44 protein-coding genes and 1 tRNA gene (1 of these 45 running past the window's edge) are annotated in these 57,671 nt (G+C 72.6%); 29 read left to right on the top strand and 16 right to left on the bottom strand.

What is annotated here, in order from left to right; all coding sequences use genetic code 11:
• Window positions 1–191 precede the first annotated feature (191 nt).
• The 3 genes from ACFYT4_RS27555 to ACFYT4_RS27565 form a co-directional block, all read right to left on the bottom strand.
• Window positions 192–419 (bottom strand): DUF3107 domain-containing protein, encoded by a 228-nt coding sequence (locus ACFYT4_RS27555; RefSeq protein WP_389274508.1) that lies wholly within the window; start codon window positions 417–419, stop codon window positions 192–194.
• A 335-nt stretch (window positions 420–754) separates the two neighbouring features.
• Window positions 755–1,402, bottom strand: coding sequence for a TetR/AcrR family transcriptional regulator (locus ACFYT4_RS27560; RefSeq protein ID WP_389274511.1), 648 nt, complete (start codon window positions 1,400–1,402; stop codon window positions 755–757).
• A 180-nt stretch (window positions 1,403–1,582) separates the two neighbouring features.
• A complete protein-coding gene (locus tag ACFYT4_RS27565; RefSeq protein ID WP_389274514.1) occupies window positions 1,583–1,834 on the bottom strand; it encodes a hypothetical protein in 252 nt (83 codons plus the stop codon).
• A 227-nt stretch (window positions 1,835–2,061) separates the two neighbouring features.
• Here ACFYT4_RS27565 and ACFYT4_RS27570 point away from each other — a divergent pair, with 227 nt between their 5' ends.
• Complete coding sequence (locus ACFYT4_RS27570) at window positions 2,062–3,027, top strand: alpha/beta fold hydrolase (RefSeq protein ID WP_389274517.1); 966 nt, start codon at window positions 2,062–2,064, stop codon at window positions 3,025–3,027.
• An 87-nt stretch (window positions 3,028–3,114) separates the two neighbouring features.
• Here ACFYT4_RS27570 and ACFYT4_RS27575 read toward each other — a convergent pair whose 3' ends face one another.
• Entirely contained in the window at window positions 3,115–3,270 is a 156-nt protein-coding gene (locus ACFYT4_RS27575; protein WP_389274520.1) for a hypothetical protein, read from the bottom strand.
• Between the two features lie 402 nt (window positions 3,271–3,672).
• On the opposite strand from ACFYT4_RS27575, the gene ACFYT4_RS27580 reads away from it, so the two are divergent.
• The 6 genes from ACFYT4_RS27580 to moeZ all read left to right on the top strand — a co-directional run bounded on the left by ACFYT4_RS27580 (window position 3,673) and on the right by moeZ (window position 11,257).
• A complete protein-coding gene (locus tag ACFYT4_RS27580; RefSeq protein ID WP_389274524.1) occupies window positions 3,673–4,563 on the top strand; it encodes a DUF3152 domain-containing protein in 891 nt (296 codons plus the stop codon).
• 263 nt (window positions 4,564–4,826) lie between these two features.
• The gene (locus ACFYT4_RS27585) at window positions 4,827–6,608 is read left to right on the top strand and encodes a DUF3492 domain-containing protein (RefSeq protein WP_389274527.1); all 1,782 of its coding nucleotides are present in this window, start codon (window positions 4,827–4,829) and stop codon (window positions 6,606–6,608) included.
• Window positions 6,605–7,945, top strand: coding sequence for a hypothetical protein (locus ACFYT4_RS27590; RefSeq protein ID WP_389274530.1), 1,341 nt, complete (start codon window positions 6,605–6,607; stop codon window positions 7,943–7,945). The genes ACFYT4_RS27585 and ACFYT4_RS27590 overlap by 4 nt, the downstream gene beginning before the upstream one ends.
• A 144-nt stretch (window positions 7,946–8,089) precedes the next feature.
• On the top strand, window positions 8,090–9,145 hold the full coding sequence (locus ACFYT4_RS27595) for an NAD-dependent epimerase/dehydratase family protein (protein ID WP_389274533.1): 1,056 nt from the start codon (window positions 8,090–8,092) through the stop codon (window positions 9,143–9,145).
• On the top strand, window positions 9,133–10,014 hold the full coding sequence (locus ACFYT4_RS27600; RefSeq protein WP_389274536.1) for a spherulation-specific family 4 protein: 882 nt from the start codon (window positions 9,133–9,135) through the stop codon (window positions 10,012–10,014). The genes ACFYT4_RS27595 and ACFYT4_RS27600 overlap by 13 nt, the downstream gene beginning before the upstream one ends.
• 64 nt (window positions 10,015–10,078) lie before the next feature.
• Window positions 10,079–11,257: an adenylyltransferase/sulfurtransferase MoeZ gene (gene moeZ / locus ACFYT4_RS27605; RefSeq protein WP_389274539.1), complete on the top strand. Its 1,179-nt coding sequence runs from the start codon at window positions 10,079–10,081 to the stop codon at window positions 11,255–11,257.
• 231 nt (window positions 11,258–11,488) lie between these two features.
• On the opposite strand, the gene ACFYT4_RS27610 is transcribed toward moeZ, so the two are convergent.
• From ACFYT4_RS27610 to ACFYT4_RS27620, 3 genes are all read right to left on the bottom strand, one after another.
• Window positions 11,489–13,081: an alpha/beta hydrolase gene (locus tag ACFYT4_RS27610; RefSeq protein WP_389274542.1), complete on the bottom strand. Its 1,593-nt coding sequence runs from the start codon at window positions 13,079–13,081 to the stop codon at window positions 11,489–11,491.
• An 81-nt stretch (window positions 13,082–13,162) separates the two neighbouring features.
• Complete coding sequence (locus ACFYT4_RS27615; RefSeq protein ID WP_389274545.1) at window positions 13,163–14,755, bottom strand: alpha/beta hydrolase; 1,593 nt, start codon at window positions 14,753–14,755, stop codon at window positions 13,163–13,165.
• A 615-nt stretch (window positions 14,756–15,370) separates the two neighbouring features.
• Window positions 15,371–18,082 (bottom strand): lysylphosphatidylglycerol synthase domain-containing protein, encoded by a 2,712-nt coding sequence (locus ACFYT4_RS27620; protein ID WP_389274706.1) that lies wholly within the window; start codon window positions 18,080–18,082, stop codon window positions 15,371–15,373.
• A 368-nt stretch (window positions 18,083–18,450) separates the two neighbouring features.
• Between ACFYT4_RS27620 and ACFYT4_RS27625 the strand changes: the two genes are divergently transcribed.
• The 5 genes from ACFYT4_RS27625 (at window position 18,451) to nudC (ending at window position 29,326) form a co-directional block, all read left to right on the top strand.
• Window positions 18,451–18,810, top strand: a complete 360-nt coding sequence (locus tag ACFYT4_RS27625; protein ID WP_389274548.1) for an MGMT family protein — start codon at window positions 18,451–18,453, stop codon at window positions 18,808–18,810.
• Window positions 18,811–19,013: 203 nt separating this feature from the next.
• Window positions 19,014–22,703, top strand: coding sequence for an ATP-dependent helicase (locus ACFYT4_RS27630; protein WP_389274551.1), 3,690 nt, complete (start codon window positions 19,014–19,016; stop codon window positions 22,701–22,703).
• A 337-nt stretch (window positions 22,704–23,040) separates the two neighbouring features.
• Window positions 23,041–26,835, top strand: a complete 3,795-nt coding sequence (locus ACFYT4_RS27635; protein ID WP_389274554.1) for a UvrD-helicase domain-containing protein — start codon at window positions 23,041–23,043, stop codon at window positions 26,833–26,835.
• Window positions 26,836–26,845: 10 nt separating this feature from the next.
• On the top strand, window positions 26,846–28,240 hold the full coding sequence (locus ACFYT4_RS27640) for a dipeptidase (RefSeq protein WP_389274557.1): 1,395 nt from the start codon (window positions 26,846–26,848) through the stop codon (window positions 28,238–28,240).
• Between the two features lie 153 nt (window positions 28,241–28,393).
• A complete protein-coding gene (nudC, locus tag ACFYT4_RS27645) occupies window positions 28,394–29,326 on the top strand; it encodes an NAD(+) diphosphatase (protein WP_389274709.1) in 933 nt (310 codons plus the stop codon).
• A gap of 151 nt (window positions 29,327–29,477) precedes the next feature.
• Here the strand turns inward: nudC and ACFYT4_RS27650 are convergent, their stop codons facing one another.
• A complete protein-coding gene (locus ACFYT4_RS27650) occupies window positions 29,478–29,735 on the bottom strand; it encodes a mycoredoxin (RefSeq protein ID WP_389274560.1) in 258 nt (85 codons plus the stop codon).
• Between the two features lie 263 nt (window positions 29,736–29,998).
• On the opposite strand from ACFYT4_RS27650, the gene ACFYT4_RS27655 reads away from it, so the two are divergent.
• From ACFYT4_RS27655 to ACFYT4_RS27675, 5 genes are all read left to right on the top strand, one after another.
• Complete coding sequence (locus ACFYT4_RS27655; RefSeq protein WP_389274563.1) at window positions 29,999–32,170, top strand: ATP-dependent DNA helicase UvrD2; 2,172 nt, start codon at window positions 29,999–30,001, stop codon at window positions 32,168–32,170.
• A 165-nt stretch (window positions 32,171–32,335) separates the two neighbouring features.
• Window positions 32,336–32,683 carry a hypothetical protein gene (locus ACFYT4_RS27660; protein ID WP_389274566.1) on the top strand — a complete coding sequence of 116 codons (348 nt, stop codon included), beginning with the start codon at window positions 32,336–32,338 and terminating at the stop codon, window positions 32,681–32,683.
• A gap of 188 nt (window positions 32,684–32,871) precedes the next feature.
• On the top strand, window positions 32,872–33,240 hold the full coding sequence (locus ACFYT4_RS27665) for a WhiB family transcriptional regulator (protein ID WP_389274569.1): 369 nt from the start codon (window positions 32,872–32,874) through the stop codon (window positions 33,238–33,240).
• A complete protein-coding gene (locus ACFYT4_RS27670; protein WP_389274572.1) occupies window positions 33,237–33,560 on the top strand; it encodes a hypothetical protein in 324 nt (107 codons plus the stop codon). Before ACFYT4_RS27665 ends, ACFYT4_RS27670 begins: the two co-directional genes overlap by 4 nt.
• 157 nt (window positions 33,561–33,717) lie before the next feature.
• Window positions 33,718–33,918 carry a hypothetical protein gene (locus tag ACFYT4_RS27675; protein ID WP_389274575.1) on the top strand — a complete coding sequence of 67 codons (201 nt, stop codon included), beginning with the start codon at window positions 33,718–33,720 and terminating at the stop codon, window positions 33,916–33,918.
• A gap of 123 nt (window positions 33,919–34,041) precedes the next feature.
• Here ACFYT4_RS27675 and ACFYT4_RS27680 read toward each other — a convergent pair whose 3' ends face one another.
• Window positions 34,042–35,508, bottom strand: coding sequence for an ABC1 kinase family protein (locus ACFYT4_RS27680; RefSeq protein WP_389274578.1), 1,467 nt, complete (start codon window positions 35,506–35,508; stop codon window positions 34,042–34,044).
• Between the two features lie 63 nt (window positions 35,509–35,571).
• Entirely contained in the window at window positions 35,572–36,762 is a 1,191-nt protein-coding gene (locus ACFYT4_RS27685) for a ThiF family adenylyltransferase (RefSeq protein WP_389274581.1), read from the bottom strand.
• A 306-nt stretch (window positions 36,763–37,068) separates the two neighbouring features.
• Here ACFYT4_RS27685 and ACFYT4_RS27690 point away from each other — a divergent pair, with 306 nt between their 5' ends.
• The 4 genes from ACFYT4_RS27690 to ACFYT4_RS27705 all read left to right on the top strand — a co-directional run bounded on the left by ACFYT4_RS27690 (window position 37,069) and on the right by ACFYT4_RS27705 (window position 40,974).
• Window positions 37,069–37,692: a M48 family metallopeptidase gene (locus ACFYT4_RS27690; RefSeq protein ID WP_389274584.1), complete on the top strand. Its 624-nt coding sequence runs from the start codon at window positions 37,069–37,071 to the stop codon at window positions 37,690–37,692.
• A 189-nt stretch (window positions 37,693–37,881) separates the two neighbouring features.
• Complete coding sequence (locus ACFYT4_RS27695) at window positions 37,882–39,519, top strand: TerD family protein (RefSeq protein ID WP_389274587.1); 1,638 nt, start codon at window positions 37,882–37,884, stop codon at window positions 39,517–39,519.
• Window positions 39,520–39,533: 14 nt separating this feature from the next.
• The gene (locus ACFYT4_RS27700) at window positions 39,534–40,214 is read left to right on the top strand and encodes an AIM24 family protein (RefSeq protein WP_389274590.1); all 681 of its coding nucleotides are present in this window, start codon (window positions 39,534–39,536) and stop codon (window positions 40,212–40,214) included.
• Window positions 40,215–40,233: 19 nt separating this feature from the next.
• Window positions 40,234–40,974: an AIM24 family protein gene (locus ACFYT4_RS27705; protein WP_389274593.1), complete on the top strand. Its 741-nt coding sequence runs from the start codon at window positions 40,234–40,236 to the stop codon at window positions 40,972–40,974.
• Window positions 40,975–41,054: 80 nt separating this feature from the next.
• Here the strand turns inward: ACFYT4_RS27705 and ACFYT4_RS27710 are convergent, their stop codons facing one another.
• Both ACFYT4_RS27710 and ACFYT4_RS27715 read right to left on the bottom strand, forming a co-directional pair.
• On the bottom strand, window positions 41,055–41,585 hold the full coding sequence (locus ACFYT4_RS27710) for an NUDIX hydrolase (protein ID WP_389274596.1): 531 nt from the start codon (window positions 41,583–41,585) through the stop codon (window positions 41,055–41,057).
• Window positions 41,582–43,033 carry a zinc-dependent metalloprotease gene (locus ACFYT4_RS27715; protein WP_389274599.1) on the bottom strand — a complete coding sequence of 484 codons (1,452 nt, stop codon included), beginning with the start codon at window positions 43,031–43,033 and terminating at the stop codon, window positions 41,582–41,584. Before ACFYT4_RS27715 ends, ACFYT4_RS27710 begins: the two co-directional genes overlap by 4 nt.
• A gap of 193 nt (window positions 43,034–43,226) precedes the next feature.
• Between ACFYT4_RS27715 and ACFYT4_RS27720 the strand changes: the two genes are divergently transcribed.
• From ACFYT4_RS27720 to ACFYT4_RS27735, 4 genes are all read left to right on the top strand, one after another.
• Window positions 43,227–44,354 carry an SDR family oxidoreductase gene (locus ACFYT4_RS27720; protein ID WP_389274602.1) on the top strand — a complete coding sequence of 376 codons (1,128 nt, stop codon included), beginning with the start codon at window positions 43,227–43,229 and terminating at the stop codon, window positions 44,352–44,354.
• Between the two features lie 79 nt (window positions 44,355–44,433).
• Window positions 44,434–44,892: a molybdenum cofactor biosynthesis protein MoaE gene (locus tag ACFYT4_RS27725; RefSeq protein WP_389274605.1), complete on the top strand. Its 459-nt coding sequence runs from the start codon at window positions 44,434–44,436 to the stop codon at window positions 44,890–44,892.
• A 253-nt stretch (window positions 44,893–45,145) separates the two neighbouring features.
• Window positions 45,146–45,319: a hypothetical protein gene (locus tag ACFYT4_RS27730; protein WP_389274608.1), complete on the top strand. Its 174-nt coding sequence runs from the start codon at window positions 45,146–45,148 to the stop codon at window positions 45,317–45,319.
• A 117-nt stretch (window positions 45,320–45,436) separates the two neighbouring features.
• Window positions 45,437–46,525 (top strand): PDZ domain-containing protein, encoded by a 1,089-nt coding sequence (locus tag ACFYT4_RS27735; RefSeq protein WP_389274611.1) that lies wholly within the window; start codon window positions 45,437–45,439, stop codon window positions 46,523–46,525.
• A 182-nt stretch (window positions 46,526–46,707) separates the two neighbouring features.
• On the opposite strand, the gene ACFYT4_RS27740 is transcribed toward ACFYT4_RS27735, so the two are convergent.
• On the bottom strand, window positions 46,708–47,292 hold the full coding sequence (locus ACFYT4_RS27740; protein ID WP_389274614.1) for a PPA1309 family protein: 585 nt from the start codon (window positions 47,290–47,292) through the stop codon (window positions 46,708–46,710).
• Window positions 47,293–47,459: 167 nt separating this feature from the next.
• Between ACFYT4_RS27740 and ACFYT4_RS27745 the strand changes: the two genes are divergently transcribed.
• From ACFYT4_RS27745 to ACFYT4_RS27755, 3 genes are all read left to right on the top strand, one after another.
• Window positions 47,460–50,381 (top strand): UPF0182 family protein, encoded by a 2,922-nt coding sequence (locus tag ACFYT4_RS27745; protein WP_389274712.1) that lies wholly within the window; start codon window positions 47,460–47,462, stop codon window positions 50,379–50,381.
• 104 nt (window positions 50,382–50,485) lie between these two features.
• Window positions 50,486–50,559, top strand: a tRNA-Met gene (locus tag ACFYT4_RS27750).
• Window positions 50,560–50,760: 201 nt separating this feature from the next.
• Window positions 50,761–52,872: a tetratricopeptide repeat protein gene (locus ACFYT4_RS27755; RefSeq protein WP_389274617.1), complete on the top strand. Its 2,112-nt coding sequence runs from the start codon at window positions 50,761–50,763 to the stop codon at window positions 52,870–52,872.
• Between the two features lie 433 nt (window positions 52,873–53,305).
• On the opposite strand, the gene ACFYT4_RS27760 is transcribed toward ACFYT4_RS27755, so the two are convergent.
• From ACFYT4_RS27760 to ACFYT4_RS27770, 3 genes are all read right to left on the bottom strand, one after another.
• Window positions 53,306–54,292 (bottom strand): alpha/beta fold hydrolase, encoded by a 987-nt coding sequence (locus ACFYT4_RS27760; RefSeq protein WP_389274620.1) that lies wholly within the window; start codon window positions 54,290–54,292, stop codon window positions 53,306–53,308.
• A gap of 532 nt (window positions 54,293–54,824) precedes the next feature.
• Window positions 54,825–55,394, bottom strand: a complete 570-nt coding sequence (locus tag ACFYT4_RS27765; RefSeq protein WP_389274623.1) for a hypothetical protein — start codon at window positions 55,392–55,394, stop codon at window positions 54,825–54,827.
• A complete protein-coding gene (locus tag ACFYT4_RS27770) occupies window positions 55,376–57,313 on the bottom strand; it encodes a BTAD domain-containing putative transcriptional regulator (RefSeq protein WP_389274626.1) in 1,938 nt (645 codons plus the stop codon). Before ACFYT4_RS27770 ends, ACFYT4_RS27765 begins: the two co-directional genes overlap by 19 nt.
• A 112-nt stretch (window positions 57,314–57,425) precedes the next feature.
• Here ACFYT4_RS27770 and ACFYT4_RS27775 point away from each other — a divergent pair, with 112 nt between their 5' ends.
• Window positions 57,426–57,671, top strand: partial view of an alpha/beta fold hydrolase gene (locus tag ACFYT4_RS27775; protein ID WP_389274629.1) — the 5' end (the start) only. Its footprint extends 633 nt past the window's final position; only the first 246 of its 879 coding nucleotides appear in the window; it begins with the start codon at window positions 57,426–57,428; its stop codon lies beyond the right edge, outside the window.

The raw sequence follows: 57,671 nt of genomic DNA on the forward strand, positions 1-57,671 counted from the left end.
TAGTGGGGCCCGAACGAGAAGGCGTGCCGGGTCTCGATGCCGGCCTGCGGGTCCCCCCCCCCGGACCGCGACCCCCCCCCCCCCCCCCCCCGCGCCCCCCCCCCCCGCCCCCCCCCCCCCCCCCCCCCCCCCCCCCCCCCCCACGCCCGTGCACGCCCCTCATGGGCGTCCGCTGTTCCGCGGCGCGTGTCCTACAGCGCGCCGAAGCCCACGCGCCGCGCCGACGGCTCGCCGATCTCGACGTACGCGATGCGGTCGGCCGGCACCAGGACCTTGCGGCCCTTGTCGTCCGTGAGGCTGAGCACCTGCTCCTTGCCGGCCAGCGCCTCGCCCACGGCGCGCTCGACGTCCTCCGCGGACTGCCCGCTCTCCAGAACGATCTCCCGCGGCGCGTGCTGCACGCCGATCTTGACCTCCACGGCTATGTCCCTCCGACGGTCCGTGCGTTGCGCGGTCAGCCGCGCCGTACCCAGCACACACTAGCCGGGCGGAGGGCTCGCCCAGACGCCGCAGGGGAACGCCAGGAGCGAACAGCCCCGCCGAGGGCGCCGCGCCCTTCCGGGCCGGGACGGATGGCCGGGATGGGGATGGCCGGGATGGGGAAGGTCGGAACGGAACGTCGGGCGGCCTGGCCCACCGCCGAACTCCCCGCCGCCCGGTCGTCCTGGAGAGCCGTCCCGGCCTCCGGGTCGTCTGGCTCCGGCCGTCCTCGTCGTCCGGCTGGTCGTCTGCTGGTCGTCCGGTTAGTCGTCTGCTAGTCGTCCTGGTGGTCCGCGCCGTGCAGCGGGAAGCCCGCGATGCCCCGCCAGGCGAGCGAGGTCAGCAGCTGCACCGCCGAGTCCCTCGGGATGCCCGAGTCGCTGGAGAGCCAGTACCTGGCCACGACCTGCGAGACGCCGCCGAGCCCCACGGCCAGCAGCATCGACTCCTCCTTGGACAGATCGGTGTCCCCGGCGATCACATCGGAGATCGCCTCCGCGCACTGGAGGGACACCCGCTCGACCCGCTCGCGCACGGCGGGCTCGTTCGTCAGGTCCGACTCGAAGACGAGCCGGAACGCGCCGCCCTCGTCCTCGATGTACGCGAAGTAGGCGTCCATCGTGGCGGCGACCCGCTGCTTGTTGTCGCTCGTCGACGCCAGAGCCGTGCGCACGGAGTGCAGCAGGGCCTCGCAGTGCTGGTCGAGCAGCGCGAGATACAGCTCCAGCTTGCCGGGGAAGTGCTGGTAGAGCACCGGCTTGCTGACGCCCGCCCGCTCGGCGATGTCGTCCATCGCGGCCGAGTGGTACCCCTGCGCCACGAACACCTCCTGGGCGGCGCCCAGGAGCTGGTTCCTGCGGGCTCGGCGTGGCAGGCGCGTGCCCCGCGGGCGCGCCGCCTCTGTCTGCTCGATGGCTGTCACGCCGCCTCCCAAAATCGTTCTGTGCGCGGTGAGCGCCGCGCCCGCCATCGTACTTTTGGGTAACCCGGCCGTGTGCGTCGCGGACGCAGAATTTCACGGACCGGACACCCGCGGTAGCTCCCTATTCGGGGGCAAAGAGGTGCACGTCACCGGGTGTGGACATCGCCTCACCCACCGTGGTCACCGATAGTCGTCCTCGTCCTGGGCGACCACTCTCGCCTGTTCCACGGCGTCCGCTTCGTTCGCCGTGTCCGGATCGATATGCGGCAGGTCGTCGTCGTCCGGGCGGATCTCGGTGTGCTGCTCGGCCGCGTCGGCCTCCGGTACCTCCTCGCCCAGCTCGTCGACCCGGCTTCCGGCCCGGTCGTCCGTGTCCCCGTCGTCTGCCCGGTCGCCGTCGAAATTGTCGGGATCGGTGGGATCGACAGCCATACGGCACCGCTTTTCCTCGACGTTTCCCGGGATTCGCTCTTCCCGGGGGGAGCTGTGGCTTTTCCTCCGGTCGCTGTTCCACGTATTTCGAGGGTGCCGGGCCCGTCCGGCCCCGAGGGCCGGATGGACCCTTTCCTACGAGCCTAGGAGGTACTGTTCCCCCGCGCTATGCGGTCTGTGATGCCGAACACACGATGCGCGGTGTGATCGTCTCGTAACATTGCCGCATGTCTTCGACCGAGCTGCCGGGCGTCAGTGCCGCCACCGCCGCCGCGGCCCCCGAGGTCGCGGCCGTCCGGGTCGCCGAGGGGGAGGAGCTGCGCTCCGTCGCCCTGCCGGGGCTGACCCTCAGCGTCAGATCCCGGCCGCCGTCCCGCAGCGGACTGCCGCCCGCCCTGTACGTCCACGGGCTGGGCGGTTCTTCTCAGAACTGGTCGGCCGTCATGCCGTTCCTCGCGGACTCCGTGGACGGCGAGGCGGTCGATCTGCCGGGATTCGGGGACTCCCCGCCGCCGGCCGACGGCAACTACTCGGTCACCGGGCACGCGCGCGCGGTGATCCGCTATCTCGACGCGGCCGGGACCGCCCCCGTCCATCTGCTCGGCAACTCCCTCGGCGGCGCCGTCGCCACCCGCGTCGCGGCCGTGCGCCCCGACCTGGTGCGCACCCTCACCCTGATCTCACCCGCCCTGCCCGAGCTGCGCGTCCAGCGCACCGCGGTGCCCACCGCGCTGCTCGCCCTGCCCGGGGTCGCCCGCCTGTTCGGCCGGATGACCCGGGACTGGTCGGCCGAGCGGCGCACCCAGGGGGTGATGGCGCTCTGCTACGGGGATCCGGGCCGGGTCTCCGACGAGGCCATGCGCCACGCGGTCGCGGAGATGGAGCGGCGCATGCAACTCCCGTATTTCTGGGAGGCGATGGCCCGTTCCGCGCACGGTATCGTCGACGCGTACACCCTGGGCGGCCAGCACGGTCTGTGGCGGCAGGCGGAGCGGGTTCTCGCGCCGACGCTGCTGGTGTACGGAGGGCGTGACCAGCTCGTCTCGTACCGTATGGCGCGGAAGGCGGCGGCGGCCTTCCGGGACTCGCGGCTGCTGACCCTCCCGGACGCCGGGCATGTGGCGATGATGGAATACCCGGAGACGGTCGCCGAGGCGTTCCGGGAATTGATCGACGACATCGGCAGGAGCTGATCGGGGCCCGTGGGACGACACAGCCGTAAAGGCCCCGCACCCAAGGGCTCACATCCGGAGAGCGGGTCCGCCGCGAGCGGCTCCGGTTCAGCCGTCCCCGATCCGTACGACGCGCGGAGCCGGCCGGCCGGTCCGTACGGCACACAGGGCGCCCGCCCGGACCCGTACGACACGGGCGGTCGCGGCGCCGATCCGTACGACACCGGTTCCCACGCCGTCGGCGGCCACGGCACCGGCGCTCATGGGACGGACCCGCGGTACCCCGAGCACACGGTCTCCGGGTACGGCGGCTCGCAGAGGACGCGCGGCGGGCACCCCGAGCAGCGCGAGGCGGGCGGCGGCTGGGGCACGGGAGCCCTCCCGGCGGGGTACGAGCTCCGCCAGGGGCCCGTACGGGGCACGCCGGGGCCGGTGACCGCCGGGCCGCGGGTGCCCGCGCCGCGCGGGGTGTCCACCGAGGGGCGCGACGGCACCGGTGCACCAGGCCCCGCGGGCGCGGGACCGAGGAGCGGCCCCCGGGCCGACCCCGGAGCGGGACACGGGCCGCATCCGCGTTCCGGTCCGCGTACGGACACCCGTCAGGACCCGGCGGCGGGCTCGCCCTCCGGCCCAGACGCGGACGGCACGCGTACCGGCTCGCGGTCCGTGGCCACCGTGCCGGGGCAGCGGCGTGCCGGGAGCGGCCGGGCCGGCCGGGCGGACGGGGGAGGCCGGGGCGGCAAGGCGGGCAAGGGGCGCACCTTCACCGGGATCGCCGCGGCGGCCGTGACGACCGTGCTCGCCGTCATCGTGGCCGGTCAGGTCGCCGCCGACGGCAAGGGCAGTCCCAAGGCGTCCGCCGCCGGGGGCGAGCGGAGCGACACGGACGGCTCCGCTTCCCGCTCCGACACCAGGTCGGCCCCCGCGCGGCAGCCGGCCGCGAAGCCCCCGGCCCCGACGTACGAGCAGCTGATGGCCACACCGTTCCAGATCGACCCCGAACTGACGGCGGACGGCACCTTCGAGGCCGTGCCCGGTGTCGACAAGGCTCCCGGCAAGGGCCGCAAGGTCCGCTACCGGGTGGACGTCGAGAAGGGCCTCGGTATGGACGGCGTGCTCTTCGCCGCCGCCGTGCAGCGGACCCTCAACGACGAGCGGAGCTGGGCGAACGGCGGCGCGATGACGTTCGAGCGGATCTCGTCCGGCGATCCGAAGTTCGTCGTGACGCTCGCCAGCCCCGGCACGACGGACGTGTGGTGCGCCAAGTCGGGTCTGAACACCTCGATCGACAAGGTCAGCTGCGACTCCGCGTCCACCGACCGGGTGATGATCAACGCGTACCGCTGGGCGCAGGGATCGGACACCTACGGCCTCGGCGCGATGTTCGCGTACCGCCAGATGCTCATCAACCACGAGGTGGGCCACCGCCTCGGGCACGGCCATGTGAGCTGCCGGACCGAGGGCGCCCTCGCGCCGGTCATGCAGCAGCAGACGAAGTCCCTGGACATCGACGGGATCGCGTGCCGCCCCAACCCCTGGGTCCATCCGAAGGGATGAGCCCGCGCCCGCCGGCCGGGCGGCCGTGGTAGAAGGCGCCCGCACCGGGCGCTCAGGGTTGGCCGTAGCCTGACATTCCGTGACAGAGAGTCCCCGTAGCGCGACGGAACGCTACTGTGGTGCGAAAGTTACGTCTATTCACCCCTTCCGGTGGTGCGACGGACAACCGTCCGCCGTACCACGGCCACACCGGCTTACGGTCGTCCCGCTGCGTGTCGCCGAGCCAACGGCGGCTGCTCACAAGGGAGATCGGGGGTGCACTCGTGCGGATCGGACTGCTCACCGACGGTGGCTATCCGTATGCGGCAGGTGAGGCGAGGGTGTGGTGCGAGCGGCTGGTGCGCGGGCTCGCCCAGCACGAGTTCGACCTCTACGCGCTGAGCCGCAGCGCCCGGCAGGAGGACCTGGGCCTGGTCGCGCTCCCGCCCCAGGTGCGCCGGGTGCGGACCGCAGCCCTGTGGGCGCCGCAGGACGACGGGCGCGGCTACGGGCGGCGCGAGCGGCGCCGATTCCTCGGGCACTTCCAGGACCTCGTGGCCGCGATCTGCTCGCCCGGCGCCGACCGGGCCGGGCCGGCGGACGACGACCACGGCCCCGCGGGGCACGGCCTTCCCGGCGCCGCCCCGGACGGGATCCGGCGCGCTGCCCCGGACGAGGCGGGCGACGGCTTCGCCGAAGGGCTGTACGGACTGGCCGAACTCGCCCGCGAACACGGCGGGCTCCCCGCCGCCCTCCGCTCCGAATACGCCGTACGCGCCCTCGAATCCGCGTGCCGCGCCCCCGGCGCGCGCCGGACCGTACGCGCCGCGGCCGTTCCCGACCACCTCGCCTTCGCGGACGAACTGGAGCGCGCCCTGCGCCCGCTCTCCCTGGACTGGTACGGCGACGACGACCTCGGCGCGGTCGACCTCTGCCATGCCGCGTCCGGCGGATCCGCGGCGCTGCCCGGCCTGTTGGCCAAACGCTTCTTCGGGGTTCCGCTGCTGGTCACCGAGTACGGCGTCCAACTGCGCGCGCACTACCTCGCCTCGGGTGCGGCCCGCCGCCCGGGCGGCGGCCGGGAGCTGAGCGGCCCCGTGCGCGCGCTGCTCGCCGCCTTCCACGGGCGGCTCGCCGCCGAGACCTACACCCGGGCGTCGGTGATCACCCCCGGCAACACCCACGCCCGCCGCTGGCAGGAGAAGTGCGGCGCGGACCGCGACAAGCTGCGCACGGTCTACCCGGGCATGGAGGCGGACCGGTTCGCCGCGGTGGGGGAGGGGGAGCAGGGCGGCGATCCGCTCACCCTGGTCTGGGTCGGCCGGATCGAGCCCGTCAAGGACCTCATCGCGCTGCTCCACGCCTTCGCCGAGGTGCGCAAGGAGGAACCGCGGGCCCGGCTGCGGCTGTTCGGCACGGCGGTACGGGGCCCGGGGTCGGCCACACCCGGGTCGGCCACCTATCTCTCCCACTGCCGGGCGCTGGCCGCCCAGCTCTTCCCCGACGAGGCGGCCGACGCGCACGCGGTCGGTGACAACCCCGTCTCCTTCGAGGAGATCGGCGGTCCCGAGGCCCCCGAACTCGCCGACGCCTACGCGGCCGGCGGAGTCGTCGTGCTGTCGAGCGTCGTGGAGGGCTTTCCGCTCAGTCTCGTCGAGGCGATGTTCTGCGGGCGCGCGACCGTCTCCACGGATGTCGGCGCCGTCGTCGAAGTCATCGGCGGCACCGGTCTGGTCGTCCCGCCGCGCAATCCCCGCGCCCTCGCCGACGCCTGCCTCGCCCTCCTGAGGGACCCCGAGCGGGCCGCCCGGCTGGGCGCCGCGGCCCGCGCCCGGGCCCTCGAACTCTTCACGGCCGAACAGAACATCGCGGCCTTCCGCGCCGTGTACCTGGAGCTGATCTCGCACTCCCCGGTGCGCAGGGAGCCGGTGAACGAGGCGGGCGAGCCCCTGCCCTTCGGCCACCCGGCGGAGGCGCACGTCCCGGTGGGGCTGCGGGGCGCGGGAGACGGGAACCCGCTGCCCGGATTCGTCACCTCGGCGACGGCTGAGGAGGCCCGCGCATGAGTACCACCCACATCAACGACAGCACCCACGCCGACGACGGCCACCGGCGGCACGGCTGTGAGGCGCTGCTCGGCGGCCCCTCCGACGCGGTGGGCGGCCCCGAGCCGTCCGGGCACCGCTCCCGGCCGCCCGTACCGCCGGAGGGGCACGCCCGGCCGACGCGGTCCGCGCCCCCGGCGGGGTACGCCCCGCGGGACCGGTCCGAGCCGCGGCCCGGGTACGGTCACCCGGCCGGGTCCGCCCCGGCTCCGCCCGGGTCCCGGCCGCGGCCCGCACCCCGGCGCGGGCCCGCCGACCCCGTCAGGGCCCTGATGCACCAGCACCGGGAGCTGTGCGAGCGGGCCGTCGACCCGCTGGAGATCGCCGCGGGGCTGGAGGCCCACGGCGTCACCGACCGCACCGCCGCGCGCTTCCGGCACCGGGACGTCTTCTCGCTCGCCGAGGAGCTGTACGCACGGGTGCCCCGGGACCAGGAGCCGCCCCGGACGCAACGACAGCCGGCGCCCGCCTTCGCCCGCGATCCGCGCCCCCTGCTGCTCTCCCTGGTGCCGGGCGCACTGGCGGTCCTCACGATCGCCGGACGGGAGGCGCTCGGCGGCGCGCCCCGGGCGGCGGTCACGGCGGCCGGGACGCTCGCCGTCGCCGCCGCGGTGATCGCCGTTCTCCGCCGGGGGCCCCTCGGCGCCCGGGGCCGTACCGTCCGCTCCGCCTGTCTGTGGACACTCTGGCTCGTCGGCTACGCCGCCTACGGCGAGGACCTCATCGGCCAGATCGCCGTCGGCGGACCCGAGGGACCGCTCCACCCGGCCCTCGCACCGCTCGCCGGGCTCGCGCTCGCCGTCGCGCCCGCCGCCTGGTGCGCGCGTCTGTTCGCGGTACGGGCCCGGCGCAGGCGGGACGGCAGCCGGGGGCTCGCCGAGTTCGCCACCGGCACCCGCCCGCTGCTGCTCGGGACCGTCGCGCTGTACGCGGGAGCCCTGATCACCCTGCTCGTGCTGACCGGACTCGCCGTCCCCCGCGGGCAGGCAGGCGGCGCGCTCGCGCCGGCCGTCGCCCTCGGGCTGCTGCTCTTCCTGGCCCGGCTGCTGGTGGTGCACGGCTTCGCGCGGGCCGCCGCCACCGGGCTCGCCGCCGCCTGCGCCGCCGAGGCACTGGCACCCCTGCTGCTGCTGGCCGGCCGTCTGCCCGGCTGCTCCTTCCTCGCGCGGCCGGTGGAGGCGGTCACGGGCGCCTGGGGGGCCGGAGCCGTCCCCGCCCTCGCCTGCGCGCTCGCCGCGACCGTGCTCCTGGTCCATGCCACGGCCGCCCTGTCCCGGGCCTCCGCCCACACCGACTGATCCAGCGCCTCCCGCGGAGCCGACACCGCGGGCGTACCCACCCCGGCCGCATCAGCCGCCGCGGCGACAGCGACACCCAAGGAGAGACCCGAAGATGACCCCCCAATCCCCAGCCCCGACCCGTCGGCACCCAAGGGGCGCGCGATGAGGGTTCTGCTGCTCGGCGCCAATGGATTCCTCGGCCGCTTTGTGGCCGACCGGCTGCTCGCCGACCCCGCCGTACATCTCACCGCGCTCGGGCGCGGTGACGACGCCGATGTGCGCTTCGACCTCGCCGGCGGCAGCCCCGGCGCGCTCACCCGCTTTCTCAGCGCGGTCCACCCCGGTGTCGTCGTCAACTGCGCGGGCGCCACCCGGGGCGGCGCCCGCGATCTGGTCCGGCACAACACCGTCGCCGTCGCCACCGTCTGTGAGGCCCTGCGCCGCAGCGGCTGCGGGGCACGGCTCGTCCAGCTGGGCTGCGCCTCCGAGTACGGGCCCTCCCAGCAGGGCGCGTCCACCGCGGAGGACGCGATTCCGCGGCCCGGCGGCCCGTACGGGGTGAGCAAGCTCGCCGCCACGGAGCTGGTGCTCGGCTCCGGGCTGGACGCCGTCGTCCTGCGGGTCTTCTCGCCCGTCGGGCCCGGCACCCCGGCCGGTTCCCCGCTCGGCCGGCTCGCCGAGGCGATGCGCCGCGCGATGCAGTCCGGCGACAGCGAGCTGAAGCTCAGCGGCCTCGGGGTCCAGCGCGACTTCGTGGACGTACGGGACGTGGCGCGGGCGGTCCACGCGGCCTCGCTCTCCGCCGCCCAGGGCGTGGTCAACATCGGTACGGGCCGGGCCGTGCGGCTGCGGGACGCGGCGGCCGTCCTGGCCAGGGTCGCCGGATATCCGGGCGCCCTCCACGAACTGGATCTTCCGGCGGGCAGGCCGGGCGGTCTCGGCGGGCACCTCGGGGGTCACGGCGGCCCCATGGGCCACCCCGGCGGTCACACCGGGCCCGGCTCGCTGGGCGGTCATCTCGGCCCCGGGATCGGGGCGCCGCGCTCCGAATCCGTCCTGGAGCAGGTGTCCACGGCCCCGCTGCCGTACCCGGACGGCTGCGGCAACTGGCAGCAGGCGGACATCCGCACCGCCCGCGACCGGCTCGGCTGGCGTCCCCGGATCAATCTGGAGGAATCGCTCGCCGACATCTGGATGGAGGCGGCGTGCCGCATCTGACCACCACGGGCGCCCAGCTCTCCGCGACGGGCAGCGAGCGGCTCGGCATCGGTGTCCCCGGCTACGCGCATCCGCTGCTCGCGCCCGGGGAGTGGGCCGAACTGACCCGGCCGGGCACCCCTCTGCACTGGGTCGTGCTCAATGTGGCGAACGGGCCCGGCGAGCGCCCCGACCCCCACTGCCTGGCGGCGGCCGGCCGGCTCGGCAACGCGGGTGTGCGTGTCCTCGGCCATCTCGACATGGCGCACGGCTCGCGCACCTTCGGCGATCTGATCGCCGACGCCCACCGCTATCTGGAGTGGTACCGGGTCGGCGGATTCATGCTGGACCGCTGCCCGGTGGACCGCGCCGACCTGGCGGCCGTCCGGCGGGTGACGGGGACACTGGAGACGGTGCTCGACGGCGGCGGAGAAGGCGGCGGGCATCTGGTGCTGGGGCACGGCTCGCACCCGCACCCCGGCTATGCCGAGGCGGCGGATCAGCTGGTCACCTACACCGGGCCCTGGGCGGAGTACCGCTGGTCCCAGGTGGCCCAGTGGACGGCCGACTATCCGCCCGAGCGGTTCGCCCACTTCGTCCACGGAGTGCCGCGCACCCATCTGGAGGAGGCCACCCGGATCGCCCGCTGGCAGGGTGCCGGAACGATCTTCTTCACCGATCGCAGCGACCGCCTCGGCAGGTCCTACGGCTTCGGCGACGAGTGGTTCGGCGACGCCGGGCTCGGCGGCGAAGGGTTCGGCGCCGGTGCCGGCGGAGGTGCGGCCAGCGGTGCCGCCGACATCGACCAGGGGCGGATCGGGGCATTCGAGGCGCTGCCCGGCTACTGGAACGAAATCGTCTCGCAGATCGGACCGGGTGTCTCGGAATGAGAAGGCGCGTGGCAGTGTTACGGAGAGAACAACCGTACTGACTTATCGACGCAACGGAGTCCCCGTGTCGCTGCCACCCCTGGTCGAGCCAGCTGCTGAGCTCACCGTCGACGAGGTCCGCAGGTACTCCCGCCACCTGATCATTCCCGACGTCGGGATGGACGGGCAGAAGCGGCTGAAGAACGCCAAGGTGCTGTGTGTGGGCGCGGGCGGCCTGGGGTCTCCCGCGCTGATGTACCTCGCGGCGGCCGGTGTGGGCACGCTCGGCATCGTCGAGTTCGACGAGGTCGACGAGTCGAACCTCCAGCGCCAGATCATTCACAGCCAGGCCGACATCGGCCGCTCCAAGGCCGAGTCGGCGAGGGACTCGGTCCTCGGCATCAACCCGTATGTGAACGTGGTCCTTCACCAGGAACGGCTCGAAGCCGACAACGTGATGGACATCTTCGGCCAGTACGACCTGATCGTCGACGGCACGGACAACTTCGCGACCCGCTATCTGGTCAACGACGCGTGCGTGCTGCTCGGCAAGCCCTATGTCTGGGGCTCCATCTACCGCTTCGACGGCCAGGCTTCGGTCTTCTGGTCCGAGCACGGCCCCTGCTACCGCTGCCTCTACCCCGAGCCCCCGCCGCCGGGCATGGTCCCGAGCTGTGCCGAGGGCGGGGTGCTCGGAGTCCTCTGCGCCTCCGTCGGTTCGATCCAGGTCACCGAGGCGATCAAGCTCCTCGCCGGTGTCGGCGAGCCGCTCGTCGGCCGGCTGATGATCTACGACGCCCTGGAGATGCAGTACCGCCAGGTCAAGGTCCGCAAGGACCCCGACTGCGCCGTCTGCGGCGAGAACCCCACCGTCACCGAGCTCATCGACTACGAGGCGTTCTGCGGCGTCGTGTCCGAGGAGGCCCAGGAGGCGGCCGCCGGTTCGACGATCACTCCCAAGCAGCTCAAGGAGTGGATCGACGACGGCGAGAACATCGAGATCATCGACGTCCGCGAGATCAACGAGTACGAGATCGTCTCGATCCCCGGCGCGAAGCTGATCCCCAAGAACGAGTTCCTGATGGGCGCCGCACTGGAGAGCCTGCCCCAGGACAAGAAGATCGTCCTGCACTGCAAGACGGGTGTCCGCAGCGCGGAGGTGCTGGCGGTCCTGAAGTCGGCGGGCTTCGCGGACGCGGTGCACGTCGGCGGCGGTGTCATCGGCTGGGTCAACCAGATCGAGCCCAGCAAGCCGATCTACTGAGCCGGACGCGTCCCGAGCCGGTGACCCACCGGGCCGGGACCAGGTGATCCGCCCCATCCGTCACCTCGCCGCGGCCCGGACCCGAGATCTCGGGTCCGGGCCGCAGGCATGATCCGGCGCACGGGCGCGAGCGGGCATCTCGGCGGGGTCGCAGCCGGGGTTCGTCCGGCGCATCCGGGCGCGAGCACCTTCCCCCGGGCGCCCGCGCGGGGCGCCCGGGAGCCTCGGCCGCTACGAGCAGGTCTTGCCGTTCGGCGGGACGGTGCCGTCCAGCAGATACGCGTCCACCGTCTTCGTCACACAGTCCGCCGTGCCGTACGCGCCGTGGCCCTCGCCCTTGTTGGTGATCAGCACACCGACCCCCGCGCCCAGCCCGTCAGCCATCTTTTTCGCGCCCTCGTACGGGGTGGCCGGGTCGCCGGTGGTGCCGATGACCAGGATCGGGGCCGCGCCCTCGGCGGAGACATCCGTCGGACCGCTGTCACCGGTCACCGGCCAGCCGGCGCACCAGCCGGCCAGATCCCAGGCCAGCATGGGGCCGAAGACCGGCGATATCTCGGTGAACTCGGGCAGATGGCGCGACGTGACCTCGGCCGCCGTCGCCCTGGCTCCCTTGGCGTCGGTGCAGGAGATCGCCCGCTGCGAGTGGTCCTGGGTGGTGAAGTCGCCGTTCTCGTCGCGGCTGTTGTACCTGTCCGCGAGCTGGAGCAGGGGCGCGCCGTCACCGTTCTCCGCGGCGTCGAGCGCTTCGGTGAGCGTCGGCCAGCCCTCCTGCGAGTACAGCGGCAGGACGATGCCGATGAGCGCGAGGTTCTCGGTGAGCTCGCGGCCCTCCCCGGCGGGCAGCGGCTTCCGGTCCAAGCGCTCCAGCAGCTTCACCACGCGGGCCGTGCCCTCCTTGGCGCCGATGCCGCGGTCCTTGAAGTAGTTCTCCAGCGCCCGCTGGAAGCCCATGGCCTGATTGCGCGAGCCCCCGGCGAAGTCGGTGGTGGGGTCGACGACCGCGTCCAGGACGAGCCGTCCGACCTTGGAGGGGAACAGGTGGGCGTAGACGGCGCCCAGTTCCGTACCGTACGAGAAGCCCAGGTAGTGCAGCTTGTCGTCGCCGAGGACCTGGCGCATCAGATCCATGTCGCGCGCCGCGCTCTGCGTCCCGACGTGCGGCAGCAGCGTGCCCGACCTCTTGGCGCAGCCCGCGCCGAAGGCGGCCGCGTCGTCGAGGTAGATCTTCTCCTCGGCGGCGGTGTCCGGGCTGTGGTCCAGCCGGTGGCTGGCCTCGGTCTGCTCGCTGGTCCGGCACACGACGGCGGAGCTGTCCGCGACTCCGCGCGGGTCGAAGCCCACCAGGTCGTAGCGGCGGTTCAGCTTCTGGTAGTCCTCGGCGGCGCGGGGGAGGGTGGCGACGCCGGAGCCGCCGGGTCCGCCGAAGTTGAAGAGCAGGGAGCCGATGCGCCGGTCGGCGTCCTTCGCCTTGGCGCGGATCAGGGCGATGCCCAGCGTCTCGCCCGAGGGCTTGCCGTGGTCGAGCGGTGCCTTCATGGTGGCGCACTGCCACTGCCGGCCGGGCTTCTCCGCGTACATTCCGTCCGCCATGACCGGTGGGCGGCAGCTCTTCCAGGTGAGCTTCTGCCCGGTGAGCGCGGCGGGCAGGGCCGCGGCCGACGCGTCGGGCGACTCCTTCGCGGAGGCGGACGGCGAGGAGCCGCTCGCGTCCGCCGCGCCCTTGCCCTCCCCCTTGTCCGGGTCGGTGGTGCAGCCCACGGCCGCCCCGGCGAGCAGCAACGCCACTGTCGCCAGGGCCCCCGCCCGTGCCCTCGTGCTCATTGCGTGCCCCCCAGGCTTCGAGATGTCCTCCGACATCCTAGGTCGCCCCACCGACAACCCCGCAGGCGGTGGCCCCGGGGCCTACCGGCAGACCGTCCCCGCCACCGGGACCTTGCCGTTCAGCAGATAGGAGTCGACGGCCCGCTGCACACAGACACTGCCGCCGTTGTACGCCCCGTGGCCCTGGCCGCGGTACGTCAGCTCGACCCCGACGCCCGGTCCGAGTTCCTTGACCATCGCCCTGGCGCCCTCGTAGGGAGTCGCCGGGTCGCCGGTGTTGCCGATGACGAGGACGGGCGGCGCGCCCGGCGCCGAGACGTCGGGGGTGTTCCAGGTGCCCGGCACCGGCCACTTCGTGCAGCCCATCAGGCCCCAGCCCATGTAGTCGCCGAAGACGGGCGACGCCTTGCGGAACTCCGGCAGCTTCGCCTTCGTCTGCTCCAGCGAGTAGCGGTCCTTGGTGTCGACGCAGCTGATCGCGGAGAACGCCGCGCCCATATTGCTGTAGTGGCCGTTCTCGCTGCGGCCGTTCATGGCGTCGGACAGCGCGAGCAGCAGCGCGCCGTTACCGCCGTCGGCCTCGTCGAGCCCCTGTTCCAGCAGCTCCCAGAACTCCTGGGAGTACAGCGCCTGCGCGATGCCGTTGGTGGCCTGGGTCTGGGTGAGCGGCCGGTCGCCGCCGGTGGGGATCGGCTTCTTGTCGAGCCGCCGCAGCAGGTCCTGGATCCCGGCCTCGACCTCCTGGACGGAGGTGCCGGGGAGCAGACACGCGTCGCCCCGGGCCACGCAGTCGCGGGCGAAGTTGTCGAGGGCCAGCTGGAAGCCCCTGGCCTGGCCGAGGGAGCTCTGCTCGGAGTTCTGCGTCGGGTCGACGACGGCGTCGAAGACCGCGCGGCCCACGTTCTTCGGGTACAGGTGCGCGTACACCCCGCCCAGTTCCGTGCCGTACGAGATGCCGAAGTAGTGCAGCTTGTCGTCGCCGAGGACCTGGCGCATCAGATCCAGGTCGCGGGCGGCGTTGACGGTGCCGACGTGGGGGAGTTCGGTGCCGGAGTTCTTCTCGCAGGCCGAGGCGTAGTCCTTGAGGTTCTCGGTGAACGCCTTCTCCTCCGCGGTGTCGTCGGGGGTCGCGTCCTTGGCGTAGAACTCGTCGAGCCGGGCGTTGTCCTCGCACTGCACGGCCACACTGCGGCCGACCCCCCGGGGGTCGAAGCTCACCAGGTCGTAGCGGGCGCGCAGGGCGGTGTAGTCGGAGGCGGCGGCCGGGAGGGTGGCGACGCCGGAGCCGCCGGGTCCGCCGAAGTTGAAGATCAGGGAGCCGATACGGCTCCCCTGGTCGGCGGCCCTCGCGCGGATCAGGGCGATTTCGATGGTGTCCCCGCCGGGATCGGACCAGTCGAGGGGCGCGTCCATGAAGGAGCACTCCCAGGACGTGCCGCCGGGCAGCGGCGACGGGGCCGGTCCGCCGCCCTCCGCCTCGGACGGCGGGGGACACGCCTGCCACCGCAGCTTCTGCGATACGAGCCCCTTTCCCGGGGACGCCGTGCTGGTGGTGCCGCTGCTCGGGTCCTTCCCCTTGCTCTTGTCACCGCTGTCGGAGCAGCCCGCGGCCAGCAGTACGGAGAGGGAGACGACGAGAGCGGCGGCGCGGGCGGCCGTGGAAGAGGTCGGCATGCCGCCATCGTGCGCCGGGGGCGCGCGCCCCGCCCCTGCGGCGGTCCAAGCGGGTGGTTTGCGCGCCGACGGCGTGTGGTTGCCGGGACCGGGCGGGGAGGTGAGCCGAGTGGCTGTGCGCTCCGTACGGGCCATGGCACCGGGCGGCCCGTCACGCCGGGCGGTCGCCCCGGGACCGGGCACCCACCGGGACCGGCACCCGGGCCGGGGAACAGGGATCCGCCGGACCGGCACCGGGCACCCGCCGGACCGGCACCGGGCACCCGCCGGGACCGGCACCGGGCACCCGCCGGGACCGGCACCGGGCACCCGCCGGGACCGGCAGCCGGGCACCCGCCGGGACCGGCAGCCGGGCCGGGGAACAGGGATCCGCCGGGACCGGCGCCCACGAGGCCGAACAGTACGTACCCGAGGCGGTACCCGGATTCGACCGGCACCCTGGCCCGGGTGTCCGGGCAAGAGGCACCCGCCGGGACCGGTGCCCGGGGAGCAGCGGCCCCACGGATCCGGCACCCCGCCCGGACCGGCACTCCGCGCGGAAGCGGCGCCCATGGAGCAGCGGTCCCGCGCGGATCCGGCGTTAGCCGGCGCCCCGGAGCGCGCGGCCCCGCACCCCTACAGCGAACCCTTCCGCGTCAGATGGTTGAAGGCGAACCACCCCGGCAGCACCGGCAGCCACAGGGTCAGCATCCGGTACAGCAGCACCGCCGCCGTCGCGACATCCTTCGGCACCCCGGCAGCGAACAGTCCCAGGATCAGCGCGCCCTCGACCGCGCCCACACCACCGGGCGTCGGCGCGGCCGACCCCAGCGCGTTGCCCGCGAGGAAGACCACCGCGAGGCTCGCGTAACTGAGCGGCTGGTGGCCGTCGTTGAACGCCCGGATCGAGGCGTCCAGACACATCACGAAGGCGAAGGTCAGCAGCAGCTGCCCGCCGATGCCGGTCAGCAGCTTCACCGGCCGCTGGAGCACGTCGAGCATGCGCGGCACCACACCGGCGAACAGCGACCGCAGCCGCGTCGAGACGAACTTCCGCAGGAACGGGATCGCCGTCACCACCAGGACCAGCACCGCGACCGTCAGCAGGCCCGCGATCACCGTCCTGGACGGGCTCAGCGACGGGGTCTTCTCCGTGCCGGTGAGATAGCCGAAGGTCAGCAGCAGCAGGATGTGCGCCCCCAGCCCGAAGAGCTGCGCCGCGCCCACACTCGCCACCGCGAGCCCCGGCCGTACGCCCGAGCGCTGGAGGAAGCGGGTGTTCAGCGCCACCCCGCCGACCGCCGCCGGAGCGACGATCTTGACGAAGGATCCGGCGACCTGCGCCAGGACGGTCCTCGGGAAGGGCACCCGCTCGGGGACGAAGCCCAGCAGGCTCATCGCTGCGGCCAGATAGCTGGCGGCGGAGAGCGCGACCGCCGCCGCCACCCAGCCCCAGTGCGCACTGCCGAAGTCCGCGCCGAGGTTGGTTCCCGCGATCTGGGAGAGCAGGAAGTACGCGGCGACCGCGCCGGCGATCAGACTGACGAGCGTCCGCGGCCGGATGCGTTCGAGCCGGACCGGCTCCACCGGCGCCTGCGGTCTGATCCGCAGCACCTGGTGGCGGATCTGGGTGAGCAGATCCTCCTCGCGCGCCTCGTCGAGGGCCTCGTCCACGGCCCGCTTGTCGGCCTGCTTCTCCGCCCGCTCCGACTTGCGTACGGCCTTGCGGCCCTCCCCGGGAGGCTCGGCCTCACCAGTGCGGGCCCGCCGGGCGGCGGCCGACGCCTCCAGCACAGCGTCCCGTTCCCGCTGCGCGCGCTCACGGGCGAGTCGGCGCAGCGTCGCCCGGGTGGAGCGGCTCAGCGCGATCGGCTGGAGCAGCGGCAGGCAGTCCGCGACCGCGTCCGGCCCGAGGATCTCCAGGGCCGCGGTGACCGCCCGCTCGGCGCCCATGCGCAGCCCGAAGGTGGTGAGCAGCTGGGCGATGTCCATACGCAGCACCACATCGCCGGCCGCGATCTCCCCGCCCCGCAGATCGGTGAGGATCACCTTGCCGGAACGATCCACCAGAATCGCGTCGCCCGTCAGCCTGCGGTGTGCGATGCGACGGGACTGGAGCGCCTCGACCTGCCGCCAGGCCCCGCGCGCCACGTCGTCGGTGATCTCCTCGTCCGCCATGGCGTCCAGGGAGCGCCCGCCCAGGTGCTCGTACACGAGCATCACGGCGTCGGGTCCCAGCTCGGAGGTGGCGATCAGCTTGGGGGCGTTGGCCCCGGCGGCGATCGCCGCGTACGCCAGCAGCGCCTCCTGCTCCAGTGCCTGACGCAGCGACTGGAGGGAGCGGCGGGTGGTGATGGAGCGGAGCGTCAGCCGGCGCCACGCCCGGTAGAAGAAGCCCTGCGCCTGCTGCTCACGGTCGACGACGGTGACGTCGAGCGGCGGCCCCTTCTCCAGGGTGACCAGATAGCGGCGGCCCCGGTCGCCCTGCTCGGCCGGGCTGCCGCCGTCCGGGCGCAGGGGCGAGTTCTCGGGCACGTCCTCGGCGCGCATCGCGGTCACCGGGCGGAAACCGACGTGGCGCAGACCCGCCAGCAGGGTCTGGCCGGTGGGGCGCACGTTCGGCGAACCGACGGCGTACAGCGTGCCGTACGCGACGGTCCAGCCGAGCAGCACGGTGAGGATGATGGAGAACGGGGTGGTGTACCCGGCGACCAGCATCGCGAAGGCGTCGAGCAGCAGAACGACCCACAGGACCACCCGCCATCTCGGTCTGCGGGCCATCCCGACGGCGGTCATATAGGCGATGACGGGCGCGAGATAGCCGTGGACGGGGTCGGTGAGCCCGCCGCCGGACTGCGCCCGGGTCAGCGCCTCCTGGAGGGTGCCGGGCGCGGCCCTGGCGACCCAGAGGTCGGTGGCGAGGGTGACGCCGTGCGCGAGCACGGCCGCGAGGACGCCGTCGGCGATGCGCAGCCCGTCGCGCTTGATCAGCCGTTCGATCGCGAAGGCGACCGGGACCAGCAGAACGGCGATGGAGGAGACCAGCCCGGCCAGCTTCACCAGCAGATCGGGCGCCTGGCCCGTGCCCTTGCTGATGTCGTGTTCGAGACCGGTGGTGGTGCCCACGGCGAAGGAGGCGACGGCGAGCACGACGGCGATCGCGAGGATGCCGCTGAGGAAGCGCATCAGATCGGAGGGGCGGTGCACCCGGGCGGCGAGCAGCGGCTCGTCTCCCGAGACCCGGTCGACACCGCCGACATCGGGCCCGTGGTGGTCCTCGCCCCCGGGCGTCCCGTCCGGCCGCGGCCCGGACTCCCCGGCGGTGTCCCCGCTCTCCGGCTTCCTCAGGTCCGGCTTCTCCGCGCCGTCCCCGTCGCCTTCGTTCCTGTGCTCGATCGGCTTCCTGCCCTCGCTGGTGGGCGTCTGTGTGTCGGCGGCCCCGGCGTCCCCGGCCGGGTCCGGCCCGGAGCCGGCGGTGTCAGCCGTCGTGCCAGGCCGCACACCCTGCTCCTTCGCCGTCTCGGTCTCATCTTGATCTCGTATCACCAGTCACCGCCCGCACGATGGTGGCACGACCGGACGACAACGGGGGGCATCAGGGTGTATCGCGGGGGCGTGAGCTGCGCAATAGTGACCATTCTGCCTCCCGCCCCCGGCCCGGTGCGAGGGGCCGTCCCGCCGGGGAACCGGGGGCGTTGTCGGTGGGGTGCGGCAGGATGGACCGGATGGAAGAGCTGCCGGATTACGCCGAGCGGGTGCTTGAGGTCGCCGAGCTGATCCCGCCCGGCCGGGTGATGACGTACGGCGACATCGCCGAATGGCTGGGCGAGGGCGGCCCGCGCCAGGTCGGCCGCGTTCTGGCGCTGTACGGCGGGGCCGTGCCCTGGTGGCGTGTCGTGCGCGCGGACGGCACCCTGCTGCCCGGTCACGAGCTGAGCGCCCTGGCGCACTACCGGACGGAGGACACCCCGCTGCGGGAGGCCCCGCGCGGCGCCGAAGGCCATGTGCCGCGCCTCGACATGCGGCGTGCGCGGTGGGACGGCGGCGGTGGTGCGGTCGACGGCGCTCACCCATGACGGCGTCCGGCAAGCGGCGGCGGTGCGGCAGCCCCGGGGACCGCGCGGAGCGCGGCACCGGGGGCGCGCACCCGGTGCGACGGCGGGGCCCGCGGGATTCGACCGGCCCGCCGCATGCCCGCCGGGCGACGGCGTAGCGTCGTCGGCGCGCGGCATCGACCGCTCCATCAGCACCAGCACACCCACCAGGACCGGCGATCCACGTGAGTTCCTCCTCCACCACCGGGCGTACCCCGTACCCGGGACAGGTACGGCAGGGGGTTCCCCCGCGCCCGCAGGGGCTCAGAGGGCGGACCCCGGGCGCGTACCGGCTGGTACGCACTTCGCCGGGCGCCGTGGATCCCCCTCACCTGGACGCAGCGCAGCGCGCGGTGGTTGACCACGGCCACGGCCCCCTGCTCGTTCTCGCAGGTCCGGGCACCGGGAAGACCACGACCCTGGTGGAGGCCGTCGCGTCCCGGGTCGCCGGAGGAGCCGATCCGGAACGGATCCTGGTCCTCACCTTCAGCCGCAAGGCGGCGGTGGAGCTGCGGGACCGGATGGCGCTCCGGCTCGGCGGCGCGAAGGGCCCGCAGGCCACCACCTTCCACTCTTTCTGCTACGCCCTCGTCCGCGCCCACCAGGACGCCGATCTCTTCTCCGAACCGCTGCGGCTGCTGTCGGGCCCCGAGCAGGACGTCGCCGTACGGGAGCTCCTCACCGGTCAGATCGACCTGGAGGCGGAGGGGCTCGCGCGCAACCACTGGCCCGACGAGCTGCGGGCCTGCCTGACCACCCGGGGCTTCGCCGACGAGGTACGGGCGGTGCTCGCCCGCAGCCGTGAGCTGGGGCTCGACCCCGCGGCCCTGGACCGGTTCGCGGCCCGCACCGGGCGGCGCGACTGGCGGGCGGCGGCGACCTTCCTCGCGGAGTATCTGGACGTCCTGGACATGCAGGGCGTCCTCGACTACGCCGAACTGGTCCACCGCGCAGTACTGCTGGCCGAGCGGACGGCCGGCCCCGGCGGGCCGGTGTCCGGAGGGCCGCGGGCACAGGGGATCCTCCCGGGGGCCTTCCCGTACGACACCGTCCTCGTGGACGAGTACCAGGACACCGACCCCGCCCAGGTGCGGCTGCTGCGGGCGCTCGCGGGCGGCGGCCGGACCCTGGTCGCGTTCGGCGACCCCGACCAGTCGATCTACGCCTTCCGGGGCGCGGATGTGAACGGGATCCTCGACTTCCCCGCCGCCTTTCCGCACGAGGACGGCAGCCCGGCGAAGGTGGCCGTCCTCACGAGGTCCCGCCGCAGCGGGGAACACCTCCTGGCGGCGACCCGCCTGCTGACCCGCCGTATGCCCCTGACCCGGCTGCCCGCCGACAAGGTCCGCGCCCACCGTGAGCTGGGGGCGGTCCGCGAGGGCGGAACGGTCGAGACGTACACCTTCCCCACCGCCTCCACCGAGGTCGACAACATCGCCGACATCCTCCGGCGCGCGCATCTGGAGGACGGCGTTCCGTGGGGGGACATGGCCGTCCTCGTCCGCGCGGGCACCCGCACGATTCCTTCGATCAGGCGTGCTCTGACCACGGCGGGTGTGCCGCTGGAGGTCGACGGCGCGGATGTGCCGCTGCGCCACGAACCGGCGGTGGCGCCCCTGCTGACCGCCCTTCGGGCGGTGGCCGCGGCGGCCGTCTCCGGGGCGGGCGGGGCCGCGGCGGGGCCCGGACCGGAGGACGGGGAGAGCGATGGCGCCCGGGGCGCCGGGGCCGTCGGTACTGCCGGGGCCGGAGGGTCGGGCCCCGGGGAGACGGTGCCGGGGAAGGGCGCGACGGGCGGCACTGCTTCCGGTGGGGGCGCGGGCGGTACTGCTCCCGGTGGGGGCGCGACCGGCGACGGCACCTCCGCCGAAGGTACGTCGGGGGGCCGTGCGTCCGGCGGGGAGACGACAGGCGGCCGCGCGTCCGGCGGGGGCGCGACGGACGACGAGCCGGTGGCGGCCCGGCCCCGGAGCGCCGTGACGGACGACGGCGCCGGCGACCCCTGGCTCGGCACCGAGACCGCTCTCACTCTCCTCGCCTCCCCCCTCGGCGGCATGGACGCCGCCGACCTCCGGCGGCTCGGGCGGGCCCTGCGGGACGAGGAGCGGGCCGCGGGGAACCGGGTGCCGCCCCCGTCCGATCTGCTGCTCGCCCGCGCCGTCGCCGAACCCGAGCGGCTCGTCGCCCACGACCCCTCGTACGCCCGCGGCGCGCAGCGGCTCGGCGGGCTGCTGCGCACGGCGCGGGAGCTGCTGGAGGGCGGCGGCACGGCCGAGCAGGCCCTGTGGGAGCTGTGGGACGGCACCTACTGGCCCCAGCGCCTGGAGAGCGCCGCCCTGCGCGGCGGCGCGGCCGGGCGGAACGCGGACCGGGATCTCGACGCCGTGTGCGCGCTGTTCGACGCCGCCGCCCGCGCCGAGGAACGCACCGGCGGCCGGGGCGCCCTCAACTTCATCGAGGAGATCGAGGCCCAGGACATCGCCGCCGACACCCTCTCCGGCCGGGAGGCCCGGCCCGACGCCGTGCGGCTGATGACCGCGCACCGCTCCAAGGGCCTCGAATGGGGGCTCGTCGTCGTCGCCGGGGTGCAGGAGGGCCTGTGGCCCGACCTCCGCCGCCGGGGCTCCCTCCTGGAGGCCGACCGCATCGGCCGCGACGGCCTCGCCGAGCCGCTGACGCCCGGCGCGCTGCTCGCCGAGGAGCGCCGCCTCTTCTACGTGGCGGCGACCCGTGCCCGGGACCGCCTGGTCGTCACCGCCGTGAAGGCGCCCGCCGACGACGGGGACCAGCCCTCCCGTTTCCTGACCGAACTCGGCGTCGAGCCGAAGGACGTCACCGGACGCCCCCGCCGCCCCCTCGCCGTCCCCGCGCTCGTCGCCGAACTGCGCGCCACCACCGTCGACCCGGAGGCCTCCCCGGCGCTGCGCGACGCGGCGGCCCGGCGGCTCGCCCGGCTCGCCTCGCTCGGCGACGACGAGGGAATGCCGCTCGTCCCGGCCGCGCACCCCCACCGGTGGTGGGGGCTGTACGAGCCCACCCACAGCCGGGTCCCCCTGCGGGACCGGGACCAGCCCGTCGCGCTCTCCGGCAGCGCCCTGGACCAGCTCGCGAACACCTGTGCGCTCCAGTGGTTCCTGGGCCGCGAGGTGAAGGCCGACGCGCCCGCCACCGCCGCCCAGGGCTTCGGCAACGTCATCCATGTGCTCGCCGACGAGGTCGCCTCCGGGCAGACCCCCGCCGACCTGGCCGTCCTCATGGAGCGCCTGGACTCGGTGTGGAACGCGCTCGTCTTCGACGCCCCCTGGAAATCGGAGCAGGAGAAGCGCCACGCGCGCGTGGCGCTCGAACGCTTCCTGCGCTGGCACGTCATGGACCGCGGTGGCCGCACTCCCGCCGCCACCGAGCAGGGGTTCGACGTCGTCCTGGAGGCGGGGGAGTACGAGGTCCGCATCCGGGGTTCCATGGACCGGGTGGAGCGGGACACCGAAGGGCGCGCGTACGTCGTCGACTTCAAGACCGGCAAGCAGTCCCCCACCGGTGACGAGGTCGCCCGCCACCCCCAGCTCGCCGTCTACCAGCTCGCCGTGCGCGAGGGCGCGCTCGACGAGGCTTTCGGGGGACGGCGACCGGAGCCGGGGGGCGCCGAACTCGTCCAGTTGCGGCAGGCCGCCGCCAGGAGGGACGGCGGCGAGGACCTGCCCAGGATCCAGGCACAGGAGCCGCTCGCGGGGGAGTGGGCCGGCGAACTGCTCGCCACCGCGGCGGGCCGCGTCCTCGACGAGCGCTTCACCCCGTCCGCGGGGAAGCAGTGCGACCACTGCGCGTTCCGCGCCTCGTGCAGCGCCCGGCCCGAAGGCCGCCACATCGTGGAGTGAAGGGCGGGTGACCGCCCCTTCCGCCGGCAGGCGCGGCGGGCCCGGCGCGGGCTTGGTGAGGGCCCGGCGCGTGCCCGTGCGGCGGGGCGGCCGGGGAGCCGCTCGGCCGGGGCCGGCGGTGGTGGGGACGCGGGCGGCCGGGCCCGGCCGGTCCGTGCCCGGGGCCTCGGACGGCCGGGCCTCGGGAGGCCTCCGTCGCCGGACACGACTCGGGAGCCTCCGGTGGTGACTCCGGGAGTCTTCCGGTGGCGGAGAACGGGAGTCCTCCCGGTGGCCGGGCCCGGGAGCGCCCGGCGCGTGTCGGGGAGTGTCAGTGGTGACCCTTAGCCTCTGTGGTGTGACCGCTCGCATCACCGATCCCGAGCAGCTCAAGGAGCTCCTCGGGATCCCCTTCACCCCGGAGCAGACGGCCTGCATCACCGCGCCGCCCGCCCCGCAGGTCGTCGTGGCCGGAGCCGGGTCGGGGAAGACGACGGTGATGGCCGCCCGGGTGGTGTGGCTGGTCGGGACCGGGCAGGTCGCGCCCGAGCAGGTCCTCGGCCTCACCTTCACCAACAAGGCGGCGGGTGAGCTGGCCGAGCGCGTCCGCACCGCGCTCGTGCGGGCGGGGGTGACCGACCCCGACGTCATCGACCCCGACGATCCACCGGGCGAGCCGCGCATCTCCACGTACCACGCCTTCGCCGGCCAACTGCTCGCCGACCACGGTCTGCGCATAGGGCTCGAACCGACCGCGCGCCTCCTCGCCGACGCCACCCGCCATCAGCTCGCCGCCCGCGTGCTGCGCGAGGCACCGGGGCCGTACCCCTCCCTGACCCGCTCCTTCCCCACCCTGGTCGGCGATCTGCTCGCGCTCGACTCCGAGCTGTCCGAACATCTCGTACGGCCCGACCGGCTCGCCGCGTACGACTCCGGGCTGCTGCGCACGCTGGAAGGCGTCCGGCTCTCCAACGAACAGCTCCGGAAGATCCCCGACGCGGCCGCCGCCCGCCGGGAGCTGCTCGATCTGACCGTGCGCTACCGGGAGGCCAAGCGCGCCCGCGAACTGCTGGACTTCGGCGACCAGATCGCCCTCTCCGCCGAGCTGGCGCTCACCCGGCCCGAGGTCGGGACCATCCTGAGGGACGAGTTCCGGGTCGTGCTCCTCGACGAGTACCAGGACACCTCGGTCGCCCAGCGGCTGCTGCTGTCCGGGCTGTTCGGCCAGGGCACCGGCCATGCCGTGACCGCCGTCGGCGACCCCTGCCAGGCCATCTACGGCTGGCGCGGAGCCTCCGTCGCCAACCTCGACGACTTCCCGGAGCACTTCCCCCGCGCCGACGGCAGCCCCGCCACCCGGTTCTCCCTCAGCGAGAACCGCCGCAGCGGCGGCCGGCTGCTCCACCTCGCCAATGGGCTCGCCGCCCCGCTGCGCGCCCTGCACGAAGGCGTCGAGGCGCTGCGGCCCGCGCCCGGAGCCGAGCGCGACGGCTCGGTCAAGATCGCCCTGCTGCCCTCGCACGCCGAGGAGATCGCCTGGCTGGCCGACTCGATCGCCCATCTGGTCCGGACGGGGAAGGAGCCCGGCGAGATCGCCGTCCTGTGCCGTACGGCGGGCGACTTCCCCGAGATCCAGGGCGCCCTCGTCGCACGGGACGTCCCGGTCGAGGTCGTCGGACTCTCCGGGCTGCTCCATCTGCCCGAGGTCGCCGACCTGGTCGCGGTCTGCGAGGTCCTCCAGGACCCGGGGGCCAACGCCTCGCTCGTCCGGCTCCTCACCGGCCCGCGCTGGCGCATCGGCCCCCGGGACCTCGCCCTGCTCGGCCGCCGCGCCCGGCTCCTGGTCCACCGCGGAGCCCCCGGCTCCGACGATCCGGACGAGCGGCTGGCCGCCGCCGTCGAGGGCACCGATCCGTTCGAGGTCGTCTCCCTCGCCGACGCCCTGGACACCTTCCTCGAACCGGCCGGCCCCGACGACGGGCTGCCGTTCTCGGCCGACGCACGGGTCCGTTTCGCCCGTCTCGCCGCCGAACTGCGCGATCTGCGCCGTTCACTGGCCGATCCGCTGATGGACGTCCTGCACCGCGTGCTCGCCACGACCGGGCTGGAGGTCGAGCTGTCCGCGTCGCCGCACGCGCTGGCCGCCCGCCGCCGGGAGACCCTCGCCAATTTCCTGGACACGGCGGCCGGTTTCGCGGCGCTCGACGGGGAGACGAGCCTGCTGGCGTTCCTCGCCTTCCTGCGGACGGCCGCCCAGTACGAAAAGGGCCTGGACAACGCCCTGCCCGGCGGCGAGAACACGGTCAAAGTCCTCACCGCCCACAAGTCCAAGGGCCTGGAGTGGGACGTCGTCGCCGTTCCCGGCCTGACAGCCGCGCACTTCCCGAGCGACCGGCCGCGCGAGGCATGGACCTCCCACCCCCAGGTCCTCCCGCACGCCCTGCGCGGCGACGCGAGCACGCTCCCCGACCTCACATCCTTCGACGCCAAGGGCTTCAAGGCGTTCAAGGACGCCTTGAAGGACCATCAGCACACCGAGGAGCTGCGCCTCGGATACGTCACCTTCACCCGGCCGCGCTCCCTGCTGCTGGGCTCGGGCCACTGGTGGGGGCCGGCGCAGAAGCGCCGCCGTGGGCCGTCGGCGTTTCTGAAGGCCCTGTACGACCACTGCGCCGTGGGATTCGGGGACATCGAGGTCTGGGCGGACGAGCCGGACGCGGACGCGGAGAACCCGTTCCTGTCGGCGTCCGCCCCCGACCGCGCCTGGCCGCTGCCGCTGGACCCGGTATCCCTGGCCCGCCGCCGGGCCGCGGCGGACACCGTACTGGCGTATCTGAGGACGGCAACCGATCCGTTCGAGGGCGAGGGTACGGGCGGCGGGAGCGGCGGGGGGCGGGACGACGGGTCCGGTCTGTTTCCGGAAGGCTGGGACTCCGCGGGCGCGCCTCCCGACGACCCGGACGATCCGGCCGGCCCGGGCGCCGAGCCCGTTCCCGGCGACCTGGAAGAGGACCCGTTCCCGGAGGACCTCCACGACCCGAGCGCGGCGGGCAGCGAGCCGGGTGACCGGGGCGACCCCAGCGACCGGGGCGGGCGTGAGGTGCCGTACGAGGACGACGGGCACGGGACCGCCCCCAGCCCTGCCGACGCGCACGCCGGGCCGGGCGCCGCTGCCGTCCCCGACACGCCCGCCGGGCCGCGCGTCCCGTTCGGGCTGCCGCACCAGGCGGGGCCGCCAGCCACCGAGGCGCGGGCCGAGGACGTGTACGACGGTGAACTCACCCCCGAGGAGCGGCGCGCCGTCGCGTCCTGGGACCGCGATCTCGACGCCCTGGCCGGGGAACTGCGCCGCAGCCGGGCCACCGTGCGCGAGGTCGTCCTCCCGACCTCCCTCACCGCCTCCGAGCTGATGCGCCTCGCCGCCGACCCCGACGCCTATGCCAAGGAGCTGGCCCGGCCCATGCCCCGGCCCCCGCAGCCCGCGGCCCGCAGGGGCACCCGGTTCCACGCCTGGGTGGAGTCACGGTTCGAGGAACTGCCGCTCCCCATGCTCGGCCCCGACGAACTCCCCGGGAGCGACACCGTGACGGGCGCGGTGGAGATCGCGGACGAGAGGGATCTCGCCGCGCTCAAGGAGGCGTTCGAGCGCACACCGTACGCCCGCCGGGTGCCGTACCGGGTGGAGAGCCCGTTCCAGATCACCCTCGCGGGCCGGACGATCCGGGGCCGTATCGACGCCGTCTACCGCACCGCCGTGCCCGAGGGAGCCACCCCGGGTGACGGAGGAGACCTCGCCGTGACCGGGGGATCCACCGATGGAACGCCGGCCGACGGAACAGCCGGCGGAACGCTCGGCGGACCCGGCGCCGGAATCGCGGGCGGCGCTGCCCACACCTACGAGATCGTCGACTGGAAGACCGGCCGGGCCCTCACCGCCGACCCCCTCCAGCTCGCCGTCTACCGTCTCGCCTGGGCCGAGCAGCAGGGAGTCCCGCCGGAGTCGGTGGACGCCGCGTTCGTCTTCGTACGCACCGGAGAAGTCGTCCGCCCCTCGTACCTCCCGGACCGCCCGGCGCTGGAGCGGATCCTGCTGGGGGAGCCGGCGCCCGACGGGACGGATACGGCAGCGGAGGGCGCCACCCGGGCCCGTTAGGCTCATATGCATGAGCGACACCCCGGACAGCGCCGTCCGTACGTACATCGGACGGCACCGCGACGCCTTCCTCCGCGACCTCATGGAGTGGCTGCGCATCCCTTCCGTGTCCGCCCGGCCCGATCACGCGGCGGATGTCCGGCGCAGCGCCGACTGGCTCGCGGCCAAGCTGGCGGAGACCGGCTTTCCCGTCGCCGAGGTCTGGCCGACGGACGGTGCGCCCGCCGTCTTCGCCGAGTGGCCGTCCGGCGACCCGGAGGCGCCGACCGTCCTGGTCTACGGCCATCACGACGTGCAGCCCGCCGACCCCGGGGACGGCTGGCACACCGACCCGTTCGACCCGGTCCTCGTGGACGGCAGGCTCCACGCGCGGGGCGCGGCGGACGACAAGGGCCAGGTCTTCTTCCACACGCTGGGCGTCCGGGCCCATCTCGCCGCCACCGGCCGCACGTCCCCCGCCGTGCATCTCAAGCTGCTGGTCGAGGGGGAGGAGGAGTCCGGCTCGCCGCACTTCCGCGCCCTCGTCGAGGCCAACGCCGACCGCCTCGCCGCCGACGCCGTGATCGTGTCGGACACCGGGATGTGGTCCGAGACCACCCCCACTGTGTGCACCGGGATGCGGGGCCTCGTGGACTGCGAGATCGAGTTGTACGGCCCCGACCAGGACATTCACTCCGGTTCCTTCGGCGGCGCCGTGCCCAATCCGGCGACTGTCGCCGCCCGTCTCGTGGCCGCGCTGCACGACGAGGACGAACGCGTCACGATCCCCGGCTTCTACGACCGGATCGCCCTGCTCACCGAGGCCGAGCGGGAGCTCTTCGCCGAACTGCCCTTCGACGAGGCCGCCTGGCTGAAGACCGCCGCGTCCCACGCCACGCTCGGCGAGGCCGGATACTCCACCCTGGAGCGGATCTGGGCCCGTCCGACCGCCGAGCTGAACGGCATCGGCGGCGGCTATCAGGGTGCCGGCGGCAAGACGATCATCCCCTCCTCCGCCCTGCTGAAGCTCACCTTCCGGCTGGTCGCGGGCCAGGACCCGGACGCGATCGAGGTCGCCGTGAGCCGCTGGGTCGCCCGGCAGGTGCCCGACGGCATCCGCTACCGCGTCACGTTCGGCGCCTCGACCCGCCCCTGCCTCACCCCGCTGGACCACCCCGCCCTGCAGTCCGTCGTACGAGCGATGAGCCGTGCGTTCGACGGGCGGAAGATCCGTTTCACCCGCGAGGGCGGCTCCGGGCCGGCGGCCGACCTTCAGGATGTGCTGGCCGCGCCCGTACTCTTCCTGGGCATCTCCGTACCGTCCGACGGCTGGCACGCCCCCGACGAGAAGGTCGAAGTGGACCTGCTGCTCAAGGGCGTGGAGACGGCCGCGTATCTGTGGGGGGACCTCGCCTCCCTGCGCTGAACACGCCAGGTCCGCGAAGCGGCCGGTCCGACCGGCCGGCCCCTCGCGCACGACAGGCCCGCTGACACTCCGATCCGCCGAACGCCGACCCGATCCATCCGGGGGAGTTGCAAGTACGTGAGCACCCAACGCCATGACGGCGCAGGCCGACCCATCGGCCTCACCGTGCCGCCCATCAGCCTGACTTCCCCCAGCGGCATCGACCGCGAGGCCCACCACCGTCTCGACGAGGCATGGCTTGCCGCCGCGTGGAGCCATCCCACGACCAGGGTCTTCGTGGTCTCCGGCGGACAGGCGCTGATCGACGACACCCCCGACGGCCGTACCGAGCTGGTGATGACACCGGCGTTTGAAGCCCCCCTCACCGAGACCCACCGCTACTTCCTGGGCACCGACGAGGACGGCGTGCGCTATTTCGCGCTCCAGAAGGACGCGCTGCCCGGGCGGATCGACCAGTCCGCCCGCGCGGCGGGACTGCGCGAGGCGGGGCTGCTGCTCTCGCCGCGCGACGCCGGTCTGCTGGTGCACGCCGTCGCCCTGGAGAACTGGCAGCGGGCACACCGCTTCTGCTCCCGCTGCGGGGAGCGCACGGTGATAGCGGCAGCGGGCCATGTGCGCCGCTGCCAGGCGTGCGGGGCCGAGCACTATCCGCGTACTGATCCGGCCGTGATCATGCTCGTCACCGACGAGGACGACCGGGCGCTGCTCGGCCGCCAGCTGCACTGGCCCGAGGGCCGGTTCTCGACGCTCGCGGGCTTCGTCGAGCCCGGCGAGTCGGTCGAGCAGTCGGTGCGCCGCGAGGTCCGGGAGGAGGCGGGCGTCACGGTCGGCGACGTCGAGTACATCGCCAGCCAGCCCTGGCCCTTCCCGTCCAGTCTGATGCTCGGCTTCATGGCGCGGGCCGTCTCGTCCGAGATCACCGTCGACGGCGAGGAACTGCACGAGGCCCGCTGGTTCTCACGCGAGGACCTGCGCACGGCGTTCGAGTCGGGGGAGGTGCTGCCGCCGTACGGGATCTCGATCGCGGCCCGTCTGATCGAGCTGTGGTACGGCAAGCCGCTCCCGAGACCCGCCGGCCGCACCTGAGGCTCTCCCCGCCGCCGGAGCCGGCCGTCTTTCTGCCCCTCCCCGGCTCTTCGCCGCCGGAGCCGGACGGCGGCACGTTCCGGGCCCGACCGGCCCGAAACGTGCCGTGGCCCGCCCCACAGGGGCGGGCCACGGTGTGCGACAGGGCGGGTCAGGCGCTGAGGGCCTGCTTGACCTGGGCGAGGCTCGGGTTGGTCATCACGACCTCCGTGCCGCCGCCGAAGGGCACGATCTGTACCGTCGGCACGGTCTGATTGCCCCCGTTCGCCTTCTCGACGAAGGCCGCGGACTGCGGGTCCTGCTCGATGTTGATCTCGGTGTACGCGATGCCCTCGCGGTCCATCTGGCCCTTCAGCCGACGGCAGTAACCGCACCAGGTCGTGCTGTACATCGTCACAGTGCCCGACATCGTCTCTCGGCTCCTTCGCCTGCGTCTCACGTATCCCGCTCGGGGCGTGCCGTCGCACCCGTCAGGCGGGTGCGCGTACCAGCTAGAACGTACGTGACGTGGCCACCATTCCCGCACGTGGGACCGCCTCCGAACGCCCTCCGGACCCGGCCCGGTGCCGTGCGGGGTCGGCGCCGGGCGGCGCTCTCGTATTAGTACGACTGTTGCGGCCCGGCTGTGGACAACCGCCGCACCCGCCTCCGGGGACCTGGCAGCATGGCCGTGTGACAGCAGCAACGCACTCCTCTCTTTTCCCGCAGGTCCCCGAGTCGGCGGACGCGGTGCTCGACGGGCTCGACCCCGAGCAGCGCGAAGTGGCGACCGCCCTGCACGGTCCGGTGTGCGTGCTGGCGGGTGCCGGCACGGGCAAGACACGGGCGATCACCCACCGGATCGCCTACGGCGTCCGCGCGGGCATACTCCCGCCCGCCAGTGTGCTGGCCGTCACCTTCACCAACCGCGCCGCGGGCGAGATGCGCGGGCGCCTGCGGCAGCTCGGCGCGGGCGGGGTCCAGGCACGGACCTTCCACTCCGCCGCCCTGCGGCAGCTTCAGTACTTTTGGCCGAAAGTGGTCGGTGGTGATGTGCCCCGGCTGCTGGAGCGCAAGATCCAGCTGGTCGCCGAGTCGGCAGCCCGCTGCCGTATCCGGCTCGACCGCAATGAGCTGCGCGATGTGACCAGCGAGATCGAATGGGCGAAGGTCACGCAGACCGTGCCCGCCGACTATCCCGCCGCCGTCGCCAAATCCCTCCGCGACGCCCCGCGCGACACATCGGAAATCAGCCAGATCTACGCGATGTACGAGCAGCTCAAGCGTGATCGCGCGGTGATTGATTTCGAGGACGTCCTGCTGCTGACGGTCGGCATCCTCCAGGACCGCCAGGACATCGCCGACCAGATCCGCCGCCAGTACCAGCACTTCGTGGTCGACGAGTACCAGGACGTCAGCCCGCTCCAGCAGCGCCTGCTCGATCTGTGGCTCGGTGACCGGGAGAGCCTCTGCGTCGTCGGTGACGCCAGCCAGACGATCTACTCGTTCACCGGGGCCACCCCCGACCATCTGCTCAACTTCCGCACCCGCCACCCCTCGGCCGCCGTGATCAAGCTGGTCCGCGACTACCGCTCGACACCCCAGGTCGTCCACCTGGCCAACGGACTGCTCAACCAGGCCAGCGGCCGTGCCGCCGAGCACCGTCTCGAACTGATCTCCCAGCGCGACCCCGGTCCCGATCCCGCGTATCTGGAGTACGCCGACGAGCCGGCCGAGGCCGAGGGCACCGCGAGCCGGATCCGCGATCTGATCGCCACGGGTGTCCCGGCTGGCGAGATCGCCGTGCTCTACCGCATCAACGCCCAGTCGGAGGTCTACGAGCAGGCCCTCGCCGACGCCGGTGTCCCCTACCAGCTCCGCGGCGCGGAGCGCTTCTTCGAGCGCCAGGAGGTGCGCGAGGCCGGGGTCGCCCTGCGCGGGGCCGCCCGCGCCGGCGCCAACGACTCCCTCCTCGACGACGCCGGGGATCTGCCCTCCCAGGTGCGCGCGGTGCTCTCCACCAAGGGCTGGACCACCGAGCCGCCCGCCGGTTCCGGTGCCGTGCGCGACCGCTGGGAGTCGCTCGCCGCGCTGGTGCGCCTCGCGGAGGACTTCGTCCGGGTCAAACCCGAGGCGACCCTCGCCGATCTGGTGGCGGAGCTGGACGAGCGGGCCGCCGCCCAGCACGCCCCGACCGTCCAGGGCGTCACCCTCGCCTCCCTGCACGCGGCGAAGGGCCTGGAGTGGGACGCCGTGTTCCTCGTCGGCCTCACCGAGGGCATGATGCCGATCACCTACGCCAAGACCGACGAGCAGGTCGAGGAGGAGCGGCGGCTGCTCTATGTCGGCGTCACCCGCGCCCGGCTCCATCTCTCCCTGTCCTGGGCGCTGTCCCGCTCACCGGGCGGCCGTGCCTCCCGCCGCCCCACCCGCTTTCTGAACGGGCTGCGCCCCGGCTCACTCGCCCCGGGGGCCCGCACCCCCGGCGGGGCCGCCACGGCCGAGCGCGGCGGAGGACGGCGCAAGCGGCGCGGTCCCGCCCTGTGCCGGGTGTGCGGCCGGACGCTCACCGAGGCGGGCGAGATGAAACTGATGCGCTGCGAGGACTGCCCCTCCGACATGGACGAGGGACTGTACGAACGGCTTCGCGAATGGCGTTCCGACCAGGCGAAGCAGCTCGGCCAGCCCGCCTACTGCGTGTTCACCGACAAGACCCTGATGGCGATCGCGGAAGCGGTGCCCGGTGACGAGGGCGAGCTCACCATGATCTCCGGGGTGGGAGGTCGCAAGCTTGAGCGGTTCGGGGCCGATGTCCTCGCCATCTGCGCAGGCCAGGAGCCTTCGGGGACCGAGGAGGAGGACTGAGGCAAACTCGTCGGAAAAATAGTTTGCGCACGCCCCGACAATCCCCATAGGTTCTTAACCACGAGAACCGGCGCTTCTCCGAAGCCCGGTCTTCGTGTTGTACTTATCCGAATACGTGCGATCGGCCCAGGCCGGTCCTTGAGACGCCGAGAGGAGGCGAGCCCAGTGATCAGCAACAACACCAGCTTCATCAGCACCGAGAAAATGACCGATCGCTCGGTCGTCGTCTCCGCATGCTCGCTCGGCCTCTCCGCACCGCTCACCGTTGGCATCGAAGCCACTGGTGTGTCCGGCTCCGCCGGCGCCCCCGCGATCGCTCTGGCAGGACTCCCTGTTCTGTCGGCGGTGGAGCGGCGCAATGAGCGACCGAGCAAGGCACTGGAAGCAGGAGTAGCAGCGGCACAGGCCAAGGCCTATGCCTTTGCGGCAGCCAGTGCCGGCACCGACCAGCAGACGCAGCACCACGCCAAGTGGGCCTTCCGTGGGCTCGAACCCTGGAGTGATCCAGCCTGATGAGATCAGGCCGGCGCCTTCAGGGCCGCGGAACCCCACTCGGGATCCGCGGCCCTTCTGTTTTCCCCGGACAGGGAAACCAGAGCGAAGGGGCATCGGGACAGCAGCACTCGGTACCAGCCCCCCGGCCCGCCGGGGGACCGCCAACCGGCCACCAGCCGGACCGACCAGACGAGGAAGACACCACCGTGCAACTCGAAGCGCACGCCCCGTCCGTACCGCCTTCCGAGGCCATCTCCCCGCCCGCCCTCACGGAGGACTTCACCTTGACCCCGCTCACCGCGCTGACCGCGCTCGACGACGCCATCGAGAACCTCGGCGTACCCGTCCCCTGCCGTTCCTACGACCCGGAGGTCTTCTTCGCCGAGTCGCCGGCCGACGTCGAGTACGCCAAGGCCCTCTGCCGTACCTGCCCGCTGATGGCGGCCTGCCTCGCGGGCGCCAAGGAGCGGCGCGAGCCGTGGGGTGTCTGGGGCGGAGAGCTCTTCGTCCAGGGTGTGGTCGTCGCCCGCAAGCGGCCGCGTGGTCGCCCGCGCAAGAACCCGGTCTCGGCATGAACGCCATCGGGACCATCGACCGCCCCCACACGCACGATCCCCAGAAGCAGGACCTCATGCCGACTACCACAAGCGAGCCCTCCGGCTCCGCCACCCCAGACGTGACGATCACCGGCGCGAACGCCTCGCGTCAGAACAGGACCCGTGAAATGCAACTCATCCCAGAAGCCCTGGCCCGTGCGCATATGCACGAGCGCCTGCGGGAAGCCGAGGCGGAACGCCGGGCCGTACGCCTGGTCACCGCCCGGCGCATGCAGCGCCGCGCCGAGCGCGCCTCGATGCGCGCCCGCCGCGCGCTCGCCATGGCCGTCATGAACTGACGGCGGTATCGCGGCCCACGCCGTGAACCGACACCGACGCCATCAGCCGCCGACACCGGCGGAGAGCGTCACTCTCCCCGCGGGGGCCGGTCCGAACGGACCGGCCCCCGCGGTGCGTTGCCCCCGTACCGGGTCTCCCGCGCGTTATCGTCACGACGTGGACCAGCAGCAGACTCCCCGCCCGGGCAAGCCGGGCGACGAGAGCATCGTGTGTGCCCTGTGCCGGAAGACCGCCGAGGGACCACCGCCCACCTGGACCTGTTCCGTGGAGAACGGCTCCCGCCGCTACTTCTGCGACGACTGCGCGCGCGCCAACATCAGAGCGATCGAGAGCCGGCTCGACTCGTCCTGGTGGTGAACCGCTTCCCGGCCCGGCCGGGGGCTCACATCCGGTCCCCTGCCCGCCCCGACGGCGAGAAACCCCGGGCGCTGTGCTTCCCACCGCCGGTGCTTCACGCCGCCCGTGCTCAGGTCCTGTGCGCTACGCCTGCGCCTCGATGGCCGCGCAGTCGACGGAAGCCGCCGCGGTGTCCCCGGCGGCGCCGGAGGTTTCGGCGCCCTCGGCGGACTGGGCGGACTGGGCGGGCACGGGAAACGCGGTGCCGGTGGCCTCCTCCTCGTACTCCGGCAGGAAGCCGGGGAGCCACGCCTCCAGTTCGTCCCGCAGCCGCACCGTGGCGTTCAGCTGGCACAGCACCCCGATCGTGCTGAGCGTCACCCGGTGGATCAGCAGATACGAGGGCGGCAGATTGAGCTGCTTGCCCAGCTGGTGCGCGGGAGAGCGGATATCGGCGATCCGGGCCGCCTGGGTGCGCATCCAGCTTCTGGTGAAGGTGAACTCGTCCGCCTCGGCGGGCTCGATGATGGGCAGCAGATACTCCAGCACCGCGTCCGGGTCGAGCTCTATCTCCTCCTTGACGAAGCCCTCCTCGCGCAGCATCTCGTAGACCGTCTCGGCGTCGCCCTCCAAGGTCATCCGCAGACACTCGCCGATGGTCTCCGGCAGTCCGCCGGGCAGCCGGTCCACCGTGCCGAAGTCGAGCACACCGAGCCGCCAGCCCTGGCCGTCGCCCTCGGGCAGCAGCCGGAAGTTCCCCGGGTGGGGGTCCGCGTGGAGCAGCCCCGTGCGGGCCGGGCCGGAGAAGAGAAAGCGGGCCAGCAGCTGGCCCGCCCGGTCCCGCTGCTCGCGGGTGCCGCCGGAGATCACCTCGGCCAGCGGGATCCCGTCGATCCACTCGGTCACCAGCACCTGGTCGGACTGGTGCACCACGTCCGGCACCAGCACATCCGGGTCGTCGGCGAACTCCGCGGCGTGCTCCCGCTGGGCCGCCGCCTCCAGTTCGTAGTCCAGCTCCTCCGAGACCCGGTCGCGGAGTTCGGCGATCAGGGGCTTGATGTCCATCCCCGGAATCAGCGGCCCCAGGAGCCGGGCGAACCGGCTGAGCTGGGTCAGATCGGACAGCAGTGCCTCTCCCGCCCCCGGATACTGCACCTTCACCGCGACCTCGCGGCCGTCGTGCCACACCGCCCGGTGCACCTGTCCGATGGACGCCGCCGCCGACGGCCTGTCCTCGAACTCCAGGAACAGCTCCCGCCACTCCTCGCCCAGCCGCTCCGCCAGGACCCCGTGAACCGTACGCGTCGGCATCGGGGGAGCGGCGTCCTGGAGCTTGGTGAGGGCGGCACGGTAGGGCCCGGCGACGTCCTCGGGCAGCGCGGACTCGAAGACGGACATGGCCTGCCCGAATTTCATCGCACCGCCCTTCAGTTCACCGAGAACCTTGAAAAGCTGGTCCGCGGTGCGCTGTTGCAGCTCACGGGCAACGATTTCGGCGGACTTCCCGCCGATCCGCTTGCCCAGCCCCCAGGTGGCACGGCCGGCGAAACCCAGTGGCAGTGCGGCCAACTTGGCGGTCCGGGTGACCGCCTTCCGGGGAAGATCAGACATGCGCCCCTCCAATTCCCAGACAGCCGTGCCGCGTATGCCGGTCGGCAATGCTCGGTGACGCGGTTACCCGGCCATTGTCTCGTGTGCGGACCCGAAGCCCGAGGTGTCCTGCCCCTCACTTTTCCCGGACGCGCCGCATGGGCAGTCGGCATGGGGCGCGATCCGCTCCGATCTCCAGTCGAGCAGCGGCAGCGAAGTCTCCCAGCGCGCGCCCGTGCTCATCGGCAGTTCACCGTCGAGGAACGACAGCGCATGGGCCGCCGCCGAGCCCGCGACCGCGGTGGCGAGTGTGACATCGCAGGCGTGCACGGCGGCGCGGCGGCCTCCCGAACGCCACTGGGCCACAAGCCGGGGCCACCCCGGATCGCGCTCGGCCCGGCCCCGCTCCAGACATCCGGCGCAGGCCGTGCCGCCCGGCAGTACCAGCGGTCCCACCACACCCGTCGCTTCGACGACCCCCGCGTACAGATGAGGGGTGCCGGTGGCGATCCAGTCCACGGCACCCGCCGGATCGGGGGCATGGGCCGCGAGCCCGTCCCGGGGGCACACCACCACCAGTGACAGCCCCGGCGTCCCACCGCCGCGGCGGGCCCGCGCTCCGGTGACAACCACCCCGCCCGCACGACCCGCGCCACCGGTCCCGCCCGATTGTGGCGGCCGCAAGGGGGCCGAGCGGCGGACCAGCCGGCGGGCCGCCGCGTCCCGCCGCTCACCGACCGCTTCGGCCGGCAGTCCGCCGGGTGCCACATCCCACGCCTCCACGCACCCGCCGTCCAGTACCTCGACCTGTCCCACGCCGGACGCGGAGAGCAGCGCCGCCACCGTCGCGCCGACCCGGCCCGCGCCCCTGACCTGGACACGCGTGGTGCGCCTGGCCGCCAGCCGCCGTATCCCTCCGCCCGGTTCGGGATGGACCACGGACAGGGACGCGAGATCGGGGCGCAGCCGGTCGAGAGCGCCCGCCCTCGTCCGTAACGCGTCGGCGGCCGGGCCGCCCGCCTTCGGATCGTCGATCAGGCCCGCCGCCGCCAACCGCCGGACCAGGGCGTCCGTGTGGCCGTCCGGCAGACCCATCGCCCGGGCCTCCTCACGCAGCAGCGGCAGTCCGCGGGTCCCGTCGAGCATCTCCAGCAGGGCTCCGGTCGCCGTGTCCACCGGGCCGACCGTCACCGCGTGGGCCGGTGTCACCCCGAACTGAACGGTCTGCCGCTCGCGCCATGCCCGCCGCAGCGCGGGCTTCACCGTCGGGTGCATTCTCCGTTCCCCCGTTCTCTTCCCGTAGGAATGCGCACCGCTCGAACACGTGGCGTTCGAACACCGCGCTTGATCATGTACAGAAATGCGATCGTGTAAAGCCGGATCGAGTCGGCTGCCCGCCCCTGTCTCCGCTGGTCCGCCGCGTCGATCCGTTGTCAGAATGCCCGCGGGTGTCGAAGGATGTGGAAAGTTATCCACAGGCTTGGGGTATTAGTCGTTCAAATGGTGCAGCCAAAGAACGGATCGGACGAGATCCGTCCCGGAGGCGGTGCTTCCCCCGCTTTCAGCGGGTAACGTCAGGGCGTGTCCGTCGACCCTTCCCCTCGCGTCGCTGGGGAGACCCCGCCGCGCGGTGCGGGAAGCCAGCAGCGCGCTCCGGCAGGCCGCCCGCCCCGCGGATCGGGGACGAGCGCGGTCGAGGTCCGCAGGAGTGCGCGCCGCAGCAGGACGGTGTCCGCCTATCGCGAGGGCGACCGCACCATCGTCCTGATCCCCGCCCGGATGTCCGAGGCGGAGGAGCGGCGCTGGGTGACGGTGATGCTCGACAAGCTCGCGGCCCAGGAGAGCAGGCGCGTCCTCGGCGACAGCGAACTGACCCAGCGCGCGGAGCGCTTGTCCGAACAGTATTTCGACGGACGTGCGCGGCCCACATCTGTGAGATGGGTGACAAACCAGAACACCCGCTGGGGCTCGTGCACTCCCGCCGAGGGCAGCATCCGTCTGTCGCACCGCCTCCAGGGCATGCCCGAGTACGTCGTCGACTACGTGCTCGTGCACGAACTGGCCCATCTCCTGGTGCCCGGACACGGCGCGCGCTTCTGGCGGCTGCTGGAGGCGTACCCCCGTACGGAGCGGGCCCGTGGCTATCTCGAAGGCGTCGTCTCCGCCGACCGGCTGCCGCATCCGCCCACCCCCGGCGGGGAGTAGCGGGCGGGCGGTTCGCGGACAGGGGGCCGATCGGCACGGCCGTCGGCCGGGGCCGTCGTGCCGTGTCCGCGGCCGACCGGCCTGTACCGAATCTGTCCCGGCCGCTGTCCGACCTTGGCTCAATGCATGGCTCAGCCGTTAGCCTGACGCGACGCAATCATCATTCGGGATGGGGGACGGTCGTTACGTATGGCCAGGGAATTCCAACGCGGCCACAAGGCCAAGATCAGTGATCTCACTCCGGGAACGGATCTGTACGTAGGTGTCCAGATCGCGGCTCCCGGGCTGAGCTTCGACATCAGCTGCTTCGGACTCGACGCCAACGAGCAGCTGTCGGACGACCGGTACTTCATCTTCTTCAACCAGCCCAAGTCGCCCGAGGAGTCCGTCCAGCTGCTCGGCGCGCAGTCCGGCGACACCGAGTCCTTCCGCGTCACCCTCGACCGCATTCCGGCGAACATCCACAAGCTGTCCTTCACCGCCACCATCGACGGCGCCGGGCAGATGTCCCAGGTCGGCCCCGGGTACATCCGTATCGTCGCCGGTGGTGAGGAGGTTGTGCGCTACGCGTTCACCGGCGCGGAGTTCACCACCGAGCGCGCCGTGATGCTGGGCGACTTCTATCTGAAGGACGTGTGGCGGTTCGCCGCCATCGGCCAGGGATTCGACGGCGGACTGGACGCGCTGCTGAAGAACTTCGGCGGCGAAGTCGCCGAGGAGCAGCCGGACGCCCAGCAGCCGCAGGGCGCCGCACCGGGCTTCGCGCCGCCCGCCCAGGCCGCCGCGCCTCCCGCGTTCGGAGCACCGCCCGCGGCGCCGGCGCCCCAGGCGCCGCAGCCCGCGCCGTCGTTCGGGGCGCCCGCACAGCCCATGGCGCCCGCGGCGCACGCCCCGGCACCGCCGGCCCCCGCGCCGCCGCAGCCGAATCCGCAGATGTACGGGACACCGGCGCCCGCTGCCCCGATGCCCCCGCAGGGCACCGTGCCGCCGCCCGCGCCCGCCCCGTACGGACAGCCGCCCCAGCCCCAGCAGCCGCAGTTCGGCCAGGTCCCGGGACAGATGCCGGGCATGGCGCCGCCGCCTGGAGCACCCGCTCAGTTCGGCCAGCCGGCCCCGGCGCCGTACGGACAGCCCCAGGGAGTTCCGCAGGGCGTCCCGGCCACCGGCGCCGGTCTCCAGGCAGCCCTCCAGCCGTACAACGAGACCCCCACGGGCCAGCGCTGGACCCCGCAGAACCAGCAGCTCATGCGCGTCGACGTCGCCATGGGCGGCACCGGTGTCCTCGCCCGTCAGGGCAGCATGGTCATGTACCAGGGCAAAGTCGACTTCAGCCACAAGGGCGCGGGTTTTGTCGGCCGTAAAATCGGCAACGCCACCGGCCAGGAGATGCAGCTGATGCGCTGTACCGGCCGGGGCCAGATCTTCCTCGCCGAGGACGCCGCCCATCTGCATCCCATCGAGCTCCAGGGCGACGGCATCTGCGTCTCCGCGGAGAACGTCCTGGCGTTCGACGAGACCCTCCAGTACGAGGTCCGCCGCATCGAGGGGCACGGCATTCCCGGCGGCGCGCTGTTCACCATGCAGTTCCAGGGCACCGGCACCGTCGTCGTGAAGACGCACGGCACCCCGGTCGTCCTGCCGGTCACACCGACGACCTTCGCCGACTGCAACGCCGTCGTCGCCTGGTCGTCCGCGGCCCAGGTCGTCCTCGCCACCCAGGTCCGGCTGCGCCGCAACGCCTACCCCGGACACAGCGGGGAGACCGTGAACCTCCAGTTCCGGGGAGCTCCCGGCAACTTCGTCGTCGTTCAGCCCTACGAGGTCTGAGGGAGCCCGGACACATGAACCAGCAACTCGCGGGCTACGCCCCGACCCCCATGGCGGCCCGGATGGAGAACCACGGCCGCACCATGCTCAAGGTCGCCATGGCCTCCGGCCAGGACCTCTACGCACGCAGCGGCTCGATGGTCGCCTACGAAGGCTTCATCCAGTACGAGGCCGATCCGCCGGCCGCCCGCCAGGCCGCCGCCCAGTGGGTGACCGGTGAGGGCAGCCCGCTCATGAAGTGCTCCGGCGACGGACTGCTCTATCTCGCCGACTACGGCGCCGATGTCGTGGTCATCAACCTCAGCAACGACTCGATCTCCGTCAACGGCACCAATGTGCTCGCCTTCGACGCCCACCTCCAGTGGAGCGTCGAAAAGGTCAAGGGCATGGCCAAGCTCGCCGGACAGGGCCTGTGGAACGTGGAGATCGCGGGCACCGGCTGGATCGCCCTGACCTCTCGCGGAACGCCGATCGTCGTCGACTGCGGCCGGGGCCAGGACGAGACCTTTGTCGACCCTGACGCCCTGGTCGCCTGGTCGCCGCATCTGAAGGTGAAGGGCAAGCGCAGCTTCAAGGCGGGCGCCCTGCTCGGTCGCGGCAGCGGCGAGGCGTACCAGATGGCCTTCTCGGGCCAGGGCATCGTCGTCGTACAGCCGAGTGAGGACAGCACCGACCGCCTGCGGATCCGGGGCTGAGGGGGAGCGAGAACACACCATGCAGAGCCCACTTTTCACCTATGGGGAACAGCAGTCCCAGGAGCGGTACGCCATCCAGAACCCGCAGCTGCTGCGGGTCGCGCTCAACGGCAGCGACGACGTACTGGCCCGCAAGGGCGCGATGGTCGCCTTCCAGGGGCTGGTCGACTTCGACGGCGAGTACCAGTCGCCGAACCAGCGACGGCGGGGCCAGGTCACTGGTGAGAGCCTGGAACTGATGCGCTGTTCCGGACAGGGCACCGTCTATCTCGCCAACCTCGCGCAGTACATCCACATCGTGGATGTCGACAGGGACGGCATGACCGTCGACAGTTCCTTCGTCCTGGCGCTCGACTCGGGGCTGCACACCGAGATCCTCGCCGTGGACAGCGAGTACGGCATTTCCGGTTCCGGGAAGTACCAGCTCAACATCACCGGGCAGGGCAAGGTCGCGCTGATGACCTCGGGCCAGCCGCTGATGCTGTCGGTCACCCCGGAGAAGTACGTCAACGTCGACGCCGACGCCGTTGTGGCCTGGTCGACCCAGCTACGGGTGCAGATGCAGGCGCAGACCCAGTCGACGAGCATCACGAGACGGCGCGGCAACACCGGCGAGGGCTGGGAGCTCAGCTTCCTCGGCCAGGGCTTCGCGCTGGTGCAGCCCAGCGAGGTCATGCCGCCGCAGAACGCCCAGATCGGCGGCGGCCTGCGCGGTCAGTTCGGCGCGGACGGCCAGAACCGCAACAACGCCTGGAGCTGATCCTTCCGGAGCACGGGTAAGGGGCGTCCCTCCCGGGGGCGCCCCCTACCCGTAACCACTTTCCGAGCCGGAACCCGCCGCTAGAGCGACGCGCGGGCGCGCTCCAGTAGCCGTACGACCGACTCGTCGGCCACGTCCGGCACCTCGTCGTACGCGAACCAGCGCAGATCCAGGGACTCGGCGCTGATCCGCTCCACGGCACCGGCCGGGGCGAGCGCCGCGTACTGCACATCCAGATGCCAGTGGCAGGGCGCCGGAATCGCGTGCCGGTCCAGGCGCACCGGGCCGGGCGCTCCCGGCGGCAGCAGCGTCAGCCCCTCGATTCCGGACTCCTCCGTGGCCTCGCGCAGCGCGGCCGCCGCGAGCGTCGGGTCCCCCGGCTCGCAGTGACCACCCATTTGGAGCCACATGCCGAGCTTTTTGTGCAGCGTCAGCAGCACCCGGCCGCGCTCCGGGGCGATCACCAGGGCGCTCGCCGTGATGTGCCCGGCCTCGCACGCCTTCCATATGCCGTCCGGGTGCGTGTCCAGGTGCTCCAGATACCGCTGCCGCAGCTCTTCCTGGCCCTCGTAGCCCTTCAGTACGAGAGTGGCGTCGTCGTGCAGGCTCACCGGCCGGAGCCGCCCTTGCCGCCGTCCTCGTCGTCGTCACCCTGGGCGCCGCTGTCCCCGGACGCCCGGCCAGGCTCACCGGAGGCCGCCTCGCCGAGCATTTTGTCCAGCTCCGAGAAGTCGAGCTGCTCGCGGTGGACGAAGCCGTCCGGGTCGTCGAGGTCGGTGGCCGTCGGCAGCATGTCCGGGTGCTCCCACAGGGCGTCCCGCCCGTCCATGCCGCGCGCGTCGGTGAGCGAGGCCCACAGCCGGGAGGCGTCCCGCAGCCTGCGCGGACGCAGCTGGAGACCGATCAGGGTGGCGAAGGTCTGCTCGGCGGGGCCGCCGGAGGCGCGCCGCCTGCGCAGGGTCTCGCGCAGCGCTCCGGCCGAGGTCAGCCGGGTGGACGCGGCCTCGTGGACCACCGCGTCCACCCAGCCCTCGACCAGCGCGAGCGCCGTCTCCAGCCGGGCGAGAGCGGCCTTCTGCTGCGGGGTGTCCTCCGGCTGGAACATGCCCTGCTGGAGCGCTTCCTGAAGCTGCTCGGGGTGGGTGGGGTCGAACTGGCCGACCACGTCCTCCAGCTTGGTCGTGTCGACCTTGATGCCCCTGGCATATCCCTCGACCGCACCGAACAGATGCGACCGCAGCCACGGCACATGGGCGAAGAGCCGCTGATGGGCCGCCTCGCGCAGCGCCAGATACAGCCGCACCTCCTCCCGGGGGACACCGAGGTCCTTGCCGAGCACCGCCACGTTCAGCGGGAGGAGCGCCGCCTTGCCGGTCGGGCCGAGCGGCAGGCCGATGTCGGTCGAGCCGACCACCTCGCCCGCCAGCACTCCCATGGCCTGCCCGATCTGCTGGCCGAACATCGCACCGCCCATGGAGCGCATCATGCCGATCAGCGGGCCCGCCATGGCCTGCATCTCCTCGGGCAGCACACCGCCCATGGCCTGACCGACCCGCTCGGCGACCGGGTCCACCAGCTGCTTCCACGCGGGGAGGGTCCCTTCGACCCACTCGGCGCGGCTCCACGCCACCGCGGTGCTCGCGCCGGACGGGAGCGAGGTCACCCCGTCCAGCCAGACGTCGGCGAGCCGCAGGGCCTCCTCGACGGCCGTACGGTCGGTGGGGCTCACGCTCTCGTCCTTGGTGCCGTCCGCCGTGCCCTGGGAGACGGTCTGGCGGGCGATCTGCTTGGCCATGTCCCAGTTCACCGGGCCGCCCTCGTAGCTCAGCATCTGGCCGAGCTGCTGGAAGGCGGCGCCCAGGTCATTGGGGTTCAGGGAACCGAACATGGCGGCGAAGGGATTGTCCCCGCCGCCGTCCCCCGGGCCGAAGCCGAAGGGGTTCTGCGGGGAGGAGCCGCCGGCGCCGTGGCCACCGCCGGCGGGATCCTTCTTCTTGCCCTCGTCGCCGTGCTCCGGCTCCTCCGGCGGAAGGCCGAATCCGAATGGGGTGTCACTCACGGGGTTCCTCGGCTCGTAGGGCCGCCGACTCCTGGCCGACGGCGAATGCCCTGACAACACCACCCAGCGTAGACATCCCGGCCCGCATATGGGCTCGGTGCTCCGTCGGCTCGTGGCCTGCGGCAGGATGGACGCCACCTGGTCCGTACGCGTCATTCGCTTACGTACTGAAGACAACCGCTGGAGACGCCCGGTGAGTTCCCCAGATCCGCAGGTTCGCGGAGCGCGAAACCGCTCAACCCCGACCCCCGGCGAAGGGCCCGCAGGACGCGGACCCGTCGTCGCGGTCACCGGTGCCGCCACGGGCGTCGGCGAACTGCTGACCCGGCGGCTGGCCGCGTCGGAGGAGGTCAGGCAGGTCGTCGCGATCGACGAGCGCCGCGGCGAGATCGCCGACGCGCAGTGGCACATCCTCGATGTACGGGATCCGGCCATCGCGGAGAAGCTCCGCGGAGCGGACGTGGTCGTGCACCTGGCGCTCGATCTCGACCTGGAAACGGATGCGGCCGCCCGTACCGCGTACAACGTACGCGGTACCCAGACCGTGCTGACGGCCGCCGCGGCGGCCCAGGTGCCCCGGGTCGTCCTGTGCACCTCGGCCATGGTCTACGGGGCGCTGCCCGACAATGACATCCCTCTCTCCGAGGACGCGGAGCTCAGGGCCACCGCCGAGGCCACCGGTGTCGGCGACCTCCTGGAGATCGAGCGGCTCGGCCGCCGCGCCCCCCGGGCGCACCCGGGTCTCAACGTCACGGTGGTGAGGCCGGCCGTCCTGGTGGGCGGTACCGACACCGCGCTCACCCGCTACTTCGAGTCGCCGCGGCTGCTGGTGGTCGCCGGATCGCGTCCCACCTGGCAGTTCTGCCATGTCGACGACCTGGTGAGCGCCCTGGAGTACGCGGCGCTGGAGAAGGTCGAGGGCGAGCTGGCCGTCGGCTGCGACGGCTGGCTGGAGCAGGAGGAGATCGAGGAGCTGAGCGGCATCCGGCGGATGGAGCTGCCCTCGGCGGTCGCCCTCGGCGCCGCGGCCCGCCTCCACCGGATCGGCCTCACGCCGTCCCCGGCGGGAGACCTCGCGTACACGATGCACCCCTGGGTGGTGAGTGTGAGCCGTCTCCACGACGCGGGCTGGCGTCCGCAGTGGACCAACGAGGAGGTCCTGGCCGCTCTGCTCGAAGAGGTGGAAGGCCGCCACACGGTCGTGGGCCGCCGTCTGGGGCGCAAGGACGCCACCGCGGCGGGCGCGGCGGGCGCGACGGTCGCCCTGCTCGGTACGGCGGCGCTGGTGCGCCGGGCCCGCAAGGCGCGCCGCAGGCTGTAGCGGTCTCCGGGCGGGGTCGTGCAGGGCCGGCGGATCGGGCCGTTTCCGGTTGTCAGTGGCGTACGGCACGATGAGGGTCATGACCAGCTGGCACGATCACCCCGGTGACTCGGCGGCGGACGACCCCGTCCGGCTGCTCGCGATCCGTGACACCCCGCTCTCAGTGGACGAGGTCTTCGCGGCCGTCGGCGACGACGCCGCGGGGGGAACCGCGCTCTTCGTGGGAACCGTGCGCAACCACGACGGCGGCGCGGATGTGGACGCCCTCGGGTATTCGTGCCATCCGAGCGCCGAGGCCGAGCTGCGCCGGGTGGCCGAGAAGGTCGTCGCACAGTTCCCGGTGCGGGCGCTGGCGGCGGTGCACCGGGTGGGTGAATTGGCGGTGGGCGATCTGGCGGTGGTCGTGGCGGTGTCCTGCGCCCATCGGGGTGAGGCGTTCGACGCGTGCCGCAAGCTGATCGACGACCTCAAGCGCGAGGTCCCCATCTGGAAGCACCAGAGATTCTCGGACGGAACGGAGGAGTGGGTGGGAGCGTAGGCGCCCGCTCCGGGTGACGGACGGCGGCGGCCGGGTGACGGGGGTGGTGGCGGTCGGGTGACGGGTGGGCGGGTTGGCGTACAGCGCCCCTCCTGAGGGTGAGGGGCGGGGCTGAAACCCGTTGACAACCCAAGCGCCCCGATTTGCGTAACCGTGCACCTGCCATGAGCGTTGAACTGGCAGATGATTAATCTGTTGATCACTCAGCTGAGCGCTGCTGGGGTGCGCCGGCTCATGGGGTAGGGAGGTCGCGATGGCAGCACTCGCCTGGTTGCTGATTCCGCTTTTCGCTGCCGTCGGTGCTGCGATATGGGGAGGCTGGGCCGCACGGAACCGGACGACCGGGGATGTGGCCGAGCTGGCCGGTTACGCGCGGTTCCGCGATGCCATGGAGAAGGCCGGTTCCGGAAACAACGCGGCCCCTTAGACGGCAGGGAAACGCTGATCGTGCCCCGTCCGCGCGCTCCCGTGTCCGGTTGCCGAGCACCCACGTACGGCCCGGCCCGGGCGGTGCTCCGACAGCTGTTTCCCGTACTGTCGTTCCATGCCACGCCGCACCGCCACGATGCTCGCATCGACTCTGATTCTTGTCGTGCTGCTCTGTGCCGGGTTGCTCATCCCGACGAACTATTCGGAGATGTCGCCCGGTCCCACGGTCAACACCCTCGGTGATGCCGGCGGCGAACCTGTTCTGCGTATCTCCGGCCGCAAGACCTATCCGACGACCGGCAATCTCAATATGACGACGGTCAGGGTCACCGGGGCCGACTACCGGATGAATATCGTCGAGGCGGTCTACGGCTGGCTGGCCCACGACAACGTGGTCGTTCCGCACGACACGCTCTATCCGGACGGGCAGACGGAGGAGCAGTCGACGCAGGAGAACGCGGAGGAGTTCACCCAGTCGCAGGAGAGCGCGAAGGTCGCCGCGCTGAAGGAACTGAAGATCCCCGTGCAGTCGCGGGTCGTCGTGGCCGCCGTCTCCAAGAACGCTCCGGCTCAGAACAAGCTGCACGCGGGCGATGTCATCAAGGCCGTGGACGGCACGCCGGTCCGGACACCGGACGACGTGCCCGAGCTGGTGACCAAGCACAAGCCGGGCGAGCAGGTCGTCTTCACGGTCGTCCCGGCGAAGGACGCGGCCGCCGCGGAGAAGGCGGGCAAGGAGCCGAGCACCACCCAGCAGGTCACGATCACCGCCGGAAAGTCGCCCTCCGGGGACAAGGCCATGATCGGGATCCGCGCGGGGACCGATCACACGTTCCCGTTCACCATCGACATCAATCTCGCGGATGTGGGTGGTCCCAGTGCGGGGCTGATGTTCGCGCTGGGCATCGTGGACAAGCTGACGCCCGGCGATCTGACGGGCGGCAAGTTCGTGGCGGGCACCGGGACGATCGACGACGACGGCAAGGTCGGTCCGATCGGCGGAATCGTGATGAAGCTGGTGGGCGCGCGGGACGCGGGAGCGGAGTACTTCCTGACGCCGAGCGCCAACTGCGCGGCGGCGGCATCGGACACGCCGAGCGGGCTGAAGCTGGTGAAGGTGAACACCATCGCGGACGCGACGAAGTCACTGGAGAAGATCACGTCGGGTGACACCACAGATCTCCCGAGCTGCTCGAAGAACTGAGCCCGCGGGTCCGCGACCGCGCAGGACCCGGCGCGTGCGATCCCGCGGACCCCAGACTCCAGGCCCCGTGCCCGCTCGGCCCGCACCCTGCGGGCCGACCGGCATCTCCTCCGGCGCCCGGACCGACCGGGCGCCGGACCGACCGGGCACCCGGAACCCGCCCCCACTCCCGCGCTGAGCCGCTACGCCTCGAAGGTCGCCGAGAGCGCCTCCGCGAGCCCCGGAACGAGGTCCGAGCCCGTCAGGACCTCCCTCGGGGAGTCCTTCTCACGCAGCCGGAGCGCGGATTCACGGGTCCCGTCCCGCAGGACGGCCACCGTCATCCGTACCTCCTGGCGATCCGGATGGGAGTTCACCCACTGGGTGAGGGCCGCGTCGTCGAGGTCCTCCGGAACAGTGGCCTCCGCCGAGGAGGGGAGCATCTGGCGCTCCACGGTCAGGGCGCAGCCGGTCACCGCGTCCGGCCAGGCGATCGTGCCGAGGAAGTCGTCGAGCGCGGTGCCCGGAGGGATCTCGTCCTGCTCGATCGGGGTGAGCGGTGAGGCCGCGCTGTCGCCGTCGAGGCCGAGCTGGGCGGCGAGAGCGGGTTCCTGGGCCCGCAGTTGAGCCGTGTCGACGAGCGCGAAGAGCCTGGCGGGCTGGTCCCAGCCCAGCTTCGAGGCGTATTCGTCGATCTCCAGAACGGCCCGGGTCAGCGGGCTCGCGGCGATCGGGCCCGACCCCGGAGCGGTCGGATCGGAGGGGGTGGAGGGGGATTCGTTGGACATGGGCAATATCCTGCCTCCTTCCGGGCCCGGGACGGGAACTAGGTAAAGCCTCAGTAAGTTGCAGTAGTGGGCTCTACGATCGCGGGGCCCGCTTGACAAGACCGTTCCACACGAGTGCGACCGGTCACACGATCGCGAACTTCGAGGTGCGCACGTTGGCTTTCCAGATGCCGGACCGCGGCGGAGGCCCCCCGACCGGGCCACGGATCAGAGTGGGTAGGCCGTCCCGGCGCGTCCGCACCCTGCTCATGACACTGGGCGTGCTGGCGGTGCTGGCCATGGCGTTCGTGATGTTCGCCGGGTTCTGGACCGACTGGCTCTGGTACCGCTCCGTCGAGTACTCGTCGGTGTTCACCACCACCCTGTGGACCAAGATCGGGCTGTTCGCCGTCTTCGGTCTGCTGATGGCCACTGCCGTCGGGGTGAACATCTGGCTCGCGCACCGGCTGCGCCCGCCGCTCAGCGCCATGTCGCTGGAGCAGCAGAGCCTGGATCGTTATCGGATGGGTATCGCCCCGTACAAGAAGTGGGTGCTCCTCGCGATCACCGCTCTGGTCGGGCTGATCGCGGGTGCCTCCGCCACGGGCCAGTGGAAGACCTGGCTGCAGTGGGTCAACGGGGTGCCCTTCGGTCAGAAGGACCCCCAGTTCCAGATGGACGTGTCGTTCTACGCGTTCGATCTGCCCTGGTACCGGTTCCTGCTCGGCTTCGGTTTCGCCGCCGCGGTGCTCTCGCTGATCGCCGCCGCGCTGACCCACTATCTGTACGGCGGGCTGCGTATCACCAGCCCCGGCGCACGGGCGACCGCCGCCGCCACCGGGCATCTGTCGGTGCTGCTCGGGCTCTTCGTCTCGCTGAAGGCCGTGGCGTACTGGCTCGACCGGTACGGCCTCGCGGTGAAGTCCAGCGACTTCAAGGCGACCGGAAACTGGACGGGCCTGCGGTACGTCGACGCGAACGCGTATCTGCCGGCGAAGACGATCCTGTTCTGCATCGCGGTCATCTGCGCCCTGCTCTTCTTCGCGACGCTCTGGCGCCGCACCTGGCAGCTGCCGGTGATCGGCTTCGGCCTGATGGTCCTCTCGGCGATCCTCATCGGCGGCCTGTACCCGGCCATCGTGCAGAAGTTCCAGGTCCAGCCGAACGAGCAGGCCAAGGAGAGCCCGTACATCCAGAAGAACATCGATGCCACGCGCAAGGCGTACGGCATCGACAAGGCCACCCCCGAGGACTACGCGGGCCGGGGTGACCCGAACCGCAAGGCCCAGCAGCGCGCGGACGCCACGACCGCGGCGAGCTATCGCGTGGTCGACTCCAACGTCGTCTCGCCGGCCTTCCAGCAGCTCCAGCAGGAGCGCAAGTACTACCAGTTCCCCGCGACCCTGGACGTCGACCGCTACCCCGGCCCCGACGGCAAGCCCCAGGACACGGTGATCGGCCTGCGGGAGCTGGACATCGAGGGCATCCCGAAGCGGAACTGGATCAACGACCACTTCACCTACACCCACGGCTACGGCGCGATCGCGGCCAAGGGCACCAGTGTGATCACCGACCCCAACAAGGGGACGGTCGGATCGCCCGACTTCACCGAGTCCGGAATGCCGACTTCCGGCCAGCTCAAGAAGTACGAGCAGCGGATCTACTACGGCGAGAAGACCCAGCAGTACTCGATCGTCGGCGGTCCGCAGAAGGAACTGGACTACGAGGCCAGCACCGGGCCCACGAAGTACACGAGCTACCAGGGCAAGAGCGGGGTCAGCCTCTCCAGCGCGCTGAACCGGGCCGCGTACGCGGTCGCGTTCGGTGAGCCGCAGATCCTGTACTCGGGAGCGGTCGGCGAGGGTTCGAAGATCCTCTACAACCGCACCCCCAAGGAGCGCGTCGAGGCCGTGGCCCCCTGGCTGACGATCGACGGCGACGCCTACCCGGCGGTGGTCGAGGGCCGCATCCAGTGGATCGTGGACGCGTACACCACGACGAACGGCTATCCGTACGCGTCCCGGACGACGCTGGGCGACACCACCACCGACTCGCTGACCACCAATCAGCGCGCGGTCGTCGCCCAGCAGAATCAGGTCAACTACATCCGCAACTCGGTGAAGGCCACCGTCGACGCGTACGACGGCTCGGTCAAGCTCTACCAGTGGGACACCGAGGACCCGGTCCTGAAGACCTGGATGAAGGCGTTCCCCGGCACGGTGAAGGCCAAGGACGACATCAGTCCCGAGCTGAGGTCCCACCTGCGCTATCCGCAGGACATGTTCAAGGTCCAGCGCGAGCTGCTGACCCGGTACCACGTCACCGAGCCCGAGCAGTTCTACAGCGGCAGTGACGCCTGGCAGGTGCCGGACGACCCGACGAACAAGGGCACCAGCGTCGTCCCGCCGTACTACCTGAGCCTGAAGATGCCGGGCGAGAAGGAACAGAAGTTCTCGCTGACGACGACCTTCACCCCGGCGGGGCGCCCCAACCTGGGCGCGTTCATGGCGGTGGACGCCGACGCCAACAGCAAGGACTACGGCTCGATCAGACTCCTGAGAGTCACCGGGACCGTCCAGGGTCCCTCGCAGGTGCAGAGCGAGTTGAACGGTGTGCCGGAAGTCGCCACGTTTGTGCGGGACCTCAGAGGTACCGATTCGGACATCGAGTACGGAAATCTGCTGACGATCCCCTTGGACGGCGGGTTCCTGTACGTCGAGCCGGTGTACGCACGGGGTGGCAGCGCCAACTATCCGCTGCTGAAGAAGGTGGCCGTCGCCTACGGCGGAGGCAAACCGGTCTTCAAGGACAGCCTGCCGGAGGCGCTCGACGCGGCCTTCGCGACGACCGGGGAGCGGCCACCGGAGACGACGCCGCCACCGCGTGACGGCACCAGTCCGCCGACGACTCCGCCGGCGACGGGAGACGCGGCGGTGAAGGCGGCCGTCGAGGATGTGCTGAAGGCGTACGAGGAGTCCACCGAGGTGCTGAAGAAGGACCCGACGGACCGCGAGGCGTACGGCAGGGCGCAGGACAAGCTGGACGCGGCGCTCGACCGGCTCGCCGCGGCCCAGGGCAGGCCGAGACCGTCCCAGTCGGCCTCGCCGTAGCCGGCGAGCCGCTGCCGCGGCCCCGCGCGGGCCCCGGCAGCGGGCCGCCGCAGTGGCGTTGAGCAGGCAACATCCCGCGTCGTGATAGTGTGTGAACACAACGACGCGGGGTGGAGCAGCTCGGTAGCTCGCTGGGCTCATAACCCAGAGGTCGCAGGTTCAAATCCTGTCCCCGCTACTGAATCGAAGAGGGCCCGGATCCTTTGAGGATCCGGGCCCTCTTCGTGCGTATGTACGGCGGCGGGAACTGTGCGCGGTGGGGGGCGAGTTGAGCGAGTAGGTGTTTGACTTATCTCTCTGTGGGCATGTCGACAAAACGCTGAAGTGACCTCACTGGCTGCGGTATACCAGATGTGAGCGGGTTGCAGGTGGTGCGACGATGGACTTTATGGGGGACAGGACAACTCTGTTGGAGACAGGGCGGTTTGTGCAGCGACATGCCGGTAACGCAGCAGATGCGATGAATGCTGCCGCCGCCGGTACGGCCGACGTCACCGCCGAGGCGATCGTGGGCATGGCCACTGGTACTAACACCGGTACCGGCTCGCGTACGGACTCTGGTGCTGCTGGTGGTGCCGGTGCGAATGTTGATGCTGTGGAGACCGCTGGGGTTGAGGCGCGGCACCGTCGCGCGGCCGACGGCGGCGACACCGCGTCCATGAGCGTGCTGGGCGCACTGCTGCTGCGCCGCGGCGACCTGGACGGCGCCGAGCCGTATCTGCGTGCCGCGACCGCCGACGGCGACCGCGCCGCCGCCAACAATCTGGGTGTCCTGCTCCACCAGCGCGGTTACGCGGAGGAGGCCGCCGGATGGTGGCGCATCGCCGCCGTCGCCGGGTCCGCCGCCGCCGCACACGCGCTCGGGCGCCACTTCCGCGAGCGCGGCGACGAGCCCGCCGCCGAGTACTGGCTGCGCCAGTCCGCCGAGCAGGGCCACGCCCTGGGCGCGTACGCCCTGGCCGATCTGCTGGAGCACCGCAGCGACGTGGGCGCCGAGCGCTGGCTGCGGGCCGCGGCCGAGCAGGGGCACCGCGAGGCGGCGTACCGGCTCGCCAGGATGCTGGAGACCCGCGCGGCGGAGGAGAACCGTCCGGGCGGGGTGGCCGTGCGCGGCCCCACCTCGGGTTTCGGCCCGTCCGGCCTCCCCGGACGGCCGGGAGCACCCGCTCTCACCGGCCCCGGCGAGAGCGCCGACGACCGGCCGGACGCGGGTGACGGAGCCCGCGGTGACGGTCACGGACCGGGCAGGGCGACCGACAGCCAGACCGGACTGAGGCTCTCCACCCTGGACGAGGCGGCCCAGTGGTACCAGCAGGCCGCGGCCCGCGGGCACCGGCGTGCCGCGCTGCACCTCGGCGCGATCCTGGAGAAGCGCGGCGATCTGAAGGAGGCCGGACGCTGGTATCTCACGTCCGCCAAGGACGGCGAGTCCCGTGCCGCCTGCGCGCTCGGCTTCCTACTGCGCGACGCGGGTGACGAGGAGAGCGCGGCGGTCTGGTGGCTGCGCGCCGCCCAGGAGGGCGACGGCAACGCGGCCAACGCGCTGGGCGCGCTGCACGCCGCACGCGGTGAGCAGCAGACCGCCGAGCGCTGGTACCGCGCCGCCATGGACGCGGGCGATGTGAACGGCGCCTACAACCTCGGGCTGCTCTGCGCCGCCCAGGACCGTACGGCACAGGCCGAGCAGTGGTACCGCCGCGCGGCCTACGCCGGGCACCGGGAGGCCGCGAACGCGCTCGCGGTGCTGCTGCTGCAGGCCGGTGACGCCACGGGGGCCGAGCCCTGGTTCTCCAAGGCCGCCGAGGCCGGAAGCGTCGACGCCGCGTTCAACCTGGGCATCCTCCACGTCGGCCGCGACGACGACCGTACGGCCCTGAGCTGGTACGAGCGCGCCGCCGCGGCCGGGCACACGGAGGCCGCGCTCCAGGTCGGCATCGCCCTGCTCAGGGACGGCGACGAGCGGACCGCCGAGCGCCATCTGCGCTGCGCGGCGGGCGGTGGCAGCCCCGAGGCCGCGTTCCGGCTCGCGACGCTGCTGGACGCGCGCCAGCCGCCGCCGGGACCGCCCGCCCTGGGGGAACCGATGGCTGAGAAGACCGAGTGCGAGGAGTGGTACGAGCGCGCCGCCGAGCAGGGGCACCGCCGTGCGCAGGTACGGGTCGGAATGCTCGCCGCCGCCCGGGGGGACCTCGCCGACGCGGCCCGCTGGTACCGTGAGGCGGCGGAGGCGGGCAGCCGGAACGGCGCGTTCAACCTCGGGCTGCTGCTCGCCCGCGAGGGAAACGAGCGCGAGGCCGCGCTGTGGTGGACCCGTGCGGCGCGGGCCGGTCACGGGAGAGCCGCGCTGCGGCTGGCGCTGCTCGCCGCGCGCCGGGGCGAGCTCACCGAGGGCAAGCGGTGGTGCGCACAGGCGGTCGAGCTGGGGCCGGCGGAGGTCGCGGAGCGCGCCGCGCGGCTGCGGGAGGCACTGCACCAGGAGCTCACGGCGTAAGGCGCGGGACGGGGCGTGCGGCGGGGGTTTGTGCCGGCGGTCCCTTTGGACCCGGGGGTGGGCTGCCCACCCCGCGGGTCCCCCGGACCCTGGCGGGGTAAGGCTGCCCGCCCGGGTCCGTGCTCTCGGGCGCCCGGTGCTGCCGGAGTCGTGTGCCGCTCGTGGCGCGGGGCCGTGCCCCGGCCGGGGCCACCGCGGCGACCCGGGCGGTCGCGCCCTCGCGGCCGGTTGCCGAGGGCGCTGCCGGGGTGGGCCGCTGGGCCGCCGGTGTACGTGCACCCCTGCTTCGGGCGCTCCGCGGAAGCCGTCGCCGGTCGGCGCGCTCCTCGTCATGGCAGCCGCCGTGCCCGTGCCGGCCGCCGTGCCCGGGACCGGCTCCTGGCAGGCACCGCAGGGCCCCAGGCCCCCGGGCCGGGGGTTCGCCGGGCGGTGCTCAGGCGGGCAGGGACGCGAGCCAGCCGGTGAGGATCCGGTTGACCTCCTCGGGGCGTTCCTGCTGAATCCAGTGACCGCAGCCTTCGAGGATGTGCGAGGAGACCAGGCCGGGCAGCGTGGTGGGGTATGCCTCAATCGCCGCGGCCAGCCACGTGGTGGAGGCGTCCAGGGCTCCGCCGAGGAACAGGGACGGCTGAGTGACGGGCCTGCCGTGGTGGTCGGCGAGATCCTCCCAGTCCCGGTCCATGTTCCGGTAGCGGTTGAGCGCTCCGCTCAGGCCCGTTCGCTCGAACTCCCCGGCGTAGACATCGAGGTCGTCCTCGGAGAGCCAGGAGGGCAGCCGCCCGACGGGGAACCGGTCACGCAGCGTCCCGCCGCGCGCGGCGAAGTGCGGGTCCGGGGCGCCGGCCGGTGCCATGGTGTCGGCGGAGAACGCCGCGTAGAAGCCCGCCAGCCAGCCGCGTACATCGGGCTCGATCTCGGCTTCCGCGCGACCGGGTTCCTGGAAGTACGAGACGTAGAACTCCTCGTCCCCGCCCATCTGCGCGAAGATCTCGCTCGGCCGCGGCCCGCCGGGCGGTGCGTACGGGACGCTCAGCAGCCCCACCGCCCGGAAGACGTCCGGCCTGACGAGGGCCGCGTTCGCGGCGATGGCCGAACCCCAGTCGTGTCCGACGATCACGGCGCTCTCCTCACCGAGCGCGCGCACCACCGCGACGGCGTCCTCGACCAGGTCGAGCATCCGGTACGCGGACACGTCCCCGGGCTTGGAGGAGCGCCCGTAGCCGCGTACGTCCACGGCGACCGCGCGGTATCCGGCCGCGGCCAGCACCGGCAGCTGATGACGCCAGGAGTACCAGGACTCAGGGAATCCGTGCACCAGCAGCACCGGCGGACCGGCACCCTGCTCCACCAGGTGGATCCTCCCGGCGGGTGAGGGGACCAGACGGTGGGTGACATCCATGGTCGGGGCTGGCTGCGACATGAATCCTCCGAGGCTGTGGTGGATCGATCCGGTGTGCCGAGTACGGGGGGGGGGGGGGGGGGGGGGGGGGGGGGGGGGGGGGGGGGCCCCCCCCCACGGCGCACACGACGATCCTGCGACAGCTGCGAACGCCGTCGCGAGCGTTGTTGCCGAGTCGGCAAACCGCGCCCGGCTCCTTGCCGGCGCCGGGATCCGGTCGCGAACGCGGCATCCGGCGGAGAAGGGGGGCACGCCCCGGCGAGCGCGGAGCTCTCCCGAATGCGCACGGGATCGCCGCCGAGGACGACAGGGCGCGGCCCGAACGGTCGGCCCGTCACCGCTCGGGCAGGGGCCGGAGGACGGCCCGGGGCACCGTCTCTCCCCAGGTGTAGGTTCGGTCGCTCCGTTAGCAGTGAGTCCTGCTGAAACTCCGGATTCCATGTTGCGTTAGCAGGGGGCCGATCGGCTGATCTTTAGCAATCGTGTGGCCCGGCGGGAGGGACCATTGGGCTGAGGCCAGGTTCGGACGCCTGACAGTGGTTTCGGGAGCTGTTCAGTCGGCGGTCTCGATCCGCTGCGGAGCGATGCCCAGGATGAGCTTCTCACCGACCGGGCGGCGGGGCCCGATGACCTGCGCGTCGTCTGGTGAGGCGGCTTCCTCGGCCTCAGCGAGCGCTAGGGCGTGTATCGAAAGTAGCGCCGTCCGCCCGGAGGGCGGGGCCTGCGGTGTCCGGTGCGTGCAATCGCAAGGCGGAGGGTCGCCCTCGTACTGGACGTACTTGGGCGATTCCGACAACGCAGCGAGTGTGCGTGCTGGGCGTCGCAGGCCAGGCGGGACTTTCGATACACGCCCTAGGGACAGCGAGGCGACCGAGGGGTGGCGTCCCGCGTTCTTGCCTGTCTTGATCGTCAGCTTCTTCGCGATGTCAGGGACGGGGACGCCCTCGTTCTTCAGTGCGACGGCGAAGGTGAGCATGTCGTCGTCGATGACCTTGGGACGTCCACCGTGGTTGCCCTTGGCTGCGGTGGTCTGTTGGCCCTCCAGGGTCTTCTCCCGGATGTAATTGCGGTCGAGCGGTCTCGGCGTTCGCGGATTGCGGTCGATTATCCCGCTCCGGCGCATGCCTCCGCCTCTGCCAGGTACCGCGCCACCGGGCCCAGGGTCAGCATTCCGCTGGCGGCGCCGGCGTGTTCTGCACAGGCATCACGCAGGGCAGCCGCAGCGTGCGCGGCGATTCCGCGCTCGCCGAGGCGTACGGCGGCGCGGGCGGTCAGGCACCACATGGCTTCCTGCATGTGGTCACGCGGTGGTTCGGGCACCGCAGCGAGGGCGGTACGGGCCTGCTCGCCCCGGTCCTGGGCGAGCAGCACGAGGGGTCGCGTCCAGGACCTGTACGGGCCCCAGTCGAGGTGCGGGTCGGTGGGCGCGGGCCGGTCGTGCAGCAGGCGCAGTCCCAGGAGGGCGAGCGGGAACAGGCCCCGATGCAGCCCCGGCATTCCGGCCGTCCGGAGGGCGTCCTCGGCAGCGCGGTAGTGCGCTGCGGCCGTGGCGGCGGTCGGTCCGCCGGGTTCGGCGCTGCGGGCGGCCGTGGCCCGGGCCCTGAACCACCCGGTGAGGACGGAGACGAGGGGCGCCTCGGTGGTGGCGGCGAGCTGGTCGGCCGCGTTGGCGTGCGAGGTCGCGGCGTCGAGGTCGCCGAGGGCCGAGGCGGATTGCAGGCGGACGAGTCGGCCGAGTACGGCGAAGTTCGGCAGCTCGTGCCGGGTGGCCAGGTCGAGGATCTCGGCGCCGATCCGGTCTCTTACCGCCGCGAGCCCGGGGTGGGTGAAGGACTGCAGGAACACCCCGTTGAGGGCGAAGGCCAGCAGGGCGGGATCGGCCAGGTCCCGTGCCAGTGCCTCGGCCCGCAGTGCCGCCTGCCGCGCGCGCTTCAGTTCGGTCCCGGACAGATCGGAGCTGCGGCTTTCGACGGCGATCGTGGCCAGGAGGCGGGCGGGCAGGTCGGCGGGGCCGTCGGGGCCGAGCGCGGTGAGCGTGCGCTCGGCAGCCGCGACGACGGCGCGGGACTGCTCGGGGTCGTCGGCCCGGCTCCAGATGGCGGGCACGTCGTAGGCGCCGATGATCCGGGCGGTCAGGGAGAGGTCTCCCGTGCGTTCCGCCGCTTGGATGGCGGCGAGGCGGTCGCGCCGCGAGTGGACGAGGGCGTCGCCGCCCGCCAGTGCGAGGGTGCGGGCCAGATCCACGGTGGTGCGTGGGCCGAGACGGATACCGGGGCCGGTCCACGCGGTACGTGCTCCTTCGGGGGGCACGGACCCGTTGAGGATGTCCGTCTCCAGGCGCTGAAGGTCGCCACCGGGGTCGAGTCCGATTTGGTCAACGAGCATCGCGCGGGCGCGGCGGAGGGTGGCAAGCGCGTCGGCCTGGCGGCCCGCGCGGTACAGCGCGCGGGCAAGCAGCCCCCAGGCCGGCTCGCGCCACGGGTGCTCGGCGACATGGGCACCCAGCTCGGCGACGAGATCGGCCCCTTCCCCGCAGTCGAGGAGGATGCGGGCGCGCAGTTCCACCCCCTCCAACCTCAGCTCCTCCAGTCGGGTCCGCTCGCGCTGTGCCCATGGGGAGCCGGTCACATCGGCGTAGGCGGGTCCACGCCAGTCCGCGAGTACCGTGCCGAGGTCGCCCGCCGCGTCGGGGTTGCGGCGGGCGCGGGCCAGGGTGTCCTGGAACCGGTGGACGTCCACGTCCTCGCGCGGCAGGCGCAGCGCGTAGCCGTGACCTTCGGTGACGATGACGCGCGGCGGACTGCGGGGCGGCCGGTCGGGTTCGAGGGCGCGGCGCAGCGCGGCGACGAACGTACGCAAAGCACCCACGGCGCGGGCAGGCGGATCGGCCCACAGGTCATTGACGAGGGTGTCGGTGGTGACCATCCGTCCCTCGGCGGCGACGAGCCGGGCGAGTACCTCACGATGGCGGGGTCCACCCAGGTCAACCGGGCTGCCGTCGTCGCGGAGGGCACGCACCACACCGAGCACGTCGATTCGCATGACCCCATCCTCCGTGCCAGGGGCCGGCCGCGCCCAGCCGTACTGATCGGCTGCTGATCGCCGTCGCCCAAGCTGATCCGGTCCGGTCCCCGACCCGAAAGGGTGGTCCTTCATGACGCTCACCATTCCCGGCTTCGATCACATCCGCCTGCCCGGTGCGGACGGTGTGGAGCTAGCTGCCGCTGTCGGCGGCAGCGGCAGCCCGGTCGTGCTGTTGCACGGTTTCCCCCAGACCCACCTGATGTGGCGGCACGTAGCCAAGCGGCTCGCCGACGAGCACACGGTGATCTGTCCTGACCTGCGGGGCTACGGCGCCAGCGACAAGCCGGCGGTCACCGACCCCGATGTGTACGCCAAG

Origin of the sequence: Streptomyces sp. NPDC004609, assembly GCF_042873655.1 — a bacterium.
Lineage (GTDB): Bacteria > Actinomycetota > Actinomycetes > Streptomycetales > Streptomycetaceae > Streptomyces.

Bases quoted from the DNA above. Each gene is read 5' to 3' on its own strand.
- ACFYT4_RS27695 (WP_389274587.1), top strand. From the start codon at position 37,882: ATGGCCAGGGAATTCCAACGCGGCCACAAGGCCAAGATCAGTGATCTC.
- ACFYT4_RS27770 (WP_389274626.1), bottom strand. From the start codon at position 57,313: ATGCGAATCGACGTGCTCGGTGTGGTGCGTGCCCTCCGCGACGACGGC.
- ACFYT4_RS27755 (WP_389274617.1), top strand. From the start codon at position 50,761: ATGGACTTTATGGGGGACAGGACAACTCTGTTGGAGACAGGGCGGTTT.
- ACFYT4_RS27765 (WP_389274623.1), bottom strand. From the start codon at position 55,394: ATGCGCCGGAGCGGGATAATCGACCGCAATCCGCGAACGCCGAGACCG.
- ACFYT4_RS27760 (WP_389274620.1), bottom strand. From the start codon at position 54,292: ATGTCGCAGCCAGCCCCGACCATGGATGTCACCCACCGTCTGGTCCCC.
- ACFYT4_RS27735 (WP_389274611.1), top strand. From the start codon at position 45,437: ATGCCACGCCGCACCGCCACGATGCTCGCATCGACTCTGATTCTTGTC.
- ACFYT4_RS27670 (WP_389274572.1), top strand. From the start codon at position 33,237: ATGAACGCCATCGGGACCATCGACCGCCCCCACACGCACGATCCCCAG.
- ACFYT4_RS27570 (WP_389274517.1), top strand. From the start codon at position 2,062: ATGTCTTCGACCGAGCTGCCGGGCGTCAGTGCCGCCACCGCCGCCGCG.
- ACFYT4_RS27685 (WP_389274581.1), bottom strand. From the start codon at position 36,762: ATGCACCCGACGGTGAAGCCCGCGCTGCGGCGGGCATGGCGCGAGCGG.
- ACFYT4_RS27705 (WP_389274593.1), top strand. From the start codon at position 40,234: ATGCAGAGCCCACTTTTCACCTATGGGGAACAGCAGTCCCAGGAGCGG.
- ACFYT4_RS27590 (WP_389274530.1), top strand. From the start codon at position 6,605: ATGAGTACCACCCACATCAACGACAGCACCCACGCCGACGACGGCCAC.
- ACFYT4_RS27610 (WP_389274542.1), bottom strand. From the start codon at position 13,081: ATGAGCACGAGGGCACGGGCGGGGGCCCTGGCGACAGTGGCGTTGCTG.
- ACFYT4_RS27595 (WP_389274533.1), top strand. From the start codon at position 8,090: ATGAGGGTTCTGCTGCTCGGCGCCAATGGATTCCTCGGCCGCTTTGTG.
- ACFYT4_RS27565 (WP_389274514.1), bottom strand. From the start codon at position 1,834: ATGGCTGTCGATCCCACCGATCCCGACAATTTCGACGGCGACCGGGCA.
- ACFYT4_RS27650 (WP_389274560.1), bottom strand. From the start codon at position 29,735: ATGTCGGGCACTGTGACGATGTACAGCACGACCTGGTGCGGTTACTGC.
- ACFYT4_RS27615 (WP_389274545.1), bottom strand. From the start codon at position 14,755: ATGCCGACCTCTTCCACGGCCGCCCGCGCCGCCGCTCTCGTCGTCTCC.
- ACFYT4_RS27725 (WP_389274605.1), top strand. From the start codon at position 44,434: ATGACCAGCTGGCACGATCACCCCGGTGACTCGGCGGCGGACGACCCC.
- ACFYT4_RS27740 (WP_389274614.1), bottom strand. From the start codon at position 47,292: ATGTCCAACGAATCCCCCTCCACCCCCTCCGATCCGACCGCTCCGGGG.
- ACFYT4_RS27730 (WP_389274608.1), top strand. From the start codon at position 45,146: ATGGCAGCACTCGCCTGGTTGCTGATTCCGCTTTTCGCTGCCGTCGGT.
- ACFYT4_RS27575 (WP_389274520.1), bottom strand. From the start codon at position 3,270: ATGAGCGCCGGTGCCGTGGCCGCCGACGGCGTGGGAACCGGTGTCGTA.
- ACFYT4_RS27680 (WP_389274578.1), bottom strand. From the start codon at position 35,508: ATGTCTGATCTTCCCCGGAAGGCGGTCACCCGGACCGCCAAGTTGGCC.
- ACFYT4_RS27745 (WP_389274712.1), top strand. From the start codon at position 47,460: ATGCCGGACCGCGGCGGAGGCCCCCCGACCGGGCCACGGATCAGAGTG.
- ACFYT4_RS27625 (WP_389274548.1), top strand. From the start codon at position 18,451: ATGGACCGGATGGAAGAGCTGCCGGATTACGCCGAGCGGGTGCTTGAG.
- ACFYT4_RS27700 (WP_389274590.1), top strand. From the start codon at position 39,534: ATGAACCAGCAACTCGCGGGCTACGCCCCGACCCCCATGGCGGCCCGG.
- ACFYT4_RS27640 (WP_389274557.1), top strand. From the start codon at position 26,846: ATGAGCGACACCCCGGACAGCGCCGTCCGTACGTACATCGGACGGCAC.